Raw genomic sequence first — 54,849 nt, forward strand, 5'->3', positions numbered from 1 at the left:
GCGGCTACCTCCTCGAGGTGCTGCCCGCGCTGATCCTCCTGGGCGTCGGTGGAGGTCATGGGTCGATGCTCCGCCGCCCCGGGGCGGGCCGCGAGGATCCGTGCCGTTCCGGCATGCGGCGCGACCGCCCGTGCCAGGATGGCGTCGTGCCCGAGACCCCGCCCGCCCCCTCCGACGACGAGATCGTCGCCGCCGTCGGGCCACGGCTCCGGCGCCTGCGCACCCGCCGCGACCGCACGCTCGCGTCCCTCGCGGCCGAGACCGGCATCTCGGCGAGCACTCTCTCGCGCCTCGAGAGCGGCGGCCGCCGCGCAACGCTGGAGCTGCTCCTCCCGATCGCCCGCGCCCTCGGGGCGCCGCTCGACGAGCTCGTCGGCGCCGCGCCGGAGGATCCCCGCGTGCACGGGCGGCCGGTGCGCCGGAACGGCATGCTCATCCAGCCGCTCAGCCGCGACGCGGGCGCGCTCCAGGCGTTCAAGCACACGCTCCCGGCCGGGCCGGTGACGGAGCCGGCGGAGCAGCGCGCGCACGAGGGCTTCGAGTGGCTCTACGTGCTGAGCGGGCGGCTCCGCCTGCGGCTCGGCGAGCACGATCTGGTGCTGCCGGCCGGCGAGGCCGCCGAGTTCGACACCCGGGTGCCGCACTGGTTCGGCCGCGCCGACGAGCAGCAGGTCGAGTTCCTCAGCCTCTTCGGCCGCCAGGGCGAGCGGATGCACGTGCGAGCGTCCACGCGCCGCTGAGCGCGGTCACGCCTCGCCGAGCACCTCACGCGCGAAGCCCTCGGTGCGCGCCCGCAGAGTCGCGACCCGCTGCGCCCGCGCCGCCTCGAGGTCGAACCCGATGTAGGCCACCGACGGGCGCCGCCGCACGTTCACCGAGCACTCGAAGCGGGAGCAGACGAGCGTGCCGAGCGAGTCCCCCGCCCGCCCGGCCGCTCCGGCCTTCCGCGCCCCGAAGAAGACGACGTCGTTCGGGAGCTGCACGTCGCGGCACCACGAGCACTGCGCCCGCGAGCGCGGTAGGGCGTCGGCCTGGGTGAGCAGGACCCCGACGAGGCGCTCCTCCAGCGGCACGACGACGTAGGCGCGGCGGCCCATCCTCCGGTCGCGCCAGCCGAGGTGGTCGATGACCGACCAGTCCAGCGCGTCGAAGTCCTTCGGCAGCGCGAGATCGGCGACCTCCTTGCGGGAGGCGTTGACGAAGGACTCGCGGATCTCGGTCTCGGTCAGTGGCTGCATGGCGCTTCCGAGCCTAGGCCGGGATCAGCCCAGGTGGGCGACGGCCTCCTTCGGAGCCTGGGCGAGGAACTCCTCCTTCTTCACCCGGATCATCGCGACGGCGACGACGGAGGCGACGACCAGCCCGATCGCGGCCGCGACGAAGACCGCGGAGTAGCCGTCGACGAAGGCGACCGGCGACTGCTGCTCGCCCGCGACTCCCGCGTAGAGGGTCGTGAAGATCGACAGCCCGATCGAGCCGCCGATCTGCATGGCGGCGTTCGCGGTCGCTCCGGCGGCACCGGCGTCGTGGGCCGCGACTCCGGTGAGCGCGAGGTTCTGCAGCGGCACGAAGACCATCGCCATGCCGACGCCCAGGAGGATCAGCGCGGGCAGCACCTCGAGGAGGTAGCCGCCGTCGGGGGTGATGCGGCTCAGGTAGAGGAGCCCGGTTGCCGCGATCAGCGGGCCGACGATCATCAGCACGCGCGGGCCGGTGCGCGGCAGCAGCTTGGCGGCGACTCCGGCGACGATCATGATCGTCACCGTCATCGGCAGATTGGCCAGGCCCGCCTCGAGCGGCGGCAGGCCCAGGACCAGCTGCAGGTGCAGGGTCAGGTAGAGGGTGGAGCCGATCATCACGCTGCCGACGATCGCCTGGACCAGGAAGGCTCCGCCGCGGACGCGGTCGGCGACGATGCGCAGCGGCAGCGACGGGTGGTCCGAGCGGGCCTGGATCCGCACGAAGAGGGCCAGCAGCAGCACGCCGACGAGGAGGAAGCCAAGGGTGTCGACGCGGAGCCAGCCCTGCTCGGCGAGGGTGAAGCCGTAGACGACGCTCGCGAGCCCGAGCGCGACGGTGATCGTCCCGGCGACGTCGAAGCGGTTGCGCCCCTCCGCGCGGCTCTCGGTGACGAGCAGCTGGCCGGCGATCGCACCGACCACGACGACGGGGACGTTGACGAGGAGGCACCAGCGCCAGTCGGCGAACTCGGTGAGCAGCCCGCCCAGCACGAGGCCGACGGCGGCGCCCGCTCCGGCGACCGCTCCGAAGACGGCGAAGGCCGTGCCCCGCTCGCGGCCGGAGGGGAAGGAGACGGTGAGGAGGGCCAGAGCGGCCGGAGCGAGCAGCGCGGCGAAGGCGCCCTGCAGCCCGCGGGCGGCGATCAGCTCGGTGCCCGAGGTGGCGAGGCCGCCCCAGGCGGAGGCGGCGCCGAAGCCGATCATGCCGATCAGGTAGGTGCGCTTGCGGCCGGTGTAGTCGGCGATGCGGCCGCCCAGGAGCAGGAGCGCGCCGAACGCGAGGGCGTAGGCGGTGACGACCCACTGGCGCTCGACGTCGGTGAGGCCGAGGTCGGCCTGCGCGGCGGGGAGGGCGATCGTGACGATGGTGCCGTCGAGCACGACGACGAGCTGCGTGAGCGCGAGGATCACGAGCACCCACCAGCGGCGGGCGGAGGAGGGAGCGGACGGGGAGGGCATGGCGGCCTTTCACACGGAGCGGAGCGGGACCGGCGGGTCCGGATCCGAGCCGCGTCATCGGGGCCGAACCACCCCAACCAGTTGGTTGGGCGAAGAAGAGTGTATCGTTCGAGCGCCCGGAGGTGAACCATGGAGCCGACATCCGATGCGGCGCTGCCCGCGCGCGAGCGGATCCTCCGCGCGGCCTCCGTCGAGTTCGCCGCCCACGGCTTCGCGGGCGCCCGGGTCGACCGTGTGGCCGCGGCCGCGGGTCTGAACAAGGAGCGGCTCTACGCCTACTACGGCGGCAAGCGCGGCCTGTTCGTCGCGACCGTCGTCGAGGCGCTCGGCGCTCTCGACGAGACGCTCCTCGCCGAGGCGGCGGACCTCCCCGACCTCGCGGGCCGCATGTTCGACCATGTGTGGGAGCACCCGGAGTTCCTGCGCCTGCTCACGTGGGCGCGCCTGGAGGGAGCCGGCGTCTGGGAGGAGGCCGGCGAGCAGCTCGGCGGGGTCCCCGCCCCCGAGGCCCGGGTCCTCGAGTGGCAGCGCACCGGCGTCGTCAACGCGAGCTGGTCCGCCGACGACCTCTTCATCGCCCTCCTCGGCCTCTGCGAGATCTGGCACCTCACCCCCTTCGCCTCCCGGGGCGGGGAGGAGACGCGCGACCGCCGCCGCGCCTTCGTCGTGCACGTCGCGCAGCTGGTGGGCGCACCGCGCTGAGGCCGACCCCTCCCCCGGCAACGGAAGCGACGTCGGCATCTCCGATCCGGACGCGGTGGACGGGGCGGCTCATCCCTCCGAGCCGGAACCCGACGGATCGGAGGGGAGTGGGAGGTCCCACGGATCCGGCTTCGGGACGACCCCTTCATCACCCGGAAGGACCGCGCCCGCCGCGCGCTGAGCCTCGTCCTCGAGGAGGAGTGATTCGAAATCGCCGGGCGCGCACGGCATCTCCGCCCCGATCATGTACATCTCCTCGACGGCGCCGGTGACGAAGCTCGCCCGGAGCACCGGTCCGCCCTGCCCGTAGACCGTCGGGCGCGGAGTCGAATCGGTCACTCTCACCGTCATCCCCAGCGACTCCCAGTAGTCCGCGACCTTCCGCGCATCCCCCTCGACATCGGTGCCCGCCGGGGCCCACCAGTCGTAGCTGTAGCTCGCACCGCTCACCCGGTCGCCGGGGCCGCACACATCGGGCCTGGCCGCGCCACTCCGCGGCCACCACCCCTCCACATCGAGCCGCCCCGCGGAGTCCCGCACGAACCCCACCACCCGGTCCCGACCCTCCCGAGGACTCATCGTGCTCACCGGTCTCGCCTCCTTCTCCGTTGCACATGCGGTCATCGACATCACCAGCAGAGCCGCGACCGTCAGCGTGACGCCCGTCCGCTGAGGAGAGCCTCTACCCGCCATGGGAGGCTCCCACGACCGCCTTCTGGAAGGCGGTCGGTCCGAGCGGCCGGTTCTCGGTCAGCCGGTCGAGTCGCCGGGAGACGGCCCACGCCGCGTTCTGCAAGGACTCGGTGTTCTTGTCGAGATACCCCGCGAGATCGCCGTCGTCGCTCTTCAGTGAAGCGTGATCCGTCACGATCCTCCCGGCGTCGCCTCCGGTCTCCACACCGAAGACGCGCGCGCCGAAGTCCTCGTCAGCGGGATCCGTGTGGTGGTTCCAGCTGAAGGCGCGGCCCATCCACGCGGCCTCGTCGCCGCTCTCGGTCTCGCCGAGGTACTTGTCCCGCGCCTGCCCCGCGAAGACGGATTCCGCGTGCAGGTCGCTCGCCTCGTCGACGCTGTCCGGGAGGCCGGCCGAGCCCAGCGTCACGACGACCCCGAGCTCGACGTCCGAGCGCGAGGCGGCGACGGCCATGACGGTGCTGCCGTAGGAGTGGGCGACGACGTTCGGCTTCGGCAGGTCGTCGCCCCGGACCGCGGAGAGCCCCTGGACAGCCGAGGCGAGTGCGGCGCCGCCGGCGACCGCCTGGTTCGAGGTGAGGACGTCCATGCCGTTCCCGCCGAGCCGCGCCATCGGCGGGGTCTCGTAGCCGATCCAGGAGATGACGGCGCTGCCGGGCGGGAGGAGCGACTGCAGATTCTGCGACGCCTTCGTCCATCGGGTCATGCTCTCCGTCGTCTGTCCCATCCCGGGGACGGCGTAGGTGACGTTCGTGGCGGTGTCGGGATCGCCGATCGAGACGGCGGCGAGCGGAGGCTCGTCGGCGGTCAGGGAGATGAGGAAGCGCGGGTCCTGACCGAGACCGCGCCGGAGCGATGCCCGCACGTCCCTCAGCGCCACCAGCTGCGACTCCACCGCCGCGAGTCGCTCCCTGTCGCCCGCCTTCCCGCGCAGGCCCGCCGCCTCGCTCCTCAGCGCCGCGATCCGCGCCCTCAGCGCCCTCTCGTTCGCCCTCACCCGGGCGCGGTAGGGAACACCCTCCAGATTCCCGATCACCCCGGGCAGACCGGCGACCAGCGCCTCCTGCTGCGGCGAGAAGCGCGCGCCGTCCGTGGAGTCGAGGCTCCGCCACCAGTCGTTCACGAGGGTCGGAGCCAGTCGCCCGAGGCGGGCCGCGAGATCGGGCGACGCGGCGAGGAGTGTCGCGAGATCGTCGGACGAGAGCGCCGCGAGGGAGTCGAGCAGGCTCCGGCCGCCCCGGGGCCGCGCCAGGGTGCCGACGGCGTCGAGGACGGGAACGGAGAGCGCCGCTCCCCCGGCGGCGGTGAAGGCCAGGGAGATCTGCTCGACCCAGGTCGCGTCGGCCGCACCGATCGACAGCAGCTCGCGGAAGCCCCGGAGCACCGAGAAGGACTCGACCGGCGCCCACGAGCAGCGGTTGCCGAAGGCTCCCCAGGCGGCCATCAGATCCTGGAGCCGGGAGCGCATAGCCTCGTCCGCCTGCCGGGTCTGCGAGACGAAGACGTCGAGACGCTCGGGGTCGGCGGAGGTCGTGCCTCCCGCGGCGGAGCCGCCCGGGGACGTGCGGGGCACCGACCGGGGGGAGAACAGCGCACGGATCGGCGGAGGCACGACCGGCCGATCGGACGGCGGCCGGTCGACGACCTCGTCGACGCCCGCCGCGAGGGCCGCGACCGGATCGAGGCGGCGCTGCTGCTCGCGCTCGTCCGCCCGCCGCTCCCAGGCCGCGTACTCCTCCCGGCGCCGACGCTCCTCCTCGGCCTTCCGTGCCACGAGCCGAACCGTGTCGGCGAGCTCGTGCAGCTCGGCGCTCAGCCGACCGCGATTCTCCCTGTCGCAGACGCAGACCCGGCGGAACAGCTCGGCGTACGCGCCGCGGAACTCGCCCAGCGCGTACTCGGCAGCGACGGACCTCAGCAGCCCCTGGGAGGCGAGCGCCTCCGCCGCCTCGTCCGAGGCGCGGACCAGCTCCGCCGCTGCTGCATGGTTGAAAGAGAACAGGGTCATCGCCTCCTGAGTGAGAACATCTCAGGAAATGTAGAACGACCACGACGGCGTCGGCACCGGGTGGCGCGAGACGGCACGCGGTCAGCGCGCCCGCGCCGCGTCCGGCGGCACGCAGAAGTGGCGCGGACCCCGTCGGTCCGCGCCACTCGTTCAGATCACGCGGCTCACTCCGCCGCGGTCAGCCGCTCCAGATATCCCGCGAACGCGCGCAGGTCCTCCTCGGGCCAGGCGCTCAGCGCCTCCTGCATCCGCTGCCGCTGACGGCCGCCGAGGTCGCGCATCCGCTCGCATCCGGCCGAGCTGAGCGAGAGGAACCGCGCTCGGCCGTCGGCGGGATCGGAGGTCATCTCGACCAGGCCCAGCTCGGCGAGCTGGCGGGCCTGGCGGCTGATCGCGCTGCGGTCGACCCCGAGCCGCTCCGCCGCGGCTCCGGAGTGGACCGGACCGCAGCGCTCGAGGATCCGCAGCAGCCGCAGTCCGAAGGGCGGCAGCGCCGGGTCGATCGACGCCGCCGCGTCCCGGACGGCGAGGCGCACCTGGACGGCGAGCACGGTGATCTGCTCCTCGACCTCGTGCAGCGCCTCGGCCGAGGGCGCGGCGGCGGGCATCAGGAGCGCTCGATCACGTCGACCGAGCCGGTGGGAGCGGCGTGCCGGGCGTGCCCGACCGGCTCCTCCTGCCGCTCCTCGTCGGCGTGGCGGCCGTGTCCGGCGGGAGTGGCCTCGCGACCCTCCCGGGCGTGCGTCGCGTCGTCCGTCCGCCGGGCCTGGCCGACGGGGCGGAGCGCCGCCTGGCCGTCCGAGGCGGCGATGAGGGCGTCCTCCGCGGCCTGCAGCGGAGTGGTCGGCTCCGCCTTGAGCTGCACCGCGTTCTTCGAGCCGAGACTCACGTTGGGCAGGAGGACGACGGCGATCAGCGTGACCACGGCGAGCGGGATGCTGTAGAGGAACACGTCGCCCACGCCGATCCCGTAGGCGCTCTCGACCACGACGCGCACGGCGTCGGGCAGGGTCGCCGGCTGCGGGATCGTGCCGCTGCCCAGCGCCTGCGCGGCGAGAGCCTGGTCGGCGGGAGCGAGACCCGCGATGCCGGTCTTGATGCGGTCGGCGATCACGGTGCCGAGCATCGAGCCCAGGACCGAGACTCCGACGGTGCCGCCGAGGCTGCGGAAGAACGTGACCGCGCTGGTCGCGACGCCGAGGTTCTTCACCTCGATCGAGTTCTGCACCACCAGGACGAGGTTCTGCATCAGCATGCCCAGGCCGGCGCCGAGGACGGCCATGTAGATCCCGACGAGGACCAGGTCCGTGTCGTAGCGGAGGGTGCTGAGGAGGGAGGTTCCGATCACGGCGAGCACGCCGCCGCTGATCATGATCGCCTTCCACTTGCCGGTGCGGGAGATGATCCCGCCGAAGATCGTCGACGCGATCAGCAGGCCGGCCATCATCGGGATGGTGAGCAGGCCCGACTGGGTCGGCGTGGCTCCGCGGGCCAGCTGCATGTACTGCGCGAGGAAGACGGCGACGCCGAACATCGAGACGCCGACCGAGATGCTCGCCACGACGGCGAGGCTGAAGGTGCGGTTCTTGAACATCCCCATCGGGATGATCGGCTCAGCCACGGTGAGCTCGGTGATCACGGCGGCGATCAGCAGCACGACGGCACCGCCGACCATGACCGCGGTCTCCCACGAGGCCCAGTCGAAGTCCTTGCCGGCGAGGGAGACCCAGATCAGCAGGAGCGAGACTCCGCCCGCGATGAGCACGGCGCCGAGGTAGTCGATCCGCACCTTGCGCTTCGGGTGCGCGGGGAGGCGGAGGGTCATCTGGAGGAGGACGATCGCGACGATCGCGACGGGCATCGCGATGAAGAAGTTCCAGCGCCAGCCGAACGCGTCGGTCACGACGCCGCCCAGGAGCGGGCCGCCGACGGTGCCGATCGCCATCACGCCGCCGAAGAGGCCGGCGTACTTGCCGCGCTCACGGGGGCTGATGATGTCGGCCATGATGATCTGGCTCAGCGCGGCGAGTCCGCCGGCGCCCAGGCCCTGGAACACGCGGAAGACGATCAGCATGTTCGTGTCCTGCGAGAAGCCGGCCAGAGCGGAGCCGATGACGAACAGGCCGAGGGCGAGCTGGATCAGCAGCTTGCGGTTGAACAGGTCGGCGAACTTGCCCCAGAGCGGAGTGGAGACCGTGGTCGCGAGCAGGGTCGCGGTGACGACCCAGGTGTAGGCGTTCTGGTCGCCCTTGAGGTCGGAGATGATCCGGGGCAGCGAGGTCGACACGACCGTGCCCGCGAGGATCGAGACGAACATGCCCAGCAGCAGGCCGCTGAGCGATTCGAGCACCTGGCGGTGCGACATGGCGCCGTCCGGCCCGGCGGGGGCGTGCGGCGCGGTGGTTCCGCGCGATGCGGCGCGGTGTTCGGGGTGTGACATGGGCTCCTCTTCAGCACGGCGGCGGTTCTAGTTGACTGCGATCAACTATTGACCGAGAGCAACTATATAGCCGGGCGTCACGAATCTCCAGTGGCACTCTGCTGCCGTCCAGGCGCCGCTCCGGCCGCGCCTATCCTCGGAGCATGGACAACATCGATCGGAAGATCCTCGATCTGCTGCGCCAGAACTCCCGCGCGGGCTACGGCGACATCGGCGGCGTGGTCGGGCTCTCCGCCTCCGCGGTGAAGCGCCGCGTCGACCGCCTCGTGGCCGACGGCGTGATCCGCGGCTTCACGATCAAGGTCGACCCCGCGGTCGACGGCATGGCCACCGAGGCCTACGTCGAGCTCTTCTGCCGCGGCACCGTCGCTCCGGACGAGCTCCGCCGCATCCTCTCCGCGGTCCCCGAGGTCGTCGACGCGGGCACGGTCACCGGCTCCGCCGACGCGATCGTCCACATCCGCTCGCGCGACATCCCCAGCCTCGAGCTCGCCCTCGAGAAGGTCCGCATCGCGCCCAACGTCGACCACACGCGCTCCGCGATCGTCCTCTCCCGCCTCATCCAGCGCAGCGAGGCCTGACGGATCGCGCCACCTCCTCGACGAGCGTCGCGACCGCCTGGTACTTCATACCTGTATGGTGAATCCAGGAGGGCGAGCATGAGCGACAGGGAACAGGCCGGTACGGCGGCACGACGGAGACGGCGCATCTGGCTGATGCTGCCGGCTCTGTTCGTCGGCGTCCTGGCCGGGCACCTCGTCGCGACCGCGGTGGGCGCCGAGGATCCGTGGGACGTCGTGGTCACCGCCGCCGTCGCGGCAGCGGTGGCGTCCGTCGTCCTCGCCCTCGTCGACCGGCGGCGCTGAGCCCTCCCTCCTGGATCGGAATCCGAGGGAGGGAACGACGATGGAACGACAGAGGACGAGCACGGCACTGGTCGCGGCGGCGGCCGCTCTGCTGGCGGTGCCGCTGTTCACAGCGCAGGCCGCGCACGCCGAGCCGGCGAGGCAGGAGACGAGCAGCCGGGTGCACCTCGAGGCGCGGGGCGGATCGGCGTCGACGGTGACCTTCGACGTCACCGACGGCACGCGGATCGTCGAGCTGGCGGGCGGCGGGGTCGGCTTCACGGACGGCGCCGAGACGTCCGACGCACTCCCGGAGAGGATCGACGTCGGACGCGGCCGCACCGTGTCGGGCCACTGGTCGATCGACGACTCCGACACGCTCACCTTCCACTTCGCCCCGGACTCGGCGTCCCGCTCGGCGGCGGGCGGCCTGCACCTGAACAGCGACTGGAGCTCGCCCGAGTGGGGCCACTGCGTCGCCGGGAGCGGCGTCAGCGGTGCCGCGACCGGCGGGGTGATCGGCGCGATCTCCGGTCCCGGCGCGATCGCCTCCGCGACCGGCGGGCTGCTCGCGGGGATCATCGGCGGAGCGATCACCTGCTGAGCGCCGCCTCCTGAACGACCCGGATCAGGTGGGCGCGTCCGCTGCGGCGTGGACGCGCTCGCCGCCGATCCAGGTGCCCAGCACCCGGGTGTCCCCGATCGCGCCGGGGTCGCCGGCGAAGGGATCCCGGTCCAGCAGGGCGAAGTCCGCCGCGAGTCCCACGGCGATCGAGCCCGACTCGCCCTCCAGGCCGTTCACCCACGCCGAGCCGGCCGTGGAGGCGGAGAGGGCGGTGGCGAGGTCGAGGCGCTGCTCCGGGAGGAACACCTCCTCGCTCCACCCCGGCTCGCGCTCGCACGGCGCCGAGAGCCGGTTCACCGCGACGTGGATCGCGGCGAGCGGGTCGGGCGTCGACACCGGCCAGTCGCTCCCCGCGGCGAGCACCGCGCCCGAGCGGAGCAGGTCGCCGAACGGGTACTGCCACGAGCCGCGCCGCTCACCGAGGAACGGCAGCGTCAACTCCACCATCTGCGGCTCCAGCGAGGCCCACAGCATCTGCAGGTTGGCCGCGACGTCGAGCGCACGGAAGCGCGGCAGGTCGTCCGGATGCACGACCTGCAGGTGGGCGAGGTGGTGGCGGTTGCCGCGGCGCCCGTTCGCCTGGATCGCCCGCTCGACCGCGTCCAGGCACTCGCGTACGGCACGATCGCCGATCGCGTGGAAGTGCACCTGGAACCCGGCCGCGTCCAGGAGCGGCACGGCCTCGTTCAGGAGGCGCGGGTCGACCATCGAGAGGCCGTCGCCGTGACCGTGGCCGCCGTGCCCGTCGAGGTAGGGCTCGAGCATCGCCGCCGTGAAGTTCTCGGCGACCCCGTCCTGCATGATCTTGACGGTCGTCGGCGCGAAGCGGTCGGCGGCGAGCGCCGCGCGCCGCTCGACGAGCTCCGGGATCTGCTCGACGCCGCGGCCTCGGTCCCACCACAGCGCACCGCGGACGCGCCCGGTCAGCTCGCCGCTCAGCGCCGCGCGGCGGTACACCGGACCGGGGTCGCCCACATCGCCGTAGGAGCCGATGATCGCGTCCTGCCACGCCGTCACTCCGAACGAGTGCAGGGTCTCCTGCCCGAGGAGCAGCGCCCGGTGGAGCTCGTCCGCGCTCGCGGGCGGGAGGTGGCGGCGGACCGCGTCCATCGCCCCCTCGTGCAGGGTGCCGGAGGGGGTCCCGTCGGCCAGGCGCTCGATGCGGCCGTCGGCGGGGTCCGGCGTCGTGCGGTCGATCCCCGCGAGGCGCAGTGCGGCGGAGTTGACCCAGGCACCGTGCCCGTCGGCGTTGGTGAGGAAGGCGGGCCGGTCAGGGACGACCGTGTCGAGCTCGCGGGCGGTCGGGGTGCCTCCGGGGAAGTCGGGCAGGTTCCACCCGCCGCCGAGGATCCACTCCGCTCCGCTCTCCCGAGCCGCGTACTCGGCGACCGTCGCCAGGTGCTCGGCGGGCGACCCTCCCGCTCCGAGCCAGCAGCGCAGCAGCGCGGCGCCGCCCCAGACCGGGTGCACGTGGGCGTCCTGGAAGCCGGGGACGAGCATCCGGCCCTCGAGGTCGACCACCTCGGTGCGCGGCCCGATCAGGTCGGAGGCGTCGGCGCCGACCGCGACGATCCGCCCTCCGACGACAGCGACGCCGTGCGCTCGGGAGCGCACGGCGTCGGCGGTGAAGACGGCGCCGCCGGTCAGGACGAGATCGGCTGCGCGCACGGGTTCAGAAGCCCGCGGGAGCGAAGGCCTGCGTCATCAGGGAGAAGAGCGACACCGTCCAGCCGATCGCGATGAGGAACGACACGACCACGACGCCGAGGAAGACCCAGAGCGGGAGGAGTCCGCCGCCGGTCACGCGCTTCACGACCACGCTGCGGCCGATCACGTAGACGTAGGGAGCGGCGAGGAAGGCCCACGCCCAGTGGAACGGACGCTGCAGGCCGGCTCGCTTCAGCTGGCGCCAGTCGAGGAAGGCGAAGACGACCTCCGCCGCGTAGATCAGGAAGCCGACGACCTGGAGCACGCCGAGGCCGACGAGGTAGGCGGTCGACATCCCCATCGAGGAGCTCGGCCCGTAGGTCGAGGCCATCGACGAGTCGACGATCGCGCTCGGCGGGAGGAGGAAGATCGACAGCGCCGAGAGCAGCGGCAGGAGGACCACCACCCAGATCCACGGGGTGGACGTGACGATGCTCGTGTCGCGCTGCTGCACGGGTGCTCCGGGAGCCGCGGCGTAGGCCGGGTACTGCGGCTGCTGCTGGCCGTAAGGCTGTTGCTGCTGCTGGCCGTAGGGCTGCTGGCCGTACCCCTGCTGGCCGTACTGCTGGGGAGCCTGCTGGCCGTAGCCCTGCTGCGGCTGCTGCTGGCCGGAGGGCTGCTGCGGCTGCGGCTGCTGACCGGCGCCCTGCTGGCCGTAGCCCTGCCCGTAGCTCTGCTGCGGGTCGGCGGACGACGGCTGCTGCGGATACCGACCCGAGGCCGACTGCCCGTAGCTCGTCGCCGCTCCGCTCGACGTCTCCCCGTAGGCGGGACGCTCGGCGGGCGGCGCGGGCGGAGTCGGTGCGGTCGGCGGAACGGGAGTCGCGACGGCCTGCGCCGACCCGCTCCCGGCCGGGGCGGTGGGAGTGGCCGCCGGCGCGTCGCGGAGCGACTCCGTCCAGCCGGTCCCGTCCCACCAGCGCTGACGGGACGAGCCCGCCGGGTCCGGGTACCACCCGGCGCGGGGTCCGGAGGCCTCGCCGCCCGTGCTCGCGCCCTGGTCCGTGCCGGTTCCGTTGTCGTCCGTCATGGCGTCCTCCACTCCCCTCCGGGCGTCTGCCCGCGATCTCGGACCACCGTAGCGCCGCGACACGATGCATGGCCTGAGGGCGGGCTGATCGCGCGCTGTCCGAGCGCTGTCCGCACCGGCAGGCGCCGGAGGCCGCCGACCGCCAGGATGGACGCATGCCCCACCTCCTCCGAGCCCGCGCCGCCCTCTTCGATATGGACGGGACGCTCGTCGACTCGACGGCCGTCGTGGAGACCATCTGGGGCGCCTTCGCCGAGCGCTTCGCTCTCGACCACGACGCGGTGCTCGGCGCCGTTCACGGTGTCCGCGCCGCCGACAGCGTCCGCCGCTTCGCTCCGGCCGGCAGCGACGTCGACGCGATCGTCGCGGAGCTCGACGCATACGAGCTCGAGCACACCGAGGGCACCGTCGAGATCCCCGGCGCGACGGCGTTCCTCGCCTCACTCCCCCGCGAGCGCGTCGCCCTGGTCACGTCCGCGAGCCCGGCACTGGCGGCCGCCCGTCTGGCCGCGGCGGGCGTCCCCTCCCCCGACACCGTCGTCACCGCCCACGACGTCGCGAACGGCAAGCCTGCTCCCGACGGCTACCTCGCCGCCGCGGCCCTGCTCGGCGTCTCCCCCGAGGACGCGCTGGTGTTCGAGGACGCCGAGGCCGGCATCCGGGCGGGTCTGGACGCCGGCATGCGCGTGATCGTCGTCGGGAGCCACGAGAGTGCGAGCACCCGGGGGCTGCCCCGGATCGCGCACTACTCCGACGCGCACGCCGCGCTCGAGGGCGACGAGCTCGTCGTCACCCTCGGCGGGCCTCAGTAGCGGATCGCGTCGATCACCTTCACCCGCACGGCGACGATCGCCGGCACCAGGCCCGCGAGCGCGCCGACGAGGGTCGCCGCCCCGAGCCCGAGCAGCGCCGCCTCGGCCGGGAAAGGCGGGATGTCGGCGATCCCGTTGTCCTGCACGAAGGCCACGGTCCAGGGGTTCGTGACGAGGATGACCGCGATCGTCACGCCGACCACTCCCGCGACGACGGTCGCCACGACGCTCTCCATCATGATCGAGAAGAAGATGCGGCCGGAGGAGGCGCCGAAGCTGCGCCGGATGCCGATCTCGCGGATCCGCTGCCGGACGGTGACCAGGGCGATGTTGAGCAGTCCGAGCGCGCCGAGCGCCAGCACCAGGCCCGCCACGCCGCCGATCACCCAGGTCAGCACGCCGAAGGGGTCGGAGTCGTAGACCAGGTAGTCCTGCCGGTCGACCGACACCTCGAAGTCGGATCCCAGGGCGCCGGCCACGTCGCGCTCCACCGCTGCGGCGAGGGGCTCGGCCAGGTCGAGCGGCACCCACATCTCGTAGTTCGGCACGCCCTGCCCGCCGAACTGCGGGTCGGCGTCGCGGGCGACCGCCGGGTAGGCGTCCGCGAGCATCATCATCGACGGATCCGTCTCGAACTGCGAGGAGGGAGTCACGCCGACCACCACGCCCGTGACGTCGCGCTCGGAGCCGAGCAGGGTGACCACCGGGTGGGTGCGCAGATCCGGGCTCCCGATCCGCTCCCAGAAGCGCTCGTTGACGACGAGTGCGGGAGCGAGGCGCTGGGAGTCGCGGGCGGTGAACCAGGAGCCGTCCACGATCTTCAGCCGGTGCATCTCGGCGAAGGGCTGGTCGACCGCCTGCACCGCGACGTCGACGGCGCCGTCGGCGAACTGGACGCGCGCGCTGCCGTAGGTCGAGCGGCTCGCGTAGGTGATGGAGTACCGCTCCAGCGCACCGGTCCACGCGGCCTGGAGTGCGTCGGCATCCACCTCGGCGGTGCCGGTGCCGGAGGTGTAGGCGGAGAGGAAGAGGCTCGCCGGGCGCCCGCTGGAGCGCTCGGCCTGCTCGATGCTGGCCTGGCGGGCGATGCCGCCGGCGGCGACGACCGCGGTCAGGGCGGCGACGGCCACCGCGACTCCGATCAGCGAGAGCAGCACGCGGCCGCGGTGGATCCGCAGCTCGGTCCACGCCTCGACGATCGCGCCGGCGATCCCGACGAGCACGCGCATCAGACGACCACCGCCTCGGCGACGGGGCCCGCATCCGCGGTCGAGCCCAGTCGGCCGTGGTCGAGCCGGTAGTGGCGCTCGGCCCGCGCCGCGATGGCCGGGTCGTGGGTGATGGTGACCAGCGCGGAGCCGGACTCGCGGGCGATCTCGTCGAGCAGGCCCATCACGCTCTCGCCGGTGTCGGTGTCGAGGGCTCCCGTCGGCTCGTCGGCGAGGATCAGCCGCGGTCGGCGCACCAGGGCGCGGGCGATCGCGATCCGCTGCTGCTCGCCGCCCGACATGCGCCCGGGCATCGAGTCCACGCGGTGCCCGAGGCCGACCCGCTCCAGCATCTCGGCCGCGAGGTCGCGGCGGCGCCAGAACTCCGATCCGGTCGCGTAGAGCAGCGGCGTCATCACGTTCTCGCGGGCGGTCCGCCCCTCCAGCAGGTTGAACTGCTGGAAGATGAAGCCGATGCTGCCGCCGCGGATGCGCGCGCGGGCCCGCGAGGACAGGGTCTCGGTGGGAGCACCCTCGAGCAGCATCCGCCCCTCGGTCGGCTCGTCGATGAGTCCGAGGATGTTGAGCAGCGTCGACTTGCCGGAGCCGCTGCGCCCCACGACCGAGACGTGGTCGCCCTCGCCCACCTCGAGATCGACGCCGTCGAGGATCGTCAGCGGCGGCGCATCGGGCAGCGGGACGACCTTGCGGATCCCCTCGAGCCGGAGGATCGTCACGAGCAGAAGACCGAGCCGTCGGGCTGCGCGATGCAGTCGCCGCCCAGCTGGACGTCGGGAGCAGCCTCCTCCGCGCCCGGCACGAACTGCAGGAGCTCGGCGCCCTCCTCCACTCCGCCGGTGATCTCGACGGAGCTGCCGTCGGTGAGTCCCAGCGTCACCGGGACCTCCTCGGTGCTGCCGTCGTCCGCCCGGCGGAACACGACGCCGGACTGGGCGGTGCCCTCGACCGCGGTGGTCGGCACGACGAGGACGTCCTCCGCCTTGCCTCCCGCGAGCGTCACCGAGGCGGCGAGCCCGGGGAACACGGTGACCTCCGTCGGCACCTGGCAGGTGAAGCTCGTGCCGGAGGCGCCGGTAGAGGTTCCACCGCCGCCGCCGTCCGTCGCTCCGCCGGTCGTGCCGCCCTCGCCGGCTCCGGCGAGAGGGGTGCTGATGGTGAGGTCGGTGCAGGTGAAGCCCGCGGGCCCGCCGGTGATCGCGACCTGCGCCTCCGTCGGCCGGTTCTGGATGCGGTAGAGCTGCTGCGCGTCGATCGTGCCGGTGACGGCGTAGCTCGGCGGCGCGACCTGTCCGGTCACCTCGCCGACCGTGACGGCCTGGTCGTGGATGACGCCGAGCGCGCTGAGGGTGCCGCCGGTCGCGGCGTAGACCCGCTCGAAGCGCACGGAGGGCTCCTGCTGGGTGAGGGTGACGGCGCCGTCCGGGCCGGTCGTCTCGACCGGGTCGCGCGGAGTCTCGACGCGGATATCGTAGATGAGATCGCCCGACGCGACGGCCGCGCCCTGCTGCACGTAGACGTCGTCGACCGTTCCGGCCGCCGTCGCCTTCAGCGGCACGGCGGGGTCGGCGGCGACGGTGCCCTGGAGGGTGAGGTCGTTGGTGACCGTGCCGCGGGCGACCGTGACGGTCGGCTCGGTGATCTCACCGGTCGGCTGCGTCGGATCGGCCTCGGCCGCGCCGTCCGGGAAGAACGCGATCTTCACCAGGGCGATGCTCGCCGCTCCGATGATGACCATCCACACGATCGGGAACACCCAACGCCGAACCGCACCCATCAAGTCCCCCGACTCCGCTTCCAGGGCGCTCCGCCGTGGGGCGCCGGAGGCAGCCTATCCGGCGGGGAGGTCGCGTCACGGACCGTGGCGCGCCCGTCAGCCGGCGAGCGCCGCGACGATCGAGGCGACGCGGCGCGCCCTCGTCTCGGCGGCCTTCGCGCCCTCGACCGACGTGACGTGGGCCTTCCGCGCGCTGGGCGAGAGCGCGGCGAAGCGCTCCGCAGCGCCCGCCGAGGCCAGCGCGGACGCCAGGTCCTCCGGCACGACGACCTCGCGCGGCGCGATGTCGAGCTCGATCACGACGTCGATCGCGTCACCGCCGGCGAGCTGCGTCTCGCGGCGCTTCTCGGCCGAGAACGGGATGAGCGCGCGTCCGCCCATCGCTCCGACCGTGCTGGTGAAGCGGTAGCCGTTCACCGTCACCGCGACGGCGGGACGCTTGCCGCCGCCGAGGGCCTCGAGGACCTCGGGCGGCACCTCGATGCCGGTGTTGTTGCCGATCCGGAAGAGCGTCGTCGTGAACTGCACGAGGCGATGATGGCACGGACTCCCGCGTGTCGCGCGGCCGATCGCCGGACTGACGCGGAGGGCCGTCGACTCGATCCTCGTCGACCTCCCATTCACGGATCCGGAGCGCTCGAGGGCGTTCTCCCCGGCGCTCGGCCTGACCCTGAATCCTCTGTTCAGCCCTGAATCCTCTGTTCAGCGACGACGCCGCCTGCTCCGTCGCCCCCAAGCACGTGTCCGCGATGGTCGTCCTGCACCCCTTCCTCTCGACCTCCAGATCGAAGGAGATCATCGACGCGCGCTCCCGGGTGCAGGGCCTCTTCGCGGTGAGCGTCGGCAGCAGGGAGGAGGTCGGCGAGGTGCTCGGGAACGGGCCGGCCTCCGGCGGCGCCGAGCCGGTCGCGGTGCAGGACCTCGGCTCCATGCGGGCGCGGCCTCAAGGACCCTGACGGGCACGTCCGGGAGTCCCTGTACATGAATTCGGCCGCGGCCGAGGCCGGTCCGCCCCGGGAGCGAGGGGTCGGTGCGCTCAGCAGGAGCGGGTGTCGGGGTCTCCGAGCGAGGAGCGCACGGCGTCGACCGTCATCCTGCCCTCGGGGTCGAGCCGGGCGAGCATGCGCGACATGATGTCGGCCAGCTGCGGGATCTGCTCGGCGTCGAGCGGATCGATGACGTCGGCCAGCACGGTCGCGACGTGACCGGGCGCCGTGTCGACGATCTTCTGGAGGCCGGCGTCGGTGAGCACCGCGTTCGTGGCGCGGCCGTCGGAGGCGCAGGGGCGGCGCTCGAGGTAGCCGCGGGCGACGAGGCGGGTCACCACGTGCGAGAGCCGGGGCAGGGTCGCGTTGGTGCGGGCGGCGAGCGTGGTCATCCGGAGGGCGCGGTCGGGCGCCTCGGACAGCATCGCCAGCGTCAGGTACTCGAAGTGCGTGAGCCCCGCGTCGCGCTGCAGCTGCGTGTCGAGGGCGCCCGGCAGCAGTTCCACGACCGCGATGAAGCGCAGCCAGGCGTCGAGCTGATCGGGCGTCAGCCAGCGTGTCTCGGGCGCACTCATCCCCCCACCCTACCCACTACTTGCCGCGACAAGTAAGTCCCCCGCGCCTCGTCGAGCCGCGTCCCGGGGCTCCGTCGGGAGGCCGACCCGCGCCAGCCTGATCCCACCATCGTCGCGAGCACCGCCCCCGAGGCGAACCAGCGATCCGCATGCGAGCGGATCGCTGCAGCCGTACGCACCCGCTCCTCAGACCGCACCCCGTCGCGAAGCCGACCGCGCCACACTCGATCCACACCATCCCCGCAAGCACCGCCCCCGAGGCGAACCAGCGATCCGCGTACCAGCGGATCGCTGTAGCCGAACGCCCCCCGCTCCTCAGAACGCCCCCCGTCGAGAAGCCGACCGCGCCACGCCCGTCAGGGACGGGCGTGGAATCGACTACAGCACGTCGTCGCTCAGATCGATCGGGTTGCCGAAGCGGTGGTTCGTGATCGAGATCGCCTGCTCGCGGAGGAAGGGCAGCAGTTCGACGCGGCCGGCGGGGGTGACCGGGTCGGCGTAGACGGCGGTGTCGAGGGCGCCGCCGAGGGCTTCGGCGAGGGCGGTCGCGAGGGGGACGCGGGATCCGTCGGCGCGGGTGAGCGGGACCGGCTTGCCTGTGCTGCCGCGGGTCATGCCGGCGACGACGTCGGTGAAGGAGCCGGTCGAGTCGGACGATCGGCGGACCACGGCCTGCTGTCCGTGCGTCGGGCTGCCGGGGGCCTGCGGGCCCGCGTAACCGTCGACGCGGTCGGAGACGATGTCGCCGATGATGCGGATGCGCGGGGCCGTGATGCGGCCGGCCGCGGCGCGCTCGAGCCACTGGGCGTCGGTCTCGACGACGATGCGTGGGACGAGGCCCGCCATCTCGGCGAGCTCGTCGCCGCCGAGCATCTCCTGAACCCGCGGCGGGAGCGGGAGGGACGTGGAGATGTCCATCCGGGAGCGGGTCAGCAGGCCGGCGGCGATGACGCGGAGGAGCTCTCCGAGGTCGCCGCCGTCGGCCAGGCGCAGCGCGATCGGCACGCGGAGGTAGCGGAACAGGTTGCGCTCGACGCCGACCTTCGAGATGTCGGTGACGACTCCGAACTCGGTCGCCCAGGCGAGCTGGTCGGAGAGTGCGGAGCGGCGGAGCAGGTCGAACTGCTCGAACCGGAGCGAGGACTGGGCCGCCTCGATGAACTGGCGCGCGCGGTCGTCGAGGCCGCGCAGGTGCAGCGTCGAGGAGGAGCGCGCGGGCGAGGGCTTCCAGGAGCCGAGGCCGATGAGGTGGTTGGGTCCGCCCGCCTTCGCGCCGCCGCCGACGGACGAGCGCTTCCATCCGCCGAAGGGCTGGCGCCGGACGATCGCTCCGGTGATGCCCCGGTTGACGTAGAGGTTGCCCGCCTCGACCGAGTCGATCCAGAGGGCGAGCTCGTCGGCGTGGAGGGAGTGGAGCCCGGCCGTGAGCCCGTACTCGGTGCCGTTCTGCATCCGGACGGCGTCCTCGAGGGTCGCCGCGTGCATGATCCCGAGCACCGGGCCGAAGAACTCGGTGAGGTGGACGTAGCTGTCCTCGGTGACGCCCTCGCGGATCCCGGGCGACCAGAGCGTGCCGCTCTCGTCGAGGCGCTGCGGCTCGACGAGCCACGACTCGCCTCCGCCCAGCGTGGTGAGCGCGTGCAGGAGCTTGCCGGTGGGCTCCTCGATGAGCGGCCCCATCACCGCCGACGGGTCGTCGGGCCGGCCGACGCGGAGCGACGTGACGGCGTCGACCAGCTGGGCGCGGAAGCGCTTGGAGCGGGCGACCGAGCCGACCAGGATCACCAGGGAGGCGGCGGAGCACTTCTGGCCGGCGTGCCCGAAGGCGCTGCGGACGATGTCGGCGACGGCGAGGTCGTAGTCGGCGTGGGGAGTGACGATGATCGCGTTCTTGCCGCTGGTCTCGGCCTGCAGTGCGAGGCCGGGCCGCCAGGAGCGGAAGAGGCGGGCGGTCTCGTAGGAGCCGGTGAGCAGCACGCGGTCCACGAGGGGGTCGGTGATCAGCGCCCGTCCCAGCTCCTCCTCGTCGAGGTCGACCAGGGCGAGGAGCTCCTGCGGGATGCCCGCGTCCCAGAGCGCCTCGACGAGCACAGCCGCCGAGCGGCGGGCCTGGGGCGCCGGCTTCACCACGACTCCGGAGCCGGCGGCGAGCGCCGCGAGGATCGATCCGGCCGGGATGGCGACCGGGAAGTTCCACGGCGGAGCGACGACGGTGACCCGCGCGGGGACGAAGGTGGCCCCGGTGACGGCGTCGAGCTCGCGGGCGCGGGTGGCGTAGTAGTGGGCGAAGTCGATGGCCTCGGAGACCTCGGGGTCGGCCTCGGCGATCGTCTTGCCGGTCTCGGAGGCCATCACCTCGATCAGGCGGTCGCGGTTCGCGGCGAGGACGAGGCCGGCGCGGTCGAGCACGGCCGCTCGGTCGTAGCCCAGGCGCTCGCCCCAGCGCTCCGCGCGGCGGGACACCGTGCGCAGCACCTCCTGGAGCTCCGCCTCGGTGCTCACGCGTGCGGCGTCGGCCGTGCCCGCTCCGATGGTCGACCCGGCGATGCGCTCGGTGATCAGGCGCGCCCAGCGTCGGTTGCCGGGGAGGGCGGGGTCGGTGTCGGGCTCGTTGTGGAAGCCCGCGGTCGCGGCGGCGGCACCGGAGCCGCGGCTGAGGCCGAGGACGGCCTGCGTCAGGCCCGCGGCGGCCGGGTCCTGCGCCCGCTCGCCGGCGCGGGCGTGCTCCTGCACGAGGCGGCGGCCGGAGCCGGAGGACCACTCCCGCAGGCGGTCCTGCGTGCGGTTCGGCGGCGGGACGGAGTCGTCGAGGGCCTCGAGCGAGGCGCGGAAGCGGCCGAGCTCCCGCTGCAGCACCTCCTCGTCGTCGAGGCGGAACGCGGCCGACAGGAAGTTCTCGGGGCTGCTGTTCTCCTCGAGCCGGCGGATGAGGTACGAGATGGCCACGTCGAACTCGTGCGGGTGCACGACGGGCGTGTAGAGGAGGAGGCGTCCCACGTCCTCGCGGACGGCGCGCGCCTGCCCGGTCGCCATCCCGAGCAGCATCTCGATCTCGACCGCGCCGGTCACCCCGCGCTCGGTCGCCGTGAGCCACGCCCAGGCGAGGTCGAAGAGGTTGTGCCCGGCGACGCCCACGCGCACCGCGTCGACGCGCTCCGGCCGCAGGGCCCGGTCGAACAGGCGCTTGTAGTTCGTGTCGGCCTCCACCTTGCTGCCGACGGTCGCGAGCGGCCAGTCGTGCAGGGCCGCATCGACCCGCTCCATCGCGAGGTTCGCGCCCTTCACGACGCGCACCTTGATCGGGGCTCCGCCGCGGGCCCGGCGCTCCTGCGCCCACTCGGTCAGCTCGTCGAGCACGCGGACGGAGTCGGGCAGGTAGGCCTGCAGGACGATGCCCGCCTCGAGGTCGAGCATGCCCGGCTGCTCGAGGAGGCGCCGGAACACGGCGACCGTCAGATCGAGGTCGCGGTACTCCTCCATGTCGAGGTTGATGAAGGTGGGGTCGGCTCCGGACGCGGCGGCCTGGTAGAGCGGGGTGAGACGCTCCACGACGCGGTCGACCTCCTCCTCGAAGGCCCACATCGACAGCTGGCTGATGACGCTCGAGACCTTGACGCTGACGTAGTCGACGTCCGGCCGCTCGAGCAGGCGGAGGGTCCCCTCGAGGCGGCGGCGGGCCTCGCGCTCGCCGAGCACGGCCTCGCCGAGGAGGTTGAGGTTGAGCCGGTCGCCGCCCTCGCGCAGCGCGGCGACGGCCGCGCCGAGACGCGCCTCCGAGGCGTCGACCACGAGGTGCCCGACGAGGCGGCGGAGGACCCGGCGGGCCGCGGGCACGACCACCCAGGGCAGCACGGGGCCGACGGCGCCGCCGGTGCTGATCGCGGCGCGCAGGTAGGAGGGGAGGAAGGCGGGCGTCTTCGCGGTCAGCGCCGCGAGGTTCTCGGCCGCGACCGAGAGGTCCTCGGGCCGGGCGACGCCGTCGACGAACCCGACGGTGAAGTCGAGTCCGTTCGGGTCCTGGAGCACGCCCGCGAGCCGCTGGGCGGCGGGCTCGACCGGGAACTCGCCGCTGCGCGCGATCCAGCGGCGGACCAGGGACTCGACGCGCTCGATCATCGGGCGGTCGTCGACCTCGGGCTCGGCGGCGGCGGGCGCGGCGTGCTCCGACTCCGACGCGGCGTCGGGCCCGCGCACGACCTCGTCCTCAGCGTCGCGCACGACCTCGTCCTCGTCCTGGATCTCGGACTCGCTCACGGCCTCGTCCTGAGCGTCGCGCACGACCTCGTCCTCGTCCTGAACACCGGACTCGCGCAGGTCCTCGTCCTCAGCGTCGGACTCCTGCTCGTCCTGAGGCTCGGCCACGTCCCCGCTCACGGAGTCGCGCGCCTCGCCGGCCTCGACCTCGTCGTCCGACTCCGTGCCGCCCTCCGGCGTCCGACCACCGACCGTCGCGTCGACGCCGCTCCGCACGGCCGCGTCGTCGGGCTCGCGCTCCGGGTCGCTGCCGGGCACACCTGGGGTCGTCGACTGCTGCATCCTCCGAGGCTAAGCCCGACCCGCCGCCCGGACGCGGCGTGACGCGGTGGTCGCGCCGACTCGCCCGCGAGCCGCCCCTGTGGAGGAGCGGATCAGTGCCGGCGGTGGTCCTGGATGGTCATCCGCGGGCCGTGCCGCGGCTTCCTCGCTCCGCTGCAGCCGATCAGCCGGATGACCCGCTGCCGGTGCCCGCGCCACGGCTCGAGGAGCTCGAGCATGCCGTCGTCGTCGACCCCGAGCCGGCCCGTGAGCGCGAAGCCGACGGCCGCGGCCAGGTGGTAGTCGCCCACGCTGACCGCGTCCGGATCGCCGTGGGCCCGCATCATCACCTCGGACGCCGTCCACGGCCCGATCCCCGGCACCGACTGCAGCCGGCGGGCGACCTCGTCGCCGCCCCGCCCGAGCGCGAGGGTCCGCTCGAGGCCGGAGGCGACGAGCGCGGCGGTGAGGACGGTCCGCGAGCGCCGCGGATCCACTCCCGCGCGGTGCCAGTCCCACGAGGGCACGCGCCGCCACTGCTGCGCGCTCGGAGCCACGTGCAGAGCGACCGGCCCCGGGGCGGGCTCCCCGTGGAGGCGCACCAGCACCCGGTAGGCGCGCCACGCCTCCGTGCTCGTGACCTTCTGCTCGAGGACCGACGGCACGAGCATCTCGAACACCAGGTTCGTGCGCGTGAGGCGCAGGCCCGCCGAGCGGCGGAGCACCTCGGCGAGCGGCGCGTGGGCCGACAGGTCGAGCCCGCTCCAGTCGTCGCCGTGGCCGAGGAGCTCGGGGACCGCGTCGATCAGCCACTCCGCTCCCCCGCCCCAGGCGCTCGCGTGGACCGCGCCGTCCGCCGCCTGCCGCAGATGCAGCGTGCCCGGGCCGAGCGGCGTGCGGAACGCCCGCCAGAAGCCGGACGCGTCGAGGAGCATGGTCGGGTCGCCCGAGCCCCGCAGCAGCGTGCGGAGGGTGAGCGCGATGCTCACCGGCTCCGACGGCGCGTAGACCGTCGCCCAGGAGGGCTCGGGAGCGGGGGCGGGGATCGACACGCAGTGATGCTAACCGGCGGCTCCGACACCGGATCGGACGCTCCTCCGCAGAACCCCCATCCACGACGTGTTCGGAGCGACACGCCCGGCGGATTGGTTCAGACGGCGTGAACACATGCGCGGATCCGATCGCCCGTTTCCACTGGTCAGCAGGTCGATCCCGGGCGTAGCTTCGCGCTGTCGCGGCGGCGCTCCAGCCGCCCGGCACCCGCCTATCACTGGAGATGCGCACATGTTCGACACGACCTTCATCCGCAACGCGATCGTCAAGAGCTCTGAGACCGCTCTCGACCGTCGCCGCTTCTTCGAGGCCACCGGCGTCGCCGGCCTCGGCATCGGAGCCGCGGCCCTCGCCGCGCCCACCGCCTCCGCCGAGGAGGTCGCTGCCAGCGGCCCCAGCGACGCCTCGATCCTCAACTTCGCCCTCAACCTCGAGTACCTCGAGGCCGAGTTCTACCTCCGCGCCGTCTACGGCACCGGCCTCGGCGGCTCGGACGTGACCGGCAAGGGCACGCCCGGCGGCGTCATCGGCGGCCGCCCCGTCGACTTCAAGACCCCGTGGCTGAAGAGCTTCGCCACCGAGGTCGCGAACGACGAGAAGGCCCACGTGCAGTTCCTGCGGGCCGCGCTGGGCACCGCGAAGGTGGCCCGCCCGGCGATCAACCTGAAGGACAGCTTCAACTCCGCCGCCGTTGCGGCGGGGCTGATCAAGGCCGGTCAGTCGTTCGACCCGTTCGCGAGCGAGTCGAACTTCCTGCTCGGCGCCTTCGTCTTCGAGGACGTGGGAGTGACCGCCTACAAGGGCGCCGCCCCGCTCATCCAGTCGAAGACCTACCTCGACGCGGCCGCCGGCATCCTCGCGGTGGAGGCGTACCACGCGGGCGCGATCCGCTCGGCGATCTACGCCGCCGACCTGTCCGACTCGGCGAACAAGCTCTCCGACGCGCGCGACAGCCTCGACGGCAAGACCGACCTCGACCAGGGCGTCAAGGTCAACGGCCAGGCGAACATCGTCCCGACCGACGGCAGCTCCATCGCGTTCAGCCGCACCCCGGGCCAGGTCCTCAACATCGTGTACCTGAACCCCGCGGCCGGCACGCGCACCGGCGGATTCTTCCCCCGCGGCGTCAACGGCGAGCTCGTCACGACCTAGTCCCACCAGCACCGAGCACGACGACGGGCCCTTCCTCGAGGCGGCGAGGAGGGGCCCGTCGTCGTCCGCGTGCACATCCGTTCACCGGGTCCTCTAACCTGAGCGGGTGAAGATCGGGATCCTGACCTCCGGTGGCGACTGCCCCGGCCTCAACGCCGTCATCCGCGGTGCCGTCTACAAGGGCATCAAGGTCTACGACCAGGAGTTCGTGGGCTTCCGGAACGGCTGGCGCGGAGTGGTCGACGGCGACCTCCTGCCCCTGGGCCGCCCCGAGATCCAGGGCATCGCCAAGCAGGGCGGCACGATCATCGGCACCAGCCGGACGAACCCCTTCGAGGGCGAGAACGGCGGCCCCGAGAAGATCGCCGAGATGATGGACCGCAACGGCATCGACTCGATCATCGCGATCGGCGGCGAGGGCACCCTGGCCGCGGCTAAGCGCCTCACGGACGCGGGCCTCAAGATCGTCGGCGTCCCGAAGACCATCGACAACGACCTCGGCGCCACCGACTACACCTTCGGCTTCGACACCGCCGTCGGCATCGCGACCGACGCGATGGACCGCCTCCGCACCACCGGCGACTCGCACGGCCGCTGCATGGTCGCCGAGGTCATGGGCCGCCACGTCGGCTGGATCGCCCTGCACTCCGGCATGGCCGCGGGCGCCCACGTCATCCTCATCCCGGAGAAGCGCACCTCCCTCGACAAGATCGTCGAGTGGGTGCAGAGCGCGCAGGACCGCGGGCGCGCACCGCTCGTCGTGGTCGCCGAGGGCTTCTCGCTCGACACGATGGACGACGCCCACTCCGAGCGCGGCCTCGACGCCTTCGGCCGGCCCCGCCTCGGCGGCATCGGCGAGCTGCTGGCTCCGCTCATCGAGGAGCGCACCGGCATCGAGACCCGCGCCACGACGCTCGGCCACATCCAGCGCGGAGGCACGCCCACCGCGTTCGACCGCGTCCTCGCGACCCGCCTGGGCATGGCCGCCATCGACTCCGTCGTCGCCGAGCACTGGGGCCGCATGGTCGCCCTGCGCGGCACCGACATCTACCACGTGGACTTCGCCGAGGCGCTCGGCACCCTCAAGACGGTCCCGGACGCCCGCTACGAGGAGGCGCGCACCCTCTTCGGGTAGCGCGCGCTCCCCGCGGAGCGGGTCAGCCCTTCGCGCCGTCCGGCGTCGCCGTGGCGACGATCTGCGCCCGCGCAAGGGTGTGGAAGTGCGCGTTGAAGCCGAGGATCGCCGGCGTCGACTCCGGGTCGAGGTCGAGCGACTCGACGTCGAGGGCGTGCACCACGAAGAAGTAGCGGTGCTCGCGGTCCGGCGGCGCCGCTCCGACGAACTGGCGCAGCCGCATCTCGTTGGGCAGCGTCTGCGCGCCCGCCGGGAGCAGCTCGAAGCCGGCGGCTCCGGCTCCCGTGGGGAGCTCCGTGGTGTCGGCCGGGAGGTTGTAGACGGCCCAGTGCCAGAAGCCGGAGCCGGTGGGCGCGTCGGGGTCGAACACCGTCACGGCGAAGCTCTTCGTCTCGGCGGGGGCTCCCGACCAGCGCAGGTGCGGCGAGACGTCCTCCCCGCCGGAGCCCTCGCCGTAGTGGCGGGCGGACAGGGGCGCACCGTCGGCGATGTCGTCGCTCTCGAGCGCGAAGGTCGGCACCTCGCCGAGGCGGGCGTAGGGGTCGTAGGTCCAGTCGGACATCCGGTTTCTCCGTTCGGGAAGGGCGGGCGGGGGCCCGCGCCCTCAGCCTAGGAACCCGGCGGTGCGCGCCGAAGGGCTTGCGGAGGGGGTCAGGACCCGAGATAGCGCCCGGGCCGGTGGTTGAACGCCAGGACCAGGTTGAGCACCACCACTCCCGCCGCCGAGATCAGCACGTTCAGCGGAGGCACCACCAGCAGCGCGGCCGCGACCACGCACGCGTCGAGCGCCATCATCACGTAGCCCGCCCGCCAGCCGAGCCGCTCCTGCGCGATCAGGGCGACGATGCTGAACCCGCCCAGGCTCGACCCGTGCCGGAAGAGGATGAGGAGGCCGATCCCCGCGAGCACGTCCCCCGTGAGGACGCCGTAGACGGGCTCGATCCGCAGCTCGCCGAACGCCAGCGGGTGCAGCCCCGCCAGGACCGAGACCAGCACGATCGAGAACATGGTCCGCAGCGTGAACCGCCAGCCCTTCTTCCACAGCGAGAGGGCGAGGAACGGCACGTTGACCGTGACGAGGATGACGCCGAACGGGATGTCGAGCGGGTACCCCAGCAGCAGCGCGAGACCCGCGGTGCCGCCCGTGACCGCCTGGCTCGCGCGCAGCAGGTAGAGGCCGAGCGACACGACGAACGCACCGGTGACGAGACCGAAGACGTCCTCGAGGCGGGAGTGCGGCACGGGGGCGGAGGCGTCGGGCACCCGACGATGCTGCCACACGCCGCGCCCCGGTCCGGACGTCCTCGTAGGATGTGCCGGTGCTGCCGAAGATCCTGCTGTTCTACCGCTTCGTGCCGCTGGCCGACCCCGAGTCCGTGCGGCTGTGGCAGCGCGAGCTGTGCGAGTCGCTGGGCCTGCGCGGGCGCCTGCTGATCTCGGAGCACGGGGTGAACGGCACGCTGGGCGGCGGGATGGACGCCCTGAAGCGCTACGTCCGCCGCACCCGTGAGCACTCGGCCTTCCACGGGCTCGAGGTGAAGTGGAGCGACGGCTCCGGCCTCGACGACGACGGCCGCAGCCTCGACTTCCCCGGTCTCTCGGTGAAGGTGCGCGACGAGATCGTCTCGTTCGGCGCGCCCGACGAGCTGCGGGTCGACGCCGACGGGGTCGTCGGGACGGCGCCGCGGCTCGACCCGGACCAGCTGGACTCCCTGGTCGCCGAGCGCGACGACGTGGTGCTCTTCGACGGCCGCAACGCCTTCGAAGCCGAGATCGGCCGGTTCGAGGGGGCGATCGTGCCGGGGGTCTCCAGCACCCGCGAGTTCGTCGAGCAGCTCGACGCCGGCGTCTACGACCACCTCAAGGGCCGGCCCGTCGTCACGTACTGCACCGGCGGCATCCGCTGCGAGGTGCTGTCGAGCCTGATGACGGCGCGCGGCTTCGGCGAGGTGTACCAGCTCGACGGCGGCGTCGTCCGCTACGCCGAGGCGCGGCGCGACCGCGGGCTGTGGAAGGGGGCCCTGTACGTCTTCGACGGCCGCGGCTCCGTCTCCTTCTCCCCCGACGCCGAGGTGCTGGGCCGCTGCACCTCGTGCGCCGCGCCGACCAGCCGGATGCGCAACTGCACCGACCTCTCCTGCCGCGCCCAGCTCGTCGTGTGCGCGGACTGCGATGCGGCGGCCTGCGCCGCGCACGCGGGCCCTACGCTCGTGCCATGAGCATCGAAGCGCGCGGGCGCACCCTCGTCGACCTCCACACCGCCCCCGAGCTGCTGCAGGTGGTGAACGTCTGGGACGTGATCAGCGCGACCACGATCGCCGCGCTCCCGGAGACCCGGGCGCTCGCGACCGCCAGCCACTCCATCGCGGCGGCGTTCGGCTACGAGGACGGCGAGCGGATCCCGCTGGAGCTGCACCTCGGCATGATCGAGCGCATCGTCGCCGCCGTCGAGGTCCCGGTCTCGGCCGACCTCGAGGCGGGCTACGGCGACGCGGGCGAGACGGTCCGGCGCGCGATCGGGATCGGCGTCGTGGGCGCGAACCTCGAGGACCAGGCGAAGCCGCTCCCGGAGGCGCTGCGGGCGGTCGAGAAGGCCGTCGCCGCGGCCGAGGAGGAGGCGGTGCCCTTCGCGCTCAACGCCCGCACGGACGTGTTCCTCCGCGCCGGCGACCGCGACCGCGGCGAGGTCCTGGCCGACGCGATCGAGCGCGGCCGCGCGTACCTCGACGCCGGCGCTACCTGCTTCTTCGTCCCCGGGCTGCTCCAGGACGCCGAGCTGGAGTCCCTCGTCGCCGCCCTCGGGCGGCAGCGGGTCAGCGTCATCGGCGTCCCCGGATCGCAGTCCCCCGCCCGCTTCGAGGAGCTCGGGCTGGCCCGCGTCTCCTACGGTCCGTGGACGCAGCGCGTCGCCCTGACGGCGCTCCAGGACGCGGCCTCCGCCCTCTACTCCGGCGGATCGCTCCCCGAGGGCACCCGGCCCCTGAACTGACCGCCCGGCCGCGGGCCCGCGGGCGTAGCGTGGGCCCATGTACCGAGCCATCGTCGTCGAGCGGCACTCCGACTCCGACACCGAGACCCCCAACCGAGTCCGCCTCCTCGAGCGCGACGATCCCGACCGCTCGCACGGCGACGTGTCGATCGCCGTCGAGTACTCGAGCGTCAACTACAAGGACGCCCTGGCGCTGGCGGGGCGGCCCGGGATCGTGCGCCGCACCCCGCTCGTCGCCGGCATCGACCTGGTCGGCACCGTGGAGTACGCGGACGGCGAGGCGGGCGAGCGCTTCGACTCCGGCGACCGGGTGGTGCTCAACGGCGCCGGCCTTGGCGAGCGCCACGACGGCGGGCTCGCCGAGCGGGCGCGTGTCGACTCCGCGTCGCTGCTCCGGCTGCCCGGCGCCATCTCGGCGGCACGGGCCGGAGCGATCGGCACCGCCGGCTTCACGGCGATGCTGGCCGTGCTGGCGCTCGAGCGGCACGGCGTGCGGCCGGGCAGCGGTCCCGTCCTGGTGACGGGGGCCTCGGGAGGCGTGGGGTCGCTCGCCGTCGCGCTCCTGGCGCGCCTGGGCCACGAGGTCGTCGCCTCGACCGGCCGGCTCGGCGAGCACGGCGCTCTGCTCCAGCGCTTGGGCGCCTCCGACGTCATCGACCGCGCCGAGCTGCAGGAGGGCGGGAAGCCGCTGCAGTCCGAGCGCTGGGCGGGAGCGGTGGACTCCGCCGGCTCGCACACGCTCGCGAACGCCCTCGCGCAGACGCGGTGGGGCGGCACCGTGGCGGCGTGCGGTCTCGCGCAGGGCCCGGACCTGCCGGTGAGCGTGATGCCGTTCATCCTGCGCGGAGTGACGCTGGCCGGCATCAACTCGGTGGAGGCGCCGCGCAAGCTCCGCGAGGAGGCCTGGCGCCGCCTCGCCCACGACCTCGACCTGGAGCTGCTCGACGAGCTGACGACGACGGTGCCGCTCGGCGGGGCGGTCGACGCGGCCGAGGACGTGCTCGCCGGCCGCTCGCACGGTCGGACGCTGGTGGACGTCCGCGCCTGAGGGCACGGCGTCGGCAGAGGGCGTCCGCCCGCCTCGAGCGTGGAGGAGGGGGCGCCCCGGCCGGCGCTGCGGGGCGGCTGCTCGTGCGGCGGTGCGCTACTCCGCAGCCTCGGTGGCGCCGCTCGGCTCGGCCGACGCGTGACCGACGGAGGAGTCGGGGCGCGCGGCGCGGGGCTTCGCCGGCGTGCGGGGCTTCGGCGCGGGCTTCGCGGCCGGAGCCGGCTTCGCGGGGGCGGGGTCGGCGGACTCGGATCCGGCGGGCTTCGGCTCGGCGGGCTTCGATCCCGCGGCCTTTTTCTCGGCGGGCTTCGGCTCCGCGGGCTTCACCGGAGCTGCGGAGTCGATCGGCTCGGAGCCGATGACGTCCACGGGCGCGGAAGCCCCGGACTCGGCCGGCGTGCTCGCGGCGGTCCGAGCACTCGTTTTCGGAGCGCCCTTCGGCGTGGCCTTCGGGCTCTTCGGAGCGGCCCCCGCTGCTGACTCCGTCGGCGCCGCGACGTCCTCCGCGGCCCGGTCAGCCGCCGGAGCCGCGGTCGCCGCCGCCGCCGCGCTCCCGCCGCTCGCCGCCTCCTGACCCTCGACCACCGTCGCCGGACCCGCCGCCTCCGCGGCCACGGCCGCGGCCTCCGCCGCCTTCGCCCTCTTCTTCGCGCGCTTCTCCGCGGCGGCCGCCTGGGCCCGCTCCGCCTGCTCGGCGACCTCGGGGACGATCACGAGGTCGTCGGTCTCGATCACGGGGATCGCCGCGGTCGTCGTCCCCAGCTGGAGGGCCGCGATCAGCTCGGGAGCGTGCTTGGTGCTCACGATCAGGCGGGAGTAGTCCTCGTCGACCAGGTCGATCACGACGGCCGAGGCGGTGCGCTTGATCAGCAGGAAGTCCTTGCCGCCGTGGAACTTCCACGTGCCGGCCGCGAGCGTGAGCGGCACCGCGGTGCCCGGCGCGCGGATGCCCCGCACCCAGATCCAGGGGTCCTCGGTGACCGTCGCCGAGCGGATGCTCGACCGGTCGACGACGACGTCGCTGCGGTGGAACGCGAGCAGTCGCTCGGCCGCGGTGAGGCGGAGTTCGAGGCGGTCGGGGAGCACGGTCACGACGGGCATGCCTCTAGTCTGCCCCGCCGCCCGCCGCCGGGTCAGCGCCGGATCGCACAACGATGCCCCGCCGCTCGCGTGGGTGGCAGCATGGTCGGATGCCGATGGATCCGGACGAGGCGCGCCTCCTCGACGCGCTGCTGGCCGAGCGGCAGGCCGAGACGCGCGACGAGGCGGCCCGGCTCGAGGCCTCGCTGGCCGAGCTCCTGCGCGACCGTGCCGACGGCACCGCCGATGACGAGCACGACCCGGAGGGCACGCCGCTCTCGGCCGAGTGGTCGCGGGTGGCCGGAGTCCGCGACGCTCTCGCCCGCACGGCGCGCGAGCTCGACGCCGCTCGCACCCGCCTCGGCACCGGCGGCTACGGGGACTGCGCCTCGTGCGGCCGCCCGATCGGAGCCGCCCGCCTCGCCGCCCGGCCCACGGCCGAGCTCTGCATCGACTGCGCCCGGCTAGCGGAGTCGCGCATCCGCTGACGCCCCGCGAGGCGAGCCTGCGGCATGCCCTCCGCCTGAAGGCCCCCACAGATCCCGGCGTGCGGAAACCCGGTTTCTCCTGCGAGCATTCACACCCGGTCGCGTCCCTCGAACAGGTCTGACGGACCACCCCCTCCCCCCCTGCTCGAAAGGCACTCCTGCGATGACCGAGACGTCGACCGCCCGATCGACCGGCGCCCCTCCCGCCCCCGACAAGCGCGCCTGGCGCTCGCTGATCGTCCTGCTCGCGGGCATGTTCATCGCCCTGCTCGACACGACCATCGTGAACGTGGCGCTGCCCACCATCCGCACCACGCTCGACGCCTCCGAGTCGACGCTCTCCTGGATCATCTCCGGCTACGCCCTCGCGTTCGGCCTCGCCCTCATCCCCGCCGGCCGCCTCGGCGACCGCTTCGGGCACAAGTGGGTCTTCGTCAGCGGCATCGCCCTCTTCACCGTCGCCAGCTTCGCGTGCGGACTGGCCGCGGACGACACCCAGCTCGTCATCGCCCGCATCGTGCAGGGCCTGGCGGGCGGCGTCTTCGTCCCGGCGGTCAACGCCTACATCCAGCTCCTCTTCCGCGGTCCCTCGCGCGGCAAGGCCTTCGCGGTGATGGGCGCGGTCCTCGGCGTCTCGTCGGCGCTCGGCCCGATCATCGGCGGCCTGATCATCCAGGCCTTCGGCGACGAGAACGGCTGGCGCCTGGTCTTCTGGGTGAACCTGCCCATCGGCGTCGCGACCCTGATCGCCGCCGCGGTCCTCCTCCCCGCCCGCCGCGACCTCGAGGCCGGCGACCGCGCCCCGAGCGGAGGCGTCGACTGGCTCGGCCTCGTGCTCGTCTCCGGCGGCCTGGTCGCCCTGCTCGTCCCGCTCATCCAGGGCGAGGACGAGGGCTGGCCGCTGTGGACCTTCCTCTCGATCGCCGGCGGAGTCCTGCTCCTCGCCGCGTTCGGCGCCTGGGAGGTCCTCCACGTCCGCCGCGGCCGCGCTCCCCTGGTGCCGCCGTCGCTGTTCCGCCACCCGGCCTTCACCGGAGGCGTGATCCTCGCGCTGGTCTACTTCGCGGCCTTCACGAGCATCTTCTTCACCATCTCGCTGCTCTGGCAGTCGGGCCTCGGCCACACCGCGCTCGAGTCGGGCCTGGTCTCGATCCCCTTCGCGATCGGCAGCATCATCAGCTCCTCGCAGAGCAACCGGATGACCGCGCGCCTGGGGCGCAACGTCCTGGTGATGGGCAGCGGGCTCCTCGCCATCGGGCTCGGCTGGGTCTGGCTGGTGCTGCTGACCGCGACCCCGGACTCGATCAGCAACTGGCAGCTCCTGCCGCCGCTGCTGATCGCGGGCCTCGGCAACGGCTTCTTCATCGCCCCGAACGTGCAGTTCATCGTCTCGACCGTCGACCCGCAGGACGCGGGCGCGGCGAGCGGCGTGATCTCGGCGATCCAGCGCATCGGCTCGGCCGTGGGCATCGCGGTCATCGGCAGCGTGCTGTTCGGGAGCCTCGTCATCACGGGTCCGGACACGGTCGCCTCGGGCTTCCTCGACGCCGCGGCTCCCGCGATGCTCCTCAGCACCCTGATGGCGGTCGCCGCTTTCGCGCTGGTGTTCGTGCTGCCGAAGTCGGTCTCGCGCCGGGGCTGAGGGCCCCTGCCCGGTCGCCGCACGCCGGCGGTCGGGCGCGCGGGACGTCCGCCGCCCGGAGATCCGGTGCGGCGGGCCCCCCGTCTGATCCGCGGGTGGCCCGGGAGCCTACGCCCGAGCGGCCGCCGCGGCCTTCGCCGCCGCCGGCAGCGCGTCCACGATGCGCCCGATCGCCGCGTCATCGTGCGCGGCCGAGACGAACCAGGCCTCGTACACCGACGGCGGCAGCGAGACGCCCGCGTCGAGCATCGCGTGGAAGAACGCCGGGTAGCGGAACGACTCCTGCGCCTGGACCTCGGCGTAGTCCCGCACCGGCCGGCCCAGGTCCGTGAACATGAAGCTGAAGAGGCTCCCGGCCGTCTGCACCGTGTGCGCGACGCCCTCGGCCGTCAGCGCCGCCGACACCTCGCGCTGGAGCGTCAGCGCCGTGGCGTCCAGCGAGGCGTAGACCGCGTCGTTGGCCAGCTGCAACGTCCGGATGCCCGCGGCCACCGCGACCGGGTTCCCGGAGAGGGTGCCCGCCTGGTACACCGGCCCGAGCGGCGCCAGGTGGTCCATGACGTCCGCACGGCCGCCGAGAGCCGCGACCGGCATCCCTCCGCCGATGACCTTGCCGAAGGTGTAGAGGTCGGCCCGGTACGGAGCCTCGGCGCCGCGGTTCTCGAGCCCCCACCAGCCGCCGGCGCTCACGCGGAAGCCGGTGAGCACCTCGTCCATGATCAGCAGCGAGCCGTTCGCGTGCACGAGGTCGGCGAGGGCCGCGTTGAAGCCCGGGTCCGGAGCGACGACGCCCATGTTGGCGGCCGCGGCCTCGGTGATGACCGCCGCGATGTCGGCGCCGCGCTCGGCCAGGACCGCGCGCACCGCCTCGAGGTCGTTGTACGGCAGCACGATCGTCTGGGCCGCGGTCGCGGCCGTGACGCCGGCGGAGGCGGGCAGCGAGAGGGTCGCGAGACCGGAGCCGGCATCGGCGAGCAGTCCGTCGGAGTGGCCGTGGTAGTGGCCGGAGAACTTGATCAGCAGGTCGCGGCCGGTGACGCCGCGGGCGAGGCGGATCGCCGTCATCGTCGCCTCGGTGCCGGTGGAGACCAGGCGGAGCTTCTCGATCGGCGAGACTCCCCCGGCCGTGATCCGCGCCTCGACCAGCTCGGCGAGATCCGTCTCGGCGGGAGTGGACGCGCCGAACGAGAGACCGCGGGCGGCCGCCTCCTGCACCGCCGCGACGACCTCGGGGTGCGCGTGCCCGAGGACGGCGGGGCCCCAGGAGCAGACGAGGTCGACGTACTCGCGCCCGTCCGCGTCCGTGATGAACGGGCCGGCGGCCGAGACCATGAAGCGCGGGGTCCCGCCGACCGAGCGGAACGCTCTGACGGGCGAGTTGACGCCTCCGGGGATCGCGTGTCGGGCACGCTCGTACAGGGTGTCGTTAGCCGAGGTGGTCACCCCTCCAGGGTACGCGCGCCGCCCGGCGCCCTCGCGCCGGAGGAGCGCTTTCGGACGAGATGCCGAGTCTCGCTCCCGGGAGGAGGAGCGGCTACTTCAGCAGGTCGCGAGCGATCTCGACGGCCCAGTAGGTGAGAACCGCGTCGGCCCCCGCGCGAAGGATCCCCGTGACCGACTCCAGGATCGCCGGCTCGCGCGAGATCCAGCCGTTCGCGGCGGCGGCCTCGATCATCGCGTACTCCCCCGACACCTGGTACGCCCAGACCGGCACGTCCGAGACGGAGGCGACGTCCGAGAGCACGTCGAGATAGCTCATGGCGGGCTTCACCATCACCACGTCGGCACCCTCGGCGAGGTCGAGGGTCGCCTCGCGCAGGCCCTCGCGGCGGTTCGCCGGGTCCTGCTGGTAGGTGCGGCGATCGCCCTCGAGCGTGGACTGCACGGCCTCGCGGAACGGACCGTAGAAGCTGGAGGCGTACTTCGCCGAGTACGCGAGGATCGCGGTGTCGAGGTGCCCGGCGCCGTCGAGAGCGGCGCGGATCGCTCCGACCTGGCCGTCCATCATCCCCGAGAGCCCGAGCAGGTGGGAGCCGGCCTCGGCCTGGGCGAGCGCCATCTCCTCGTAGCGGAGGAGCGTGGCGTCGTTGTCGACGCGCCCGCGGTCGTCGAGCACGCCGCAGTGGCCGTGGTCGGTGAACTCGTCCAGGCACAGGTCGGTCTGCACGACCAGCGCGTCGCCGACCTCCTCCACGACGACCCGCGTCGCGGCGTTGAGCACGCCGTCGGGGTCGGTCGCACCGGAGCCGACCGCGTCGCGCGTGGTGGGCACGCCGAACAGCATCACGCCACCGATCCCCGCCTCGGCCGCCTCTGTCACCGCTCCGCGGACGCTGTCCAGCGAGTGGTGCATCACCCCCGGCATCGACCCGATCGGCCGGGCCTCGGTGATCCCCTCGGCCACGAAGAGGGGCAGGATCAGCTGCGCCGGGTGGATGCGCGTCTCCTGGACGAGACGGCGGAGTGCGGGGGTCGTGCGGAGGCGGCGCGGGCGGATGGCAGTCATGTCCTCCAGCGTAATCCCGCCCCGCCGAGCACCTCCCGGGAGCGCGGACGCCCCACCCCGTGGAGGTGCTCCGGACGCACCACGTCTGCCGAGAGGCGGGTCGCTGCCCTGTGGGGCGAGGCCCGCCCCTCCCGGCCGACATCGCGCCGGAGAGGCGGCTCAGCGGGGAGCGCGCTCCGTGGCGACGGCGGCGACCGCGTCGATGAGGGAGGAGGCCGAGCGCTCGTCGGCGACGACGTCGACGCGCAGGCCGAAGGCGCGGGCGTCCTTCGCGGTCTGCGGGCCGATCGCGGCGACGAGGATCGACTCGGGCACCGGGCCGAGCTGCTTCTGGACCTGCTCCGCGACGCTGCCCGAGGTGACGAGGATCGCGTGCACGGCTCCGCCGGCGACATCCGCCACGACGCGCTCCTCCACCGGGACGCCGACCGTGCGGTAGGCGACCACGGAGCGCACGTCGTGCCCGATGCGGGTGAGGCCCTCGGTGAGCAGCGGCTTGGCGATCTCGGACCGCAGCGTCAGCACGCGCAGGGGGTGCCGGCCGCCGGTGGCCTCCTCCCACTCGGCCAGGAGGCCGCGGGCGGAGTTGTCCTCGGAGGGGACGAGGTCGACGGAGTAGCCGGCGGCGACGAGCGCGGCCGCCGTGGTCTCGCCGACCGCCGCCACCTTGGTGCTCGCGGGCACGGTGGTGCGCAGGAGGGACAGGACGTCGACCGTGGTGGCGCTCGTGACGGTCATCCAGTCGAAGGCGCCGGCCTCGAGGTCGGCGAGGGCCTGCTCGAGCGCCGGGAAGTCGTCGGTCGGCGCGAAGTTGATCATCGGAGCGACGACGGGCGAGGCTCCCTTGGCACGGAGAGCGGCGGCGACACCGTCCCCCCACGGGCCTCCGCGGGGGACGAGGATGCGCCACCCCTGCAACGGCTTCTCCCACTGGGAGTAGGCGGCGGGGACGATCACGAAGGGGCTCCCAGGGGTGCGAGTTCGGCGGCACCCGCACCGAGAAGCGCGTCAGCGAGCAGAGAGCCGCAACGGAACGCGGCTTCGACGACGGGCAGTTCGCGACCACCATACTGCGGATCCGCCCGGTGTCGACCACCGCCGACCGAACCGTTATCGACCGGCTCCGCGACCTCCCGTGCGAGGGACGCCGTGCCGTCGACGGCGAAGACCACGCCGTGCAGGACCACGCGGTCCTCCTCGACGACTGCGGAGGCTCCGATCGGAGCGGCGCACCCGGCCTCGAGGGAGGCGAGGAGCGACCGCTCGGCCGTGATCGCCGCGCGGGTCGGCACGTGCTCGACCGCCGCGAGAGCGGCACGCAGCTCCTCCGACGGCTCCTCGTCGCGCACCTCGATGGCCAGCGCTCCCTGACCGGGGGCGTGCGGGGAGACGTCGAAGCCGAGCACCTCGGTGATCGCGTCGACACGGCCGAGGCGGCGCAGGCCGGACAGGGCGAGCACGATCGCGTCCAGCGGCGAGTCGCTGCCGGGCAGCACCCTCCGGAGCCTGGTGTCGATGTTGCCGCGGATGTCCACGATCCCGAGGTCCGGACGGGCGGCCAGCAGCGCCGCGCGCCGACGGGGCGAGCCCGTGCCCACGCGGGCTCCGACCGGCAGGGTCGCCAGGGTGAGCCCGTCGCGGGCGCAGAGCGCGTCGCGCGGGTCCTCCCGCTCGGGGACCGCTCCGAGCAGCAGGCCCTCCACCGGAGCGGTGGGCAGGTCCTTCAGCGAGTGCACGATCGCATCGCAGCGCCCGGCGAGCAGCGCGTCGCGCAGGGCGCTGACGAACACGCCGGTGCCGCCGAGGGAGGCGAGCGAGCCGCGCATGCGGTCGCCGTCCGACTCGATGCGCACCAGCTCCACGGGGACCCCCGCGGCGGCCGACATCAGATCGGCCGTCATCCGGGTCTGCGCCACCGCGAGCGCGCTCGCGCGGGTGCCGACTCTGATGCTCACGACAGACGACTCCTCATCACGGTGCGACTCCCGCCAGGGCGGGCTTGAACCCCGCTCGCACGTTCTCGCAGCAGCCGGGGCGGCAGACGTCGTACCAGGGGCCGAGCGCCGTCATCGAGGGCCGGTCCTCGGTCGGCACGCCGTTGACGCGCTCGAGGACCAGGTCGATCAGGCCGGAGACGTAGACCGGGTCCGTGCCGGGGGTCGCGACGCGGAGCGCGACGAGTCCTTGCTCCTCCGAGGTCTCGAGGGCCTCGTTGTCGAGGTCCCACATGACCTCCATGTGGTCGGACACGAAGCCGAGCGGGACGATCAGCAGCGCGCGGCGGCCGCGGGCCGGCAGCTCCGCGATGGCGTCGTTGATGTCCGGCTCGAGCCAGGGCTGGGTGGGCGGGCCGGAGCGCGACTGGTAGACCAGCTGCCAGGGCACGTCCTCGTCCGTGGCGGCGGCCATGACGACCTCGGCGACGGCGAGGTGCTGCGCCTCGTAGGCGCCGCCCGGTCCGAACTCGTGCACGTCGACGACGGTGCCGTCGTCGTGGCGCTCGTGGGGTCCGCTGCGCTCGGCGTCGGCCATGGGGATCGAGTGCGTCGAGAACAGCACCTCCACCTCGGACGTGACATCGAGGTCGGGCATCCGCTCGCGCAGCTCGTCGAGCCCGTCGTGGACGGCCTTGACGAACGGCATGACGAAGCCGGGGTGGTCGAAGAACTGGCGCACCTTGTCGATCCGCAGCTCGCCCTCGAGGCCGGTCGCTTCGAGCGCCGCCGCGTAGTCCTCGCGGTACTGCCTGCAGGACGAGAAAGAGGAGTACGCGCTGGTGGCGATGGCGAGCAGGTTGGTGAACCCGCGCTCCTTCGCCTCGGCGACGGCCTCGCTCATGTAGGGCGCCCAGTTGCGGTTGCCCCAGAGCACGGGGAGGTCGATGCCGCGGTTCGCGAGCTCGGCCTCGAGCGCCTTCTTCAGCGCACGGTTCTGCGCGTTGATCGGGCTGACGCCGCCGAAGTGGCGGTAGTGGTGGGCGACCTCCTCGAGGCGCTCCTCCGGGATGCCGCGGCCGCGGGTGACGTTGCGGAGGAACGGGATGACGTCGTCCTGACCCTCGGGCCCGCCGAAGCCGGCGAGGAGGATCGCGTCGTAGGCCACGGGGACCTCGACGTGCTCGGGGCCGGACGCCGCCGCGGGGGTGGCCCCGCGGACGAGGATCGGCTCGCTGGTCGTGTCGCTCATCGGAGCACCTCGGCGATCTGGTCGGCGTCGATGCGCCGTCCTGTGTAGAAGGGGACTTCCTCGCGCACGTGGCGGCGGGCCTCGGTGGCGCGCAGGTCGCGCATGAGGTCGACGAGGTTGACGAGCTCCTCGTCCTCGAGGGCGAGGATCCACTCGTAGTCGCCGAGCGAGAACGAGGCGACCGTGTTGGTCAGGACGGAGCGGAACCGCGAGCCCTGGCGCCCGTGCTGGGCGAGCATCGCGCGGCGCTCCTCCTCGGGGAGGATGTACCACTCGTAGGAGCGGACGAAGGGGTAGACCGTGAGCCAACGGGCCGGCGCCTTCCCGCGCATGTAGGCGGGGAGGTGGTTCGAGCTGAACTCGGCGTCGCGGTGCACGCCCATCGCGTTCCACGTCGGCAGGAGGCCGACCAGCAGCTCCGTGCGGCGCAGCTCGCGGTAGGCCCGCTGCAGCTCCTCGGGCGCCGGGCCCGTGAGCCACAGCATGATGTCGGCGTCGGCGCGCAGGGCCGAGACGTCGTAGGTGCCGCGGACGGTCACGCCCTCGCCCTCGAGCTGGGCGACGAGGTGCTCGTACTGCTCCACCGCGGGATCCACGGCGTCGCTGGAGAGGGTGAACGGACGTGCGGGATCCCTGCGGAGAACCGCCCAGAGCGTGTATCCCAGGGCCTGATCGGAGTGATCCTGATCGGCAGGGGGCTGCGGCGCCGGAGCGGCGGCGCTCGTGTCGGGGGCGGACTGAACGGGACCCGCCGTGCCGGCGGTCTGATCGGTCATTGATCCATCATCCCTCCGCTCGTGCCGATGCACAAAAGCGGCGGGGGCTCTGGCGCCGGAGGGCCCGGGACGCTAGCACCCCGGGCCCTCCGGCGCTCAGTCCTCGATGATCTGCTTCGCGACGCCCCAGACGACGAGGCCCACGGCGGCGGCGGCGCCGACCGCTCCGGCGATCAGCGCGGAGGGGTTCTGGCGGCGCACCACCTGGAGCTTGCGCTCGATCGTCCGCTGGGCCGTGCGCACCTTGCGCGGCACGTTGACCTTGTACTCGATCGCGTCGAGGGTCGCGGCCAGCTCGGAGCGAGCGCGCTCGATGTCGGCCTTCAGCTGGCCGGGCTTCAGCTCCGCCGGGTCGACGAAGCGGGGCGTGGTGCTGCTGACGGATCGCTCAGTTGTCATAGCTGCCCACTCCCTTGAACGCCTGGACGTCCTTCTTGATGCTGTCGATCGAGTCCTGCGGCACCGGCGGCACGGCCTTCTTGATGGTGCGCACGCCGACGAGGGCGAGGATCACGGCCACCAGGAGGAAGAAGACCGTCACGAGCAGCGCCGACAGCCAGGCCGGAAGCCACGAGGCGATGCCGATGATCGCGAAGGCGACCAGCGTCGCCCACGCGGTCAGGAGGAGGAAGGCCGCGACCGCGAACAGGCCGACGGCCAGACCCGCGCTCTTCGCCTTGCCCGCCAGCTCGTTCTTCAGCGAGGCGACCTCGGCCTTGACGAGCTCGATCACGAGGCCGGGCAGGTCGCTGACCAGCTCTCCCAGTGATCGGGCGTTCTTGGGATTGCGTTCGTTCACCACGGGAGCTCCTCGAGGGTGGGACGTGCCGGCCGTCGCGCGCCTGGCACGGCCGGAGGGATGAGCACTAGGCCCTGCTGGTGGAGGTGGACGTCGTCGACCCGCCGGAGCCGGCCGACGCCGCGGCCTCGTCGACCTTCGAGGCCGCCTTGCGGGCGGCCGCCGACGCCTCCGCGTCGCTCGCTCCCTGGGCCTTCCTGCCGCCGGACACGGCCTTGACGACCACCGAGCGCACGACCTCGTACGCCTTGTCCGAGACGCTGCTCAGCTGGGTCTTCGCGGCACCGCCGACGGCGCCCGCGACGTCCTGCACCGGCTGGGTCCGCCAGAAGCGGCCTGCCGCCGAGGCGATCTGCTCGTACCGCTTGCGGCCGGCGCGTGCTCCCAGCACGTACCCGGCTGCGGCTCCTGCCACGAAAAGAATCTTGCCCTTCACGCCTACTCCTCGTCCTGGGTCGCTCTCGCGATCGTCCACGCGGTCGGTGACCACTCGTGCCGGGGCACGCCGCGCGCTCGCGCGGATGCCTGGGCCTAAGAGTAGCCGTCGGCGTCGCGGGCGTCGCTCGGCAGCCCGACTCCTTGACGCACCAGTCGGCGCCGGATAAGGGCGGCCGTCTCGGCGGCGTGCGGGAGCACCGAGGCGAGGCCCGTGCCCGCGATCCAGGTGCCGGTCACGGCGACTCCCTCGATCGGGAGGAGCGCCTCGCGGAACGCCTCCAGGTGCGCGCGGCGGCCGAGCGCCGCGGCGGGCCGGACGTTGGCCCAGCGCACCCGGGCGGAGTCGACGAGCGAGGCCGGATCGAGGGCGAGTCCGAGCAGCGTCGAGGCGTCGAGCAGGGCGATCGCGGCCGCCTCGGCATCGGTGCGCCCCTCGAGCGGCGGGCGCTCGCCCGGGCGCCCGTAGGAGAGGCGCAGCACGTGGCGGCCGGGAGGGAGGGAGGCGGCCAGCCAGTCCCACTTCGCGGTCGCGTGCGTGATCGCCTTGGCCGTGACGTCGGTGGCGGTGGGCGCCACGAGCACGCCGGAGCCGCGGGGGGCTGCGTCCAGGCGGGCGTCGTCGAGGACCAGGGTCACCAGCTCGACGGAGTCGTGGGGCGCCTCGTCGGCGCGCTCCGCGACGGCGGGAGCGAGGCCGGCGAGCAGCGCCCGGGCGTCGCGCTCCGGCGTCGAGACGATCACCGCTCGGGCGCTCAGAGCGCCGTCGGCGAGGGTCAGGACGAAGTCCCCGTCGGAGCCCTCGAGCCGCTGCACGGAGGTGCCGGTGCGGATCTCGCCGGAGAGGTAGTCGATCCGCTGGACCAGCGCGGCGACCAGGCGGTGCATCCCGCCCTCGAGCCCGCGGACCGCGACTCCGGCCGGGAGGTTCGCGCGGAGGGCGGCCACTGCCCGGGCGAGGGAGCCCGCACGGGTGAGCGCGCCGTTCAGTCCGGGTGCGGCGAGGTCGACGTCGATGTCGTCCGGCCGGCTCGAGTAGACGCCGGAGACGACCGGCGCGACCAGGTCCTCGAGCACGCGCTCGCCCATCCGGGTGCGCACCAGCTCGGCGAGGGAGTGGGCGCGGCCGATGCGCAGCACCGGCATCAGGGTGTCGAGCCAGGCGCGCCAGGCGCCGCGGCGGCCGATCGCCCGCACGACGTCGGGGGCGAGCGGCGTGCCGGGGATGCCGAGGATGCCGGCCCGGGGCGACGGCACGGAGCGGCCGCCCGAGAGGTGCAGCCACGAGCCGTGCGTCCGCGGCTCGACGATCGACTCGGCGAGCGGGACGCCGTCGAGGGTCAGCGCGGCGAGCGCCCGCTCGACGTGGCCGCCCCGGGTGGCGAAGCTCTCGGCGCCGGCGTCGAGCGCGGCTCCGGCCAGGGCGAGCGGAGAGACGGAGCCGCCGACCCGCTCCCCCGCCTCGAGCACCACGACGCGCAGGCCGATGCGCAGGCACTCCGCGGCGGCGGCGAGCCCCGCCACTCCGCCGCCGACGACCGCGACGTCGTACGACGCCGCGTCGCGGGGGCGCTCCTCGCTCACGGCCGCCAGGCGTGCACGAACGCGACGAGGCGCGTGAGCACGTCGGGGTCGGTCTCGGGCGGCACGCCGTGGCCGAGGTTGAGCACGTGCGCGGGGGCGCTCAGGCCGCGGCGGAGCACGTCGTCGACGTGGGCCTCGAGGACCTCCCACGGCGCGGTCAGCAGCGCCGGGTCGACGTTGCCCTGCACCGGCACGAAGCCGCCGAGGCGGTGGTTGGCCTCGTCGAGCGGGATCCGGTAGTCGACGCCCACCACGTCGGCGCCGATACCGTGCATCGCTCCGAGCAGCTCGCCGGTGCCGACGCCGAAGTGCACGATCGGGACGTTGCGGCGCGTCTCCCCGTGGTCGAACGCCAGGTCGCGCACGTGGACGAGGGCGCGCGCGGAGGCGGGAGCGACGTGGGTCGTGTAGTCCGAGAGCGAGAGCGCCCCGGCCCAGGAGTCGAAGAGCTGCGCGGCGCTGGCCCCGGCGAGCACCTGCGCGCGGAGGAAGCGGCCGGTGACCTCGGCGGTCCACTCCATCAGCTGGGCCCAGGCGGCGGGGTCGGCGTGCATCATCGTCCGCGCGCGCAGGTGGTCCTTGGACGGGCCGCCCTCCACCAGGTAGGCGGCCAGGGTGAAGGGAGCGCCGGCGAAGCCGATGAGCGGGGTGTCGCCGAGGCCCGCGACGGTGCGGCGCACGCCCTCGCGGATGGGCTCGAGCGTCTCGTCGAGCACGGACGGGTCGATCGAGGCGAGCTCGGCGACGTCGGCGGCCGTGCGCACCGGCTTCTCGAGCACCGGACCGCGCCCGGGGACGATGTCGACGCCGACGCCCGCGAGCCGCAGCGGGATCACGATGTCGCTGAAGAAGATGGCCGCGTCCACTCCGTGGCGCCGCACCGGCTGCAGGGTGATCTCGCTCGCCAGCGCCGGGTCGAGGCAGGCGTCGAGCATCTTCGTGTCGGTGCGCAGGGCCCGGTACTCCGGGAGGCTGCGGCCGGCCTGGCGCATGAACCAGACGGGCGTCCTCTCGCCCCGCTCGGAGCGGTAGGCGCGCAGGAGCAGCGAGTCGGCCGTGCGGCCGGCGGAGAGGGGGTGCAGCGGATCGAGCAGGCCGTCGGTGGGGGAGGTCACCGCGGCATTATTCCAGGCGCATCCGTGCATTCCTCCCCAGTCCGGGGACCCCGCCCCGCAGAGCGCGGGTAGACTGACGTGGTGCTTCTGTGTCTGACGGCGTCGCACAAGAACGCCAGCTTCGATCTCCTCGAGAAGCTCTCCGTCGACTCCTCCGCCGTGACCGCGGCCCTCTCCGAGGGGATCGACTTCGTCTCCGGAGCCGTCGTCGTCGCGACCTGCAACCGCTTCGAGGCCTACCTCGACATCGAGGAGCCGCTGACCGCCGCGCAGGCCGTCGCCGTCGAGGCCGCCACCGCCGCCGTCAGCGCCGCGACCGGCGTCGAGCAGGACGAGCTGCGCGGGAGCGTCGACGTCGTCTCGGGCGACCGGGTGGCCGAGCACCTCTTCGCCGTCTCCAGCGGGCTCGAGTCCGTCGTGGTCGGCGAGGGCGAGATCGCGGGCCAGGTCCGCCGCTCCCTCGAGGAGGCGCGCCGCCTCGGCACCACCTCCTCCGAGCTCGAGCGGCTTTTCCAGCGCGCCTCGCAGACCTCGCGCGGCATCAAGAACCGCACCGGCCTCGGCAGCGCCGGCCGCTCGATCGTGCGCCTCGCGCTCGACCTGGCCGCGAGCCGCGTCACCGACTGGCGGGCCGCCCGCGTCCTCCTCGTCGGCACCGGCAGCTACGCGCGGGCGACCGTCGCGGCCCTGCGCGACCGCGGAGTGGTCGACATCGCCGTGCACTCCCCCTCCGGCCGCGCCGAGGGCTTCGCCGCCCGCCGCTCGCTCCGGCCCATCGCCGCCGCCGATCTCGCGCTCGAGACGGTCTCGGCCGACATCGTCATCACCTGCACCACGACCCAGGAGCCGGTGCTCGACGCCGCCCTGCTCGCCGCCGGGCGCCTCCAGGGCTTCTCCCGCGAGCGCCAGCTCGTGATCGACCTGGGCCTGCCGCGCAACGTCGCCTCCGACGTCACCTCGGTCGCCGGCGTCGAGCTCCTCGACCTCGAGACGATCAGCCTGCACGCGCCTCTCGACGTGCTCGACGCGTCGCAGCAGGCGCGCGCGCTCGTCGACAAGGCGGCCCGGAAGTTCTCGGACGTCGCCGACGAGAAGAGCCTCACTCCGGCCGTCGTCGCCCTGCGCGCCCACGTGTTCGACGCGCTCGACGCCGAGATCGAGCGGGCCCGCTCGCGCGGCGACGAGGACGGCCGCACCGAGCAGGCGCTCCGCCACCTCGCCGGCGTCCTGCTGCACACCCCGAGCGTCCGCGCCCGCGACTACGCGCGCGCCGGAGCCCAGGAGGCCTACCTCACCGGGCTCGAGGCGCTCTTCGGCATCGTGGTCCCGGCCGAGCCCGCCGCCGCGCACCCCGACGCGGACGCCGCCACCGCGTGAGCCTCCGGCTCCCCTTCGATGCGGAGCCGCTGCGCTCCGCGCCGCTGCTCACCGAGCGCCTGCTCCTGCGTCCCCTCGGACCGGAGGACGCCGAGGACCACGCGCGCTACCAGGGCGACGCCGACGCCGTCCGGTTCCTCCGCTGGCCGGTGCGCACCCCCGAGGAGTCGCGGGCGCACCTGCAGCGCCGCCTCCCCTCGACACGGCTCGCCGCCGACGGCGACGTGGCCGTGCTGGCGATCGTCCCCCGGGAGGGCGTCCTCGCCGGGCGGATGATCGGCGACCTCACGCTCATCGCGACGTCCGTCGAGCAGGAGGCGGTCGAGATCGGCTGGGTGCTGCACCCGGAGGCGCAGGGGCGCGGCTACGCGACCGAGGCCGCCCGGGCTCTGCTCGACCTCGCGTTCGACACCCTCGGCGCGCACCGCGCGATCGCGCAGCTCGACGCTCGGAACAATGCGTCCGCCCGCCTCTGCGAGCGGCTCGGGATGCGCCTCGAGGCGAACCACCGGGAGGACGAGTTCTGCAAGGGCGAGTGGACCTCGACCCTCGTCTTCGCCCTGCTCGCCCGCGAGCGCTGACCGCAGGGCCGGCTGGTCCGCGTTCGGCGGGACGCCGCCGGCCCGTCCGGTCGGCGGCGTCCCGGGAGGAGTGTCAGGCCCCGCGGAGCCCGGTGAAGAGGTACGACTCGAGCTGCTCGAGCGGGATGCGCTCCTGCTTCATCGTGTCGCGGTCGCGGACGGTCACGGCGTCGTCCTCGAGCGAGTCGAAGTCGACGGTCACGCAGTACGGGGTGCCGATCTCGTCCTGGCGGCGGTAGCGGCGGCCGATCGCTCCGGAGTCGTCGAAGTCGACGTTCCAGAGCTGGCGCAGCTGGTCGGCGACGCGGCGCGCGAGCGGCGAGAGGGCCTCGTTGCGCGAGAGCGGCAGCACGGCCACCTTCACCGGCGCCAGGCGCGGGTCGAGGTGCAGCACGGTCCGCGTCTCGACCTTGCCCTTGGCGTTCGGCGGCAGCTCCTGCTCCTCGTAGGCGTCGACGAGGAACGCCATGAGCGCGCGGGTGAGGCCGAACGACGGCTCGATCACGAACGGCACGTAGCGCTCGTTCTTGTTCTGGTCGAAGAACGAGAGGTCCTTGCCCGAGTGCTCGATGTGCGTCTTGAGGTCGTAGTCGGTGCGGTTCGCGACTCCCATCAGCTCGCCCCACTCGCCCGAGGCGAAGCTGAAGCGGTACTCGATGTCGACGGTGCGCTTCGAGTAGTGGGAGAGCTTGTCCTTCGGGTGCTCGTACTGCCGGATGTTCTCGGGGTTCATCCCGAGCCCGACGAACCAGTCCCAGGCGAGCTGCATCCAGGTCTCCTGCCACTCCTCGTCCGTGCCGGGCTCGACGAAGAACTCGAGCTCCATCTGCTCGAACTCGCGGGTGCGGAAGATGAAGTTGCCGGGGGTGATCTCGTTGCGGAACGCCTTGCCGATCTGGCCGATGCCGAAGGGCGGCTTGCGACGGGCGCTCTGCAGCACGTTCGCGAAGTTGGTGAAGATGCCCTGGGCGGTCTCGGGACGCAGGTAGTGCAGCCCCGACTCGTCGTCGACGACGCCGAGGTAGGTCTTCATCAGGCCCGAGAACTGCTTGATCTCGGTCCACTGGCCGACCTTGTCGGGGTGCTCCGGGTCCGGGATGTCGGCGAGGCCGTTCACGGGCGGGTGGCCGTTGACCTCCTCGTACTTCTCGAAGAGGTGGTCGGCGCGGTAGCGCTTGTGGGTGATCAGCGACTCGGTCAGCGGGTCCGAGAAGACGCCGACGTGTCCCGAGGCGTGCCAGATCGCCGTGGGCAGGATGACCGCGGAGTCCAGGCCGACGACGTCACCCCGGCCCTGCACGAAGGTCTTCCACCACTGGCGCTTGATGTTCTCCTTGAACTCCACGCCGAGCGGCCCGTAGTCCCACGCGGAGCGGGTGCCCCCGTAGATCTCACCCGAGGGGAAGACGAATCCCCTGTGCTGCGCGAGGGTGATGACTTTGTCGAGGGTGGTGGGTTCTGCCACGGGTTGCTCCTCAGCTGTTCGGGCGCACGGGGCCCCGGCGCGCGCCGGCTGCGCGCGTCCTTCTGGTGTGCCCCCATGGTAGCCGCGGGGGCGCCGAGCCGGTCCGCCCGCGGCGGGCATGATGAGCGGATGAGCACCCTCCCGCCGATCGTCGTGTCCGCCGTCGCCGTCCTCCGCGACCGGCGCGTCCTGATGGTCACGGCGCGGGGCCGCGACGTCCTCTACCTCCCCGGCGGCAAGGTCGACGAGGGCGAGAGCGGGGTCGAGGCGGCGGCCCGCGAGGCCCGCGAGGAGCTCGGTGCCGTCGCGCTCGGCCTCGAGCCCCTGTTCACCGTCCGGACCCAGGCGCACGGCGAGCCGGAGGGGCGGGAAGTCCACATGAGCGTCTTCGCCGCCGAGCTCGACCGGGAGGCGCGCCCGAGCGGCGAGATCGACTCGCTGCACTGGGTCGACGGCTCCGATGCGGGCCGCTGCCCGCCCGCCGGGGTCGAGACCCTCCGGCTGCTGCGCGGTCTCGGTCTCGTCGACTGACCCTCCGGCTCCGGGCCGACCGCGGGGCGGCTAGCCTCGTGGCGTGGAGACGAGACGGCGTGCACGGGACCGGTCGAGCGCGGAGGAGCCGGACCGGCTCGAGCCGGTCCGGCTGGAGGCGGCCGTGCCCATCCTGCGGATCTTCTCGGTCGCCAAGGCGGGCGAGTTCTACGTCGACTACCTCGGCTTCGAGGTGGACTGGGAGCACCGCGCCGCGCTCGACGCCCCCCTCTACCTGCAGGTGTCGCGCTCGGGGCTCCGCCTGCACCTCAGCGAGCACCACCGCGACGGCAGTCCCGGCGCCGCCGTGCACGTCGCCCTCCGCGGAGTCCGCGAGCTGCACGCCGAGCTCGACGCGAAGGCGTACCCCTACCTCAACCCGCGGATCACCCGCACGCCGTTCGGCTTCGCGCTCGACGTGATCGATCCGTTCGGCAACCAGCTCCGCTTCGCGGAGCCGGCCCCGGTGCCGCGCCTGCCCTGATCGGTGCGCGTGCGGGTGCTTGTACAACCTGAGCGCCGACTGATCAACCGTTCACCGGCCGTCCATGCACTTCGGAGTCCCATCCTTTAGCGTGGCTCCGATGGCTTCACGGGGGACGATCGAGCGGCCGGACACGGCCCGGGCAACGGGACGGCAGCGCCGACCGCGGCTCCGCTTCATGGAGGCCGCACCGCTGGCGACGGGCCTGCTGGGCTCGATCGCGATCCTCCTCGGCTCGCTCGGCGTGGGCTACCTGCCCGCCGGCTCGCCCATCCGCGACTGGCCTCTCGTCGCCTCGATCCGCGCCACGGGCTGGCTCACCGAGTCCAGCGGCGCCCTCGTCGTGGGCGGCGGGATGCTGCTGCTGATCGCGTGGCTCCGCCTGCGCACGGTCGCGCTCGCGGCGGGCCCCGGCTCCGTCCGCACCATCGTGGTGGCGGCCCTCGCCTGGACCGCTCCGCTCCTCGTGACGGTGCCGCTGTTCAGCCACGACATGTTCTCCTACGTGGCGCAGGGGCGCCTGATGACCCAGGGCATCGACCCCTACACCCACGGCGTCGCGACGCTCCCGGGCTGGTTCGACCTCGGCGTCGACCCGCTCTGGGCCGACACCCCCACGCCCTACGGGCCCCTCTACCTCCTGATCGAGCGCACCGCCGTGCAGTTCGCGGGCTACGGCGCACCGGAGCTCTCGATCGCGATGCTCCGCGCCGTGTCGGTCGCGGGCGTGGCCGTCATGGCCGTCTACGCGCTCCGCCTGGCGCGCCTGCGCGGCCTCTCGGTCCCGCTCACCGCCTGGACGATCGTCGCCAATCCGCTGACCCTCGTGCTCTTCGTCGTCGCCGGCCACAACGACTCCGTGATGCTGGCGCTCATCCTCGCGTCGCTCTACTACGCCCAGACCGACCGGCGCATCGCCGCCGTCGTGCTGATGGCCGGAGCGATCGCGATCAAGCCGATCGCCGTGATCGCGCTCCCCGTGCTCGCGCTCCTGTGGCTGCGCCACGACGCGACGTGGCGCGAGCGCACCCGCGGCTGGCTCTGGACGGGCGCCGGAGCGCTCGGCCTCGTGGTCGCCGTCGGGCTGCTCGCGGGCGTCGGGGTCGGCTGGGTGGCGGCGATGGTCGTGCCCGGCTCGATCCTGCACTGGTACGCGCCGATGTCGTTCGTCACGGTCTCGGTCTCCCGCGCCGTCGAGTTCACCGGTCACGACCCCGCCGCGGCGATCGCCGTGGTCAAGATCCTCGCGCTCGGGCTCGCCGGCCTGATCGCTGCGCGCCTCATGCTGTCGCGGCGCTCCATCGATCCGCTCGCCCGCCTGTCCGGTGCGCTGCTCGCGTTCGTGACGGCGTCGACCGCCATCCACCCCTGGTACGCCCTCTGGATCCTGCCGATCGCCGCGCTCGCGCGCCCGTGGAGCCGCTCCCACGTGCACCTGGCGGTCTACGCGTCGATCTTCCTCATGTGCGTCACGCTCGCCGAGCCGATCGACGGCGGAGGCGGCACGATGGACCAGATCCCGGCGCGGGTCGCGACGATCGCCGCGATCGCCGTGGTCGGGATGTACGTCCTCCTCGGCTACACGGACGAGGAACGGGTCGAGGGCCTGCCCCTCGTGCGCGCGCTGCCGTTCGGCTCCGTGATCCTCGCCCGTCTCAGCGGCGGCCGCCTGGTCGACGCCCGGATGGCCGCGACGCGCCTGCGCGACTAGCCGGAGCCGCGGCTCAGGAGTCGGACTCGTCGCTCCGACGGCGGGTGCGGCGGTCGAGCGCGGCCTGCGCCGTCTCGGCGGCCGAGTCCGGGGAGCCGACCGGCCCGGTGGGACCGGCGAGGGTGCTCGAGAGCGACGACAGCCAGCCGGAGTCGTCGCGGCCGGCGTTCAGCGCATCTGAGAAGAGGGGGAGGTCGCTGCGGGCGGCGTGGATCGCGTAGGACTCGCGGGAGAACCCGTTGTCGGGGACGACGGGCGTCCTGCGGGACGCGCGCGTGGCGTCCGGGGCCTGCTCCTGTCGCGAGGCGTCCGACGCCTGCTCCTGGGGGGCCTGCTCCTGGGCGGCCTGCTCCCGGCGGGCGTCGCGCTCGTCGCGCGGGGTGCTGCTGTCGTGGTCCACGGCGGTCCTCCTGCTCTCCGCCCCGAGCGGAGGGGCAGGCGCCGCGATGACGGGGCGGCGCCCGGTCAGGCTACCCCTCGTTCAGGGTGTGGCGTCGTCGGCGGCCCCTGATCGTGGCGCGGGGCGCCAGACGACCAGCTCGGTCCGGCGCTGCGCGCGCGTGCCGTGGCGCAGAGTGACCACGTCCCCCTCGAGTCCGGCGGCGAACACGCGGCGGCCCGGCCGGTTCAGGAGCTCGTCGGCGAGGGCCGACTCCAGCTCGCGCACCCGCTGCGAGAGCGACTGCACCTGGTTCTCGAGCTGCAGGATGCGCGCGATGCCCTCGAGAGAGACGCCCTCGGAGGAGAGCCGGGCGACCTCGCGCAGCTGCACCACGTCGCGCATCGAGTAGCGGCGCGACTTGCCCGCGGTGCGGGTCGGGCTCACGAGCCCGAGCCGGTCGTACTGCCGGAGCGTCTGCGGGTGCATCCCCGCCAGCTCGGCGGCGACGGCGATCGCGAAGACGGGCGTGTTCTCGTCCATGTCTCCTCCTCCGACCGGTCGCGCCGATCCGGTGCTAGTAGCGGGCCTTCTCCAGGATGTCCTCGCGCGGGTCCTCGTCCGGCTCGGCGGCGGCGTAGGCCTCGAGGGCCTCACGGGCGGCGGCGGACAGGTGGCTCGGGACGGCGACCTGCAGGACGGCGAGCAGGTCGCCCGTGCCCTTGGGGGTCGTGACGCCGCGGCCCTTGACGCGCAGGACGCGGCCGCTCGGGGTGCCTGCGGCGACCCGGAGCTTGACGGGCTCGCCGCCGAGGGTCGGCACCTCGATCGTCGCGCCGAAGACGGCCTCGACGAAGGTCACGGGGACCGTCACGCGCAGGTTCAGCCCGTCGCGCTCGAACACCGGATGCTTGCGGACCGAGACGGTGAGCACCAGGTCGCCGGGATCGCCGCCGTCCGGGCTGGGGCGGCCCTTGCCGCGGACGCGGATCTTCTGGTCGTCGGCCACGCCGGCCGGGATGCGCACCGAGAGGGTGCGCCCGTCGCCGGTCTGCAGCTGGACGGTGTCACCCCGGGTCGCGGTGCGGAAGTCGATGGTGGTGCTGGCGGTGACGTCGGCGCCCTTCTGCGGGCCGCCGAAGCCGCGGTAGCCGCCGCTGGGCTGGCCGAAGCGGCTGCCTCCGCCGCCGAACATGCCGCCGAGGATGTCCTCGAAGCCGGGCGGCGGGCCCTGCTGGGTGCTGTAGGAGGTGCGCCCGCCCTGGCCGAACATGCCGCCGAAGACGTCGTCGAACCCTCCGGGCTGGCCTCCCGCGGTGAAGCGCGCTCCGCCGCCCATGGCGCGGATCTGGTCGTACTCCTTGCGCTGCTCGGCGTCCGAGAGCACGGTGTACGCCTCGCTGATCTCCTTGAAGCGCGCCTCGGCCTTCGCGTCCCCCGGGTTGGAGTCGGGGTGGAACTGGCGGGCGAGCTTGCGGTAGGTCTTCTTCAGGTCCGCGGCGGAGACGTCCTTGGACACGCCGAGGACTTTGTAGAAGTCCTTGTCGAACCAATCCTGGCTGGCCATGTGCCTCTTCCTGTGTCGAATGCGGCGAGGGACCCCGCCCCGGTCCGGCAGCGTGCTGCCGAGCGGGGCGGGGTCCTCCGCGGTGGTGGTGCCGGTGGCGGGGTCAGTCGGCGGGGACTGCCACGACCACCTTGGCGGCCCGCAGCAGCGAGCCTCCGAGGTAGTAGCCCGCCTCGACGACATCCGCGACCGTGGAGGTCTCGGCGCCGGGGGTGGGCTGCTGGAAGATCGCCTCGTGGATGTTCGGGTCGAACAGGTCGCCAACGGCGCCGGTCTTCACCAGGCCGAGCTTCTCCACTCCGCCGCGCAGCTTCTGCGCGATGGCCGTGAAGGGCCCGCCCTCGGCGAGGTCGCCGTGCTTCTCGGCGCGGTCGAGGTCGTCGAGCACGGGGAGGATGACCTTCACCGCGTCGCCGATCGCCCGCTCCTTGTCGACCTGGCGGTTGGCCTCGGTGCGCTTGCGGTAGTTCGCGTACTCCGCGGTCACCCGCTGGAGATCGGCGAGGTGCTCGGCCGCGAGCGTCTCGGCGCTGGACTGTCCCGAGAGGAACGAGAGGTCGGCGTCCGAGAGGCTGGTCTCGACGTCGGGCCCCTCGGCCTCGATGAGGCCCTCCTGGTCCTGGGCGTCCTGCGCCGCCTCGGCTCCCGCCTCGCCGCCGGTGGCCGGCTGCTCCTCGGGGAGGTCCTGGGGCTCGTTCTCGGCTGCCATGGCTACTTCGTGTCCTTCGGCTCGTCCTCGTCGATGACCTCGGCGTCGACGATGTCCTCGTCGTCCTTCTTGTCACCGTCGGCCGGAGCGTCCGCGGGGGCGCTCTGCGCGGCCTGGTCCTGGGAGTAGATCGCCTGGCCGATCTTGGTCTGCGAGGCGTTGAGGGCGTCGAACGCGGTCTTGACGGCCGCGTCGTCGTCGCCGGCGAGCGCGGTCTTCAGCGCGTCGACGTCTCCCTGCACCTCGGACTTGACGTCCTCGGGCAGCTTGTCCTCGTTGTCCTTGATCAGCTTGTCGATCGAGTACGCCAGGGTCTCGGCGTTGTTGCGGATCTCGGCGGCCTCGCGGCGGGCCTTGTCCTCGGCGGCGTGCTCCTCGGCCTCGCGGACCATGCGGTCGATGTCGTCCTTGGGCAGCGACGAGCCGCCCGTGATCGTCATCGACTGCTCCTTGCCGGTGCCCTTGTCCTTCGCGGACACGTGGACGATGCCGTTGGCGTCGATGTCGAAGGTGACCTCGACCTGCGGGATGCCGCGCGGGGCCGGCGCGATGCCGGTCAGCTCGAACGTGCCCAGGTTCTTGTTGTCGCGGGTGAACTCGCGCTCGCCCTGGAAGACCTGGATCGCAACGGACGGCTGGTTGTCGTCGGCCGTGGTGAAGGTCTCGGACCTCTTGGTCGGGATCGCGGTGTTGCGCTCGATGAGCTTCGTCATGATCCCGCCCTTGGTCTCGATGCCCAGCGAGAGCGGGGTCACGTCGATCAGGAGGACGTCCTTGCGCTCGCCCTTGAGGACGCCGGCCTGCAGCGCGGCGCCGACGGCGACGACCTCGTCCGGGTTGACGCCCTTGTTGGGCTCCTTGCCCCCGGTGAGCTTCTTGACGAGCTCGGCGACGGCCGGCATGCGGGTCGAGCCGCCGACGAGGACCACGTGAGCGATGTCCTCGACCTTGACGCCCGCCTCGGCGATGACGTCGGTGAAGGGCTTGCGGGTGCGCTCGATCAGGTCGCTCGTGAGCTCCTCGAACTTGGCGCGGGTGAGCGTCTCGTCGAGGTTCGCCGGACCGTTCTCGGTGAGCGAGAGGTAGGGCAGCTGGATGCTGGTCGAGGTGCTCGAGGAGAGCTCCTTCTTCGCCTGCTCCGCGGCCTCCTTGAGGCGCTGGCGAGCGATCTTGTCCTTCGAGACGTCGACGCCGGTCGAGTCCTTGAAGCGCTTGACCAGGTGGTCGACGACGCGCTGGTCCCAGTCGTCGCCGCCGAGGCGGTTGTCGCCCGACGTCGCGCGGACCTGGATGGTCGAGAAGTCGTCGTCCTTGCCCACCTCGAGGAGGGAGACGTCGAACGTTCCGCCGCCGAGGTCGAAGACGAGGATGAGCTCGTCCTCCTTGCCCTTGTCGAGGCCGTAGGCCAGCGCGGCCGCGGTGGGCTCGTTGATGATGCGCAGGACGTTGAGGCCGGCGATCTCGCCGGCGTCCTTGGTCGCCTGGCGCTCGGCGTCGTTGAAGTAGGCCGGGACGGTGATGACCGCGTCGGTCACCTTGTCGCCCAGGTACTGCTCCGCGTCGCGCTTGAGCTTGCCCAGGATGCGGGCCGAGATCTCCTGCGGGGTGTACTTCTTGTCCTCGACGCCGAAGGTCCAGTCGGTGCCCATGTGGCGCTTGACCGACGCGATGGTGCGGTCGACGTTGGTGACGGCCTGGCGCTTCGCGGTCTCGCCGACGAGCACCTCCCCGTCCTTGGTGAACGCCACGACGGACGGCGTGGTGCGGAAGCCCTCGGCGTTGGCGATGACGGTGGGCTCGCCTCCCTCGAGGACGGCCACGACAGAGTTGGTGGTTCCCAGGTCGATGCCTACGGCACGGGACATATGCGTTGTTCTCCTTCGCGATCGGCGTCGCGCGGGCGGCTGCCGGTCAGTTGACGGGTGGTGCGGAATCCTCTGCGGGAGTTGAGCCCCGCACGCTCAAGTTTACGCATCCGTCGTCTCGCGTCAAGTCCGGAGGCGAGAAGTTGAGTCGCATCGGCTCAACTCTCAGACTCGCGGGTCCCGCCGCTTCCGGCCGTTCACCTCCTCCCCCTACGGTGGGCCCATGACGACGCGCACCGGCCGCTGGCCCGTCCTCGCCTGGGGCCTGTGGGACTGGGGCGGATCGGCCTTCAACGCGGTGGTGACCACCTTCGTCTTCACCGTCTACCTGACCACCGACGGGCTCTTCGGCACCTCGAGCGGAGTCTCGGCCGCGCTCGGCTGGTCCCTCGCCGCCGCCGGCGTGGTCGTCGCCGTGATCGCGCCGATCACCGGCCGCCGGGCCGACCTCGGCGGGCGCCGCCGGCTCTGGCTGGGGATCCACTCCTCCGTCGTCGTCCTCTGCATCCTGCTGATGTTCCTCGTGCGACCCGACCCTGCCCTCCTCTGGCT

Annotated in this window: 55 protein-coding genes (1 of these 55 only partly in view); 20 read left to right on the forward strand and 35 right to left on the reverse strand. The window is 73.2% G+C overall.

What is annotated here, in order from left to right:
* Positions 1-740 (forward strand): helix-turn-helix domain-containing protein (locus C5D66_RS11745; RefSeq protein ID WP_308471820.1); only part of this gene is annotated, 740 nt, incomplete at its 5' end.
* A 6-nt stretch (positions 741-746) separates the two neighbouring features.
* Here the strand turns inward: C5D66_RS11745 and C5D66_RS11750 are convergent.
* A complete protein-coding gene (locus C5D66_RS11750) occupies positions 747-1,238 on the reverse strand; it encodes an FBP domain-containing protein (RefSeq protein WP_104255323.1) in 492 nt (163 codons plus the stop codon).
* A gap of 24 nt (positions 1,239-1,262) precedes the next feature.
* Complete coding sequence (locus tag C5D66_RS11755; protein ID WP_104255324.1) at positions 1,263-2,699, reverse strand: MFS transporter; 1,437 nt, start codon at positions 2,697-2,699, stop codon at positions 1,263-1,265.
* Positions 2,700-2,828: 129 nt separating this feature from the next.
* On the opposite strand from C5D66_RS11755, the gene C5D66_RS11760 reads away from it, so the two are divergent.
* Entirely contained in the window at positions 2,829-3,401 is a 573-nt protein-coding gene (locus tag C5D66_RS11760) for a TetR family transcriptional regulator (protein WP_104255325.1), read from the forward strand.
* A gap of 69 nt (positions 3,402-3,470) precedes the next feature.
* On the opposite strand, the gene C5D66_RS11765 is transcribed toward C5D66_RS11760, so the two are convergent.
* From C5D66_RS11765 to C5D66_RS11780, 4 genes are all read right to left on the reverse strand, one after another.
* Positions 3,471-3,989 carry a hypothetical protein gene (locus C5D66_RS11765; RefSeq protein ID WP_104255326.1) on the reverse strand — a complete coding sequence of 173 codons (519 nt, stop codon included), beginning with the start codon at positions 3,987-3,989 and terminating at the stop codon, positions 3,471-3,473.
* Positions 3,990-4,083: 94 nt separating this feature from the next.
* A complete protein-coding gene (locus tag C5D66_RS11770; RefSeq protein WP_104326911.1) occupies positions 4,084-6,102 on the reverse strand; it encodes an alpha/beta hydrolase in 2,019 nt (672 codons plus the stop codon).
* Between the two features lie 164 nt (positions 6,103-6,266).
* On the reverse strand, positions 6,267-6,710 hold the full coding sequence (locus tag C5D66_RS11775; RefSeq protein WP_104237641.1) for a MarR family winged helix-turn-helix transcriptional regulator: 444 nt from the start codon (positions 6,708-6,710) through the stop codon (positions 6,267-6,269).
* Positions 6,710-8,467 carry an MDR family MFS transporter gene (locus C5D66_RS11780; protein ID WP_104255328.1) on the reverse strand — a complete coding sequence of 586 codons (1,758 nt, stop codon included), beginning with the start codon at positions 8,465-8,467 and terminating at the stop codon, positions 6,710-6,712. Before C5D66_RS11780 ends, C5D66_RS11775 begins: the two co-directional genes overlap by 1 nt.
* 218 nt (positions 8,468-8,685) lie before the next feature.
* Here C5D66_RS11780 and C5D66_RS11785 point away from each other — a divergent pair, with 218 nt between their 5' ends.
* The 3 genes from C5D66_RS11785 to C5D66_RS11790 all read left to right on the forward strand — a co-directional run bounded on the left by C5D66_RS11785 (position 8,686) and on the right by C5D66_RS11790 (position 9,991).
* Entirely contained in the window at positions 8,686-9,123 is a 438-nt protein-coding gene (locus C5D66_RS11785) for an Lrp/AsnC family transcriptional regulator (protein WP_104222855.1), read from the forward strand.
* Between the two features lie 78 nt (positions 9,124-9,201).
* Positions 9,202-9,408, forward strand: a complete 207-nt coding sequence (locus tag C5D66_RS16840; RefSeq protein ID WP_146076614.1) for a hypothetical protein — start codon at positions 9,202-9,204, stop codon at positions 9,406-9,408.
* Positions 9,409-9,448: 40 nt separating this feature from the next.
* Entirely contained in the window at positions 9,449-9,991 is a 543-nt protein-coding gene (locus tag C5D66_RS11790) for a hypothetical protein (protein WP_104222856.1), read from the forward strand.
* 24 nt (positions 9,992-10,015) lie between these two features.
* On the opposite strand, the gene C5D66_RS11795 is transcribed toward C5D66_RS11790, so the two are convergent.
* Positions 10,016-11,680: an amidohydrolase gene (locus C5D66_RS11795; RefSeq protein WP_104255329.1), complete on the reverse strand. Its 1,665-nt coding sequence runs from the start codon at positions 11,678-11,680 to the stop codon at positions 10,016-10,018.
* Positions 11,681-11,684: 4 nt separating this feature from the next.
* Entirely contained in the window at positions 11,685-12,749 is a 1,065-nt protein-coding gene (locus tag C5D66_RS17370; RefSeq protein ID WP_219814242.1) for a DUF2510 domain-containing protein, read from the reverse strand.
* A 155-nt stretch (positions 12,750-12,904) separates the two neighbouring features.
* On the opposite strand from C5D66_RS17370, the gene C5D66_RS11805 reads away from it, so the two are divergent.
* Complete coding sequence (locus C5D66_RS11805; protein ID WP_104226157.1) at positions 12,905-13,561, forward strand: HAD-IA family hydrolase; 657 nt, start codon at positions 12,905-12,907, stop codon at positions 13,559-13,561.
* On the opposite strand, the gene C5D66_RS11810 is transcribed toward C5D66_RS11805, so the two are convergent.
* The 4 genes from C5D66_RS11810 to C5D66_RS11825 all read right to left on the reverse strand — a co-directional run bounded on the left by C5D66_RS11810 (position 13,555) and on the right by C5D66_RS11825 (position 17,092).
* Positions 13,555-14,790 carry an ABC transporter permease gene (locus tag C5D66_RS11810; RefSeq protein WP_104255330.1) on the reverse strand — a complete coding sequence of 412 codons (1,236 nt, stop codon included), beginning with the start codon at positions 14,788-14,790 and terminating at the stop codon, positions 13,555-13,557. The two genes, C5D66_RS11805 and C5D66_RS11810, sit on opposite strands and share 7 nt — an antisense overlap.
* Complete coding sequence (locus tag C5D66_RS11815; RefSeq protein WP_104249893.1) at positions 14,790-15,506, reverse strand: ABC transporter ATP-binding protein; 717 nt, start codon at positions 15,504-15,506, stop codon at positions 14,790-14,792. The genes C5D66_RS11810 and C5D66_RS11815 overlap by 1 nt, the downstream gene beginning before the upstream one ends.
* On the reverse strand, positions 15,503-16,525 hold the full coding sequence (locus C5D66_RS11820; protein WP_146079306.1) for an efflux RND transporter periplasmic adaptor subunit: 1,023 nt from the start codon (positions 16,523-16,525) through the stop codon (positions 15,503-15,505). Before C5D66_RS11820 ends, C5D66_RS11815 begins: the two co-directional genes overlap by 4 nt.
* Before the next feature lie 135 nt (positions 16,526-16,660).
* Positions 16,661-17,092: a YdeI/OmpD-associated family protein gene (locus C5D66_RS11825; RefSeq protein WP_104255332.1), complete on the reverse strand. Its 432-nt coding sequence runs from the start codon at positions 17,090-17,092 to the stop codon at positions 16,661-16,663.
* Between the two features lie 221 nt (positions 17,093-17,313).
* On the opposite strand from C5D66_RS11825, the gene C5D66_RS11830 reads away from it, so the two are divergent.
* Positions 17,314-17,520, forward strand: coding sequence for a hypothetical protein (locus tag C5D66_RS11830; protein WP_146084785.1), 207 nt, complete (start codon positions 17,314-17,316; stop codon positions 17,518-17,520).
* Between the two features lie 80 nt (positions 17,521-17,600).
* On the opposite strand, the gene C5D66_RS11835 is transcribed toward C5D66_RS11830, so the two are convergent.
* The 3 genes from C5D66_RS11835 to C5D66_RS11845 all read right to left on the reverse strand — a co-directional run bounded on the left by C5D66_RS11835 (position 17,601) and on the right by C5D66_RS11845 (position 23,692).
* Complete coding sequence (locus tag C5D66_RS11835) at positions 17,601-18,125, reverse strand: MarR family winged helix-turn-helix transcriptional regulator (protein WP_104233099.1); 525 nt, start codon at positions 18,123-18,125, stop codon at positions 17,601-17,603.
* A gap of 378 nt (positions 18,126-18,503) precedes the next feature.
* A complete protein-coding gene (locus C5D66_RS11840) occupies positions 18,504-22,241 on the reverse strand; it encodes a proline dehydrogenase family protein (RefSeq protein WP_104326922.1) in 3,738 nt (1,245 codons plus the stop codon).
* 512 nt (positions 22,242-22,753) lie between these two features.
* Positions 22,754-23,692, reverse strand: a complete 939-nt coding sequence (locus C5D66_RS11845) for a DNA-3-methyladenine glycosylase (protein WP_258061387.1) — start codon at positions 23,690-23,692, stop codon at positions 22,754-22,756.
* Between the two features lie 232 nt (positions 23,693-23,924).
* Between C5D66_RS11845 and C5D66_RS11850 the strand changes: the two genes are divergently transcribed.
* Complete coding sequence (locus C5D66_RS11850) at positions 23,925-24,845, forward strand: ferritin-like domain-containing protein (RefSeq protein WP_104222865.1); 921 nt, start codon at positions 23,925-23,927, stop codon at positions 24,843-24,845.
* Between the two features lie 106 nt (positions 24,846-24,951).
* The gene (locus C5D66_RS11855) at positions 24,952-25,980 is read left to right on the forward strand and encodes a 6-phosphofructokinase (protein ID WP_104255334.1); all 1,029 of its coding nucleotides are present in this window, start codon (positions 24,952-24,954) and stop codon (positions 25,978-25,980) included.
* Between the two features lie 22 nt (positions 25,981-26,002).
* On the opposite strand, the gene C5D66_RS11860 is transcribed toward C5D66_RS11855, so the two are convergent.
* Positions 26,003-26,542, reverse strand: a complete 540-nt coding sequence (locus C5D66_RS11860) for a YbhB/YbcL family Raf kinase inhibitor-like protein (RefSeq protein ID WP_104222867.1) — start codon at positions 26,540-26,542, stop codon at positions 26,003-26,005.
* 89 nt (positions 26,543-26,631) lie between these two features.
* Positions 26,632-27,243 carry a YitT family protein gene (locus C5D66_RS11865; protein WP_244230588.1) on the reverse strand — a complete coding sequence of 204 codons (612 nt, stop codon included), beginning with the start codon at positions 27,241-27,243 and terminating at the stop codon, positions 26,632-26,634.
* Between the two features lie 56 nt (positions 27,244-27,299).
* Here C5D66_RS11865 and C5D66_RS11870 point away from each other — a divergent pair, with 56 nt between their 5' ends.
* Genes C5D66_RS11870 through C5D66_RS11880 form a run of 3 tightly spaced genes read left to right on the forward strand, consistent with a single transcriptional unit; the run spans position 27,300 to position 30,017 of the window.
* Positions 27,300-28,199 (forward strand): rhodanese-related sulfurtransferase, encoded by a 900-nt coding sequence (locus C5D66_RS11870; RefSeq protein WP_104326912.1) that lies wholly within the window; start codon positions 27,300-27,302, stop codon positions 28,197-28,199.
* Complete coding sequence (locus C5D66_RS11875) at positions 28,196-28,969, forward strand: isocitrate lyase/phosphoenolpyruvate mutase family protein (RefSeq protein ID WP_104326913.1); 774 nt, start codon at positions 28,196-28,198, stop codon at positions 28,967-28,969. The genes C5D66_RS11870 and C5D66_RS11875 overlap by 4 nt, the downstream gene beginning before the upstream one ends.
* A gap of 37 nt (positions 28,970-29,006) precedes the next feature.
* Entirely contained in the window at positions 29,007-30,017 is a 1,011-nt protein-coding gene (locus C5D66_RS11880; protein ID WP_104326914.1) for an MDR family oxidoreductase, read from the forward strand.
* A gap of 96 nt (positions 30,018-30,113) precedes the next feature.
* Here C5D66_RS11880 and C5D66_RS17500 read toward each other — a convergent pair whose 3' ends face one another.
* Entirely contained in the window at positions 30,114-31,118 is a 1,005-nt protein-coding gene (locus tag C5D66_RS17500; protein WP_258061389.1) for a hypothetical protein, read from the reverse strand.
* A gap of 89 nt (positions 31,119-31,207) precedes the next feature.
* Between C5D66_RS17500 and C5D66_RS11890 the strand changes: the two genes are divergently transcribed.
* Both C5D66_RS11890 and C5D66_RS11895 read left to right on the forward strand, forming a co-directional pair.
* Entirely contained in the window at positions 31,208-31,585 is a 378-nt protein-coding gene (locus C5D66_RS11890; protein ID WP_258061390.1) for a TraR/DksA family transcriptional regulator, read from the forward strand.
* A gap of 163 nt (positions 31,586-31,748) precedes the next feature.
* The gene (locus C5D66_RS11895; protein ID WP_104233092.1) at positions 31,749-33,227 is read left to right on the forward strand and encodes an MFS transporter; all 1,479 of its coding nucleotides are present in this window, start codon (positions 31,749-31,751) and stop codon (positions 33,225-33,227) included.
* A gap of 108 nt (positions 33,228-33,335) precedes the next feature.
* Here C5D66_RS11895 and hemL read toward each other — a convergent pair whose 3' ends face one another.
* From hemL to hemE, 11 genes are all read right to left on the reverse strand, one after another.
* Positions 33,336-34,670, reverse strand: a complete 1,335-nt coding sequence (gene hemL, locus C5D66_RS11900) for a glutamate-1-semialdehyde 2,1-aminomutase (protein ID WP_104326915.1) — start codon at positions 34,668-34,670, stop codon at positions 33,336-33,338.
* A gap of 91 nt (positions 34,671-34,761) precedes the next feature.
* Positions 34,762-35,733: a porphobilinogen synthase gene (gene hemB, locus C5D66_RS11905; RefSeq protein WP_104249902.1), complete on the reverse strand. Its 972-nt coding sequence runs from the start codon at positions 35,731-35,733 to the stop codon at positions 34,762-34,764.
* A 159-nt stretch (positions 35,734-35,892) separates the two neighbouring features.
* Complete coding sequence (locus C5D66_RS11910) at positions 35,893-36,687, reverse strand: uroporphyrinogen-III synthase (RefSeq protein ID WP_104222950.1); 795 nt, start codon at positions 36,685-36,687, stop codon at positions 35,893-35,895.
* Positions 36,687-37,688, reverse strand: coding sequence for a hydroxymethylbilane synthase (hemC, locus tag C5D66_RS11915; RefSeq protein ID WP_104255338.1), 1,002 nt, complete (start codon positions 37,686-37,688; stop codon positions 36,687-36,689). The genes C5D66_RS11910 and hemC overlap by 1 nt, the downstream gene beginning before the upstream one ends.
* A gap of 16 nt (positions 37,689-37,704) precedes the next feature.
* The gene (locus C5D66_RS11920; protein WP_104255339.1) at positions 37,705-38,919 is read right to left on the reverse strand and encodes a ferrochelatase; all 1,215 of its coding nucleotides are present in this window, start codon (positions 38,917-38,919) and stop codon (positions 37,705-37,707) included.
* A complete protein-coding gene (gene hemQ, locus C5D66_RS11925; protein WP_104326916.1) occupies positions 38,916-39,695 on the reverse strand; it encodes a hydrogen peroxide-dependent heme synthase in 780 nt (259 codons plus the stop codon). Before hemQ ends, C5D66_RS11920 begins: the two co-directional genes overlap by 4 nt.
* Before the next feature lie 96 nt (positions 39,696-39,791).
* Entirely contained in the window at positions 39,792-40,094 is a 303-nt protein-coding gene (locus tag C5D66_RS11930) for a DUF3618 domain-containing protein (RefSeq protein ID WP_104222879.1), read from the reverse strand.
* The gene (locus tag C5D66_RS11935) at positions 40,084-40,494 is read right to left on the reverse strand and encodes a phage holin family protein (protein ID WP_258063916.1); all 411 of its coding nucleotides are present in this window, start codon (positions 40,492-40,494) and stop codon (positions 40,084-40,086) included. The genes C5D66_RS11930 and C5D66_RS11935 overlap by 11 nt, the downstream gene beginning before the upstream one ends.
* A gap of 67 nt (positions 40,495-40,561) precedes the next feature.
* Positions 40,562-40,909, reverse strand: a complete 348-nt coding sequence (locus tag C5D66_RS11940) for a YtxH domain-containing protein (protein ID WP_146076886.1) — start codon at positions 40,907-40,909, stop codon at positions 40,562-40,564.
* A 116-nt stretch (positions 40,910-41,025) separates the two neighbouring features.
* Complete coding sequence (locus C5D66_RS11945) at positions 41,026-42,513, reverse strand: NAD(P)/FAD-dependent oxidoreductase (protein WP_258063915.1); 1,488 nt, start codon at positions 42,511-42,513, stop codon at positions 41,026-41,028.
* Entirely contained in the window at positions 42,510-43,658 is a 1,149-nt protein-coding gene (gene hemE, locus C5D66_RS11950) for a uroporphyrinogen decarboxylase (RefSeq protein WP_104255341.1), read from the reverse strand. The genes C5D66_RS11945 and hemE overlap by 4 nt, the downstream gene beginning before the upstream one ends.
* Before the next feature lie 51 nt (positions 43,659-43,709).
* On the opposite strand from hemE, the gene C5D66_RS11955 reads away from it, so the two are divergent.
* The gene (locus tag C5D66_RS11955; RefSeq protein ID WP_104326925.1) at positions 43,710-45,005 is read left to right on the forward strand and encodes a glutamyl-tRNA reductase; all 1,296 of its coding nucleotides are present in this window, start codon (positions 43,710-43,712) and stop codon (positions 45,003-45,005) included.
* On the forward strand, positions 45,002-45,586 hold the full coding sequence (locus C5D66_RS11960; protein WP_258063913.1) for a GNAT family N-acetyltransferase: 585 nt from the start codon (positions 45,002-45,004) through the stop codon (positions 45,584-45,586). Before C5D66_RS11955 ends, C5D66_RS11960 begins: the two co-directional genes overlap by 4 nt.
* A gap of 73 nt (positions 45,587-45,659) precedes the next feature.
* Here the strand turns inward: C5D66_RS11960 and C5D66_RS11965 are convergent, their stop codons facing one another.
* On the reverse strand, positions 45,660-47,051 hold the full coding sequence (locus C5D66_RS11965; protein WP_104226140.1) for a glycine--tRNA ligase: 1,392 nt from the start codon (positions 47,049-47,051) through the stop codon (positions 45,660-45,662).
* 129 nt (positions 47,052-47,180) lie between these two features.
* Between C5D66_RS11965 and C5D66_RS11970 the strand changes: the two genes are divergently transcribed.
* From C5D66_RS11970 to mptB, 3 genes are all read left to right on the forward strand, one after another.
* Positions 47,181-47,582 (forward strand): NUDIX domain-containing protein, encoded by a 402-nt coding sequence (locus tag C5D66_RS11970; RefSeq protein ID WP_104255342.1) that lies wholly within the window; start codon positions 47,181-47,183, stop codon positions 47,580-47,582.
* A gap of 43 nt (positions 47,583-47,625) precedes the next feature.
* Entirely contained in the window at positions 47,626-48,066 is a 441-nt protein-coding gene (locus C5D66_RS11975) for a glyoxalase superfamily protein (RefSeq protein WP_208543318.1), read from the forward strand.
* A 100-nt stretch (positions 48,067-48,166) separates the two neighbouring features.
* The gene (gene mptB, locus C5D66_RS11980) at positions 48,167-49,777 is read left to right on the forward strand and encodes a polyprenol phosphomannose-dependent alpha 1,6 mannosyltransferase MptB (RefSeq protein ID WP_146078786.1); all 1,611 of its coding nucleotides are present in this window, start codon (positions 48,167-48,169) and stop codon (positions 49,775-49,777) included.
* A gap of 13 nt (positions 49,778-49,790) precedes the next feature.
* Here mptB and C5D66_RS11985 read toward each other — a convergent pair whose 3' ends face one another.
* The 5 genes from C5D66_RS11985 to dnaK all read right to left on the reverse strand — a co-directional run bounded on the left by C5D66_RS11985 (position 49,791) and on the right by dnaK (position 54,297).
* Positions 49,791-50,177 (reverse strand): hypothetical protein, encoded by a 387-nt coding sequence (locus tag C5D66_RS11985; RefSeq protein ID WP_104255343.1) that lies wholly within the window; start codon positions 50,175-50,177, stop codon positions 49,791-49,793.
* 81 nt (positions 50,178-50,258) lie between these two features.
* Positions 50,259-50,699, reverse strand: coding sequence for a heat shock protein transcriptional repressor HspR (locus C5D66_RS11990; protein ID WP_104226135.1), 441 nt, complete (start codon positions 50,697-50,699; stop codon positions 50,259-50,261).
* 34 nt (positions 50,700-50,733) lie between these two features.
* A complete protein-coding gene (locus C5D66_RS11995; protein WP_104222888.1) occupies positions 50,734-51,723 on the reverse strand; it encodes a DnaJ C-terminal domain-containing protein in 990 nt (329 codons plus the stop codon).
* Positions 51,724-51,826: 103 nt separating this feature from the next.
* Positions 51,827-52,432 (reverse strand): nucleotide exchange factor GrpE, encoded by a 606-nt coding sequence (locus C5D66_RS12000; RefSeq protein ID WP_104222889.1) that lies wholly within the window; start codon positions 52,430-52,432, stop codon positions 51,827-51,829.
* A gap of 2 nt (positions 52,433-52,434) precedes the next feature.
* Positions 52,435-54,297 carry a molecular chaperone DnaK gene (dnaK, locus tag C5D66_RS12005; protein WP_104222890.1) on the reverse strand — a complete coding sequence of 621 codons (1,863 nt, stop codon included), beginning with the start codon at positions 54,295-54,297 and terminating at the stop codon, positions 52,435-52,437.
* Positions 54,298-54,520: 223 nt separating this feature from the next.
* Between dnaK and C5D66_RS12010 the strand changes: the two genes are divergently transcribed.
* Positions 54,521-54,849 carry the beginning of an MFS transporter gene (locus C5D66_RS12010; protein ID WP_104326918.1) on the forward strand. The gene runs 1,027 nt beyond the window's last position, so the window shows 329 of its 1,356 coding nt (coding positions 1-329); its start codon is at positions 54,521-54,523; its stop codon lies off the right edge, out of view.

This window comes from Rathayibacter sp. AY1B4 (genome assembly GCF_002932815.1).
In the GTDB taxonomy this organism is placed as follows: Bacteria; Actinomycetota; Actinomycetes; order Actinomycetales; family Microbacteriaceae; genus Rathayibacter.

What these genes read in the sequence shown, in the direction of transcription:
- C5D66_RS11750 (WP_104255323.1), bottom strand. Translation starts at nt 1,238, where the DNA reads ATGCAGCCACTGACCGAGACCGAGATCCGCGAGTCCTTCGTCAACGCC.
- C5D66_RS11755 (WP_104255324.1), bottom strand. Translation starts at nt 2,699, where the DNA reads ATGCCCTCCCCGTCCGCTCCCTCCTCCGCCCGCCGCTGGTGGGTGCTC.
- C5D66_RS11760 (WP_104255325.1), top strand. Translation starts at nt 2,829, where the DNA reads ATGGAGCCGACATCCGATGCGGCGCTGCCCGCGCGCGAGCGGATCCTC.
- C5D66_RS11770 (WP_104326911.1), bottom strand. Translation starts at nt 6,102, where the DNA reads ATGACCCTGTTCTCTTTCAACCATGCAGCAGCGGCGGAGCTGGTCCGC.
- C5D66_RS11775 (WP_104237641.1), bottom strand. Translation starts at nt 6,710, where the DNA reads ATGCCCGCCGCCGCGCCCTCGGCCGAGGCGCTGCACGAGGTCGAGGAG.
- C5D66_RS11780 (WP_104255328.1), bottom strand. Translation starts at nt 8,467, where the DNA reads ATGTCGCACCGCCAGGTGCTCGAATCGCTCAGCGGCCTGCTGCTGGGC.
- C5D66_RS11785 (WP_104222855.1), top strand. Translation starts at nt 8,686, where the DNA reads ATGGACAACATCGATCGGAAGATCCTCGATCTGCTGCGCCAGAACTCC.
- C5D66_RS16840 (WP_146076614.1), top strand. Translation starts at nt 9,202, where the DNA reads ATGAGCGACAGGGAACAGGCCGGTACGGCGGCACGACGGAGACGGCGC.
- C5D66_RS11790 (WP_104222856.1), top strand. Translation starts at nt 9,449, where the DNA reads ATGGAACGACAGAGGACGAGCACGGCACTGGTCGCGGCGGCGGCCGCT.
- C5D66_RS17370 (WP_219814242.1), bottom strand. Translation starts at nt 12,749, where the DNA reads ATGACGGACGACAACGGAACCGGCACGGACCAGGGCGCGAGCACGGGC.
- C5D66_RS11805 (WP_104226157.1), top strand. Translation starts at nt 12,905, where the DNA reads ATGCCCCACCTCCTCCGAGCCCGCGCCGCCCTCTTCGATATGGACGGG.
- C5D66_RS11810 (WP_104255330.1), bottom strand. Translation starts at nt 14,790, where the DNA reads ATGCGCGTGCTCGTCGGGATCGCCGGCGCGATCGTCGAGGCGTGGACC.
- C5D66_RS11820 (WP_146079306.1), bottom strand. Translation starts at nt 16,525, where the DNA reads ATGGTCATCATCGGAGCGGCGAGCATCGCCCTGGTGAAGATCGCGTTC.
- C5D66_RS11830 (WP_146084785.1), top strand. Translation starts at nt 17,314, where the DNA reads ATGGTCGTCCTGCACCCCTTCCTCTCGACCTCCAGATCGAAGGAGATC.
- C5D66_RS11835 (WP_104233099.1), bottom strand. Translation starts at nt 18,125, where the DNA reads ATGAGTGCGCCCGAGACACGCTGGCTGACGCCCGATCAGCTCGACGCC.
- C5D66_RS11840 (WP_104326922.1), bottom strand. Translation starts at nt 22,241, where the DNA reads ATGATCGAGCGCGTCGAGTCCCTGGTCCGCCGCTGGATCGCGCGCAGC.
- C5D66_RS11850 (WP_104222865.1), top strand. Translation starts at nt 23,925, where the DNA reads ATGTTCGACACGACCTTCATCCGCAACGCGATCGTCAAGAGCTCTGAG.
- C5D66_RS11860 (WP_104222867.1), bottom strand. Translation starts at nt 26,542, where the DNA reads ATGTCCGACTGGACCTACGACCCCTACGCCCGCCTCGGCGAGGTGCCG.
- C5D66_RS11875 (WP_104326913.1), top strand. Translation starts at nt 28,196, where the DNA reads ATGAGCATCGAAGCGCGCGGGCGCACCCTCGTCGACCTCCACACCGCC.
- C5D66_RS11880 (WP_104326914.1), top strand. Translation starts at nt 29,007, where the DNA reads ATGTACCGAGCCATCGTCGTCGAGCGGCACTCCGACTCCGACACCGAG.
- C5D66_RS17500 (WP_258061389.1), bottom strand. Translation starts at nt 31,118, where the DNA reads ATGCCCGTCGTGACCGTGCTCCCCGACCGCCTCGAACTCCGCCTCACC.
- C5D66_RS11890 (WP_258061390.1), top strand. Translation starts at nt 31,208, where the DNA reads ATGCCGATGGATCCGGACGAGGCGCGCCTCCTCGACGCGCTGCTGGCC.
- C5D66_RS11895 (WP_104233092.1), top strand. Translation starts at nt 31,749, where the DNA reads ATGACCGAGACGTCGACCGCCCGATCGACCGGCGCCCCTCCCGCCCCC.
- hemB (WP_104249902.1), bottom strand. Translation starts at nt 35,733, where the DNA reads ATGACTGCCATCCGCCCGCGCCGCCTCCGCACGACCCCCGCACTCCGC.
- C5D66_RS11920 (WP_104255339.1), bottom strand. Translation starts at nt 38,919, where the DNA reads ATGAGCGACACGACCAGCGAGCCGATCCTCGTCCGCGGGGCCACCCCC.
- hemQ (WP_104326916.1), bottom strand. Translation starts at nt 39,695, where the DNA reads ATGACCGATCAGACCGCCGGCACGGCGGGTCCCGTTCAGTCCGCCCCC.
- C5D66_RS11930 (WP_104222879.1), bottom strand. Translation starts at nt 40,094, where the DNA reads ATGACAACTGAGCGATCCGTCAGCAGCACCACGCCCCGCTTCGTCGAC.
- hemE (WP_104255341.1), bottom strand. Translation starts at nt 43,658, where the DNA reads ATGCACGGATGCGCCTGGAATAATGCCGCGGTGACCTCCCCCACCGAC.
- C5D66_RS11970 (WP_104255342.1), top strand. Translation starts at nt 47,181, where the DNA reads ATGAGCACCCTCCCGCCGATCGTCGTGTCCGCCGTCGCCGTCCTCCGC.
- mptB (WP_146078786.1), top strand. Translation starts at nt 48,167, where the DNA reads ATGGCTTCACGGGGGACGATCGAGCGGCCGGACACGGCCCGGGCAACG.
- C5D66_RS11990 (WP_104226135.1), bottom strand. Translation starts at nt 50,699, where the DNA reads ATGGACGAGAACACGCCCGTCTTCGCGATCGCCGTCGCCGCCGAGCTG.
- C5D66_RS11995 (WP_104222888.1), bottom strand. Translation starts at nt 51,723, where the DNA reads ATGGCCAGCCAGGATTGGTTCGACAAGGACTTCTACAAAGTCCTCGGC.
- C5D66_RS12000 (WP_104222889.1), bottom strand. Translation starts at nt 52,432, where the DNA reads ATGGCAGCCGAGAACGAGCCCCAGGACCTCCCCGAGGAGCAGCCGGCC.
- dnaK (WP_104222890.1), bottom strand. Translation starts at nt 54,297, where the DNA reads ATGTCCCGTGCCGTAGGCATCGACCTGGGAACCACCAACTCTGTCGTG.